Origin of the sequence: Vibrio sp. 2096, from assembly GCF_033339595.1 — a bacterium.
GTDB lineage: Bacteria > Pseudomonadota > Gammaproteobacteria > Enterobacterales > Vibrionaceae > Vibrio > Vibrio alginolyticus.
The window spans coordinates 1-54,858 of sequence record NZ_JAWOUX010000018.1; the positions used below are offsets into that span (position 1 = coordinate 1).

At 46.3% G+C, this 54,858-nt stretch carries 52 protein-coding genes; 36 read left to right on the forward strand and 16 right to left on the reverse strand.

Annotated elements, in window-relative coordinates; genetic code table 11:
- Nucleotides 1–696: 696 nt before the first annotated feature.
- Nucleotides 697–1,824, reverse strand: coding sequence for a tRNA epoxyqueuosine(34) reductase QueG (gene queG, locus R7Q41_RS21715; protein ID WP_005381370.1), 1,128 nt, complete (start codon nt 1,822–1,824; stop codon nt 697–699).
- Between the two features lie 275 nt (nt 1,825–2,099).
- On the opposite strand from queG, the gene tsaE reads away from it, so the two are divergent.
- From tsaE to hflC, 8 genes are all read left to right on the forward strand, one after another.
- On the forward strand, nt 2,100–2,564 hold the full coding sequence (gene tsaE / locus R7Q41_RS21720; protein WP_005381372.1) for a tRNA (adenosine(37)-N6)-threonylcarbamoyltransferase complex ATPase subunit type 1 TsaE: 465 nt from the start codon (nt 2,100–2,102) through the stop codon (nt 2,562–2,564).
- On the forward strand, nt 2,558–4,267 hold the full coding sequence (locus tag R7Q41_RS21725; protein ID WP_005381374.1) for an N-acetylmuramoyl-L-alanine amidase: 1,710 nt from the start codon (nt 2,558–2,560) through the stop codon (nt 4,265–4,267). Before tsaE ends, R7Q41_RS21725 begins: the two co-directional genes overlap by 7 nt.
- A gap of 18 nt (nt 4,268–4,285) precedes the next feature.
- A complete protein-coding gene (gene mutL / locus R7Q41_RS21730; protein WP_225478165.1) occupies nt 4,286–6,298 on the forward strand; it encodes a DNA mismatch repair endonuclease MutL in 2,013 nt (670 codons plus the stop codon).
- Complete coding sequence (gene miaA, locus R7Q41_RS21735; RefSeq protein ID WP_047103958.1) at nt 6,295–7,227, forward strand: tRNA (adenosine(37)-N6)-dimethylallyltransferase MiaA; 933 nt, start codon at nt 6,295–6,297, stop codon at nt 7,225–7,227. Before mutL ends, miaA begins: the two co-directional genes overlap by 4 nt.
- A gap of 194 nt (nt 7,228–7,421) precedes the next feature.
- Nucleotides 7,422–7,685: an RNA chaperone Hfq gene (gene hfq / locus R7Q41_RS21740; protein ID WP_005381379.1), complete on the forward strand. Its 264-nt coding sequence runs from the start codon at nt 7,422–7,424 to the stop codon at nt 7,683–7,685.
- Between the two features lie 38 nt (nt 7,686–7,723).
- Entirely contained in the window at nt 7,724–9,013 is a 1,290-nt protein-coding gene (gene hflX / locus R7Q41_RS21745) for a ribosome rescue GTPase HflX (RefSeq protein WP_301570209.1), read from the forward strand.
- Nucleotides 9,014–9,058: 45 nt separating this feature from the next.
- The gene (gene hflK, locus R7Q41_RS21750; RefSeq protein ID WP_017633728.1) at nt 9,059–10,264 is read left to right on the forward strand and encodes an FtsH protease activity modulator HflK; all 1,206 of its coding nucleotides are present in this window, start codon (nt 9,059–9,061) and stop codon (nt 10,262–10,264) included.
- Nucleotides 10,265–10,266: 2 nt separating this feature from the next.
- On the forward strand, nt 10,267–11,247 hold the full coding sequence (gene hflC, locus R7Q41_RS21755) for a protease modulator HflC (protein ID WP_005381382.1): 981 nt from the start codon (nt 10,267–10,269) through the stop codon (nt 11,245–11,247).
- Nucleotides 11,248–11,310: 63 nt separating this feature from the next.
- Here the strand turns inward: hflC and R7Q41_RS21760 are convergent, their stop codons facing one another.
- Entirely contained in the window at nt 11,311–11,496 is a 186-nt protein-coding gene (locus tag R7Q41_RS21760) for a DUF2065 domain-containing protein (protein WP_005381383.1), read from the reverse strand.
- A gap of 172 nt (nt 11,497–11,668) precedes the next feature.
- Here R7Q41_RS21760 and R7Q41_RS21765 point away from each other — a divergent pair, with 172 nt between their 5' ends.
- A complete protein-coding gene (locus R7Q41_RS21765) occupies nt 11,669–12,985 on the forward strand; it encodes an adenylosuccinate synthase (RefSeq protein ID WP_005381385.1) in 1,317 nt (438 codons plus the stop codon).
- Between the two features lie 216 nt (nt 12,986–13,201).
- Nucleotides 13,202–13,837, forward strand: coding sequence for a flagellar protein MotX (motX, locus tag R7Q41_RS21770; protein WP_054575294.1), 636 nt, complete (start codon nt 13,202–13,204; stop codon nt 13,835–13,837).
- Between the two features lie 80 nt (nt 13,838–13,917).
- On the opposite strand, the gene hmpA is transcribed toward motX, so the two are convergent.
- On the reverse strand, nt 13,918–15,102 hold the full coding sequence (gene hmpA / locus R7Q41_RS21775; RefSeq protein WP_213905010.1) for an NO-inducible flavohemoprotein: 1,185 nt from the start codon (nt 15,100–15,102) through the stop codon (nt 13,918–13,920).
- Between the two features lie 157 nt (nt 15,103–15,259).
- On the opposite strand from hmpA, the gene nsrR reads away from it, so the two are divergent.
- From nsrR to trpS, 5 genes are all read left to right on the forward strand, one after another.
- Nucleotides 15,260–15,685, forward strand: coding sequence for a nitric oxide-sensing transcriptional repressor NsrR (gene nsrR / locus R7Q41_RS21780; RefSeq protein WP_005381392.1), 426 nt, complete (start codon nt 15,260–15,262; stop codon nt 15,683–15,685).
- A gap of 115 nt (nt 15,686–15,800) precedes the next feature.
- Nucleotides 15,801–18,308 (forward strand): ribonuclease R, encoded by a 2,508-nt coding sequence (gene rnr, locus R7Q41_RS21785; RefSeq protein WP_017821742.1) that lies wholly within the window; start codon nt 15,801–15,803, stop codon nt 18,306–18,308.
- Between the two features lie 67 nt (nt 18,309–18,375).
- Nucleotides 18,376–19,119, forward strand: coding sequence for a 23S rRNA (guanosine(2251)-2'-O)-methyltransferase RlmB (gene rlmB, locus R7Q41_RS21790; protein WP_005381395.1), 744 nt, complete (start codon nt 18,376–18,378; stop codon nt 19,117–19,119).
- Nucleotides 19,120–19,229: 110 nt separating this feature from the next.
- Nucleotides 19,230–19,916, forward strand: a complete 687-nt coding sequence (locus R7Q41_RS21795; RefSeq protein WP_005382834.1) for a phosphoglycolate phosphatase — start codon at nt 19,230–19,232, stop codon at nt 19,914–19,916.
- Between the two features lie 116 nt (nt 19,917–20,032).
- Nucleotides 20,033–21,049, forward strand: coding sequence for a tryptophan--tRNA ligase (trpS, locus tag R7Q41_RS21800; RefSeq protein WP_005381398.1), 1,017 nt, complete (start codon nt 20,033–20,035; stop codon nt 21,047–21,049).
- Nucleotides 21,050–21,106: 57 nt separating this feature from the next.
- Here trpS and R7Q41_RS21805 read toward each other — a convergent pair whose 3' ends face one another.
- Nucleotides 21,107–21,481 (reverse strand): hypothetical protein, encoded by a 375-nt coding sequence (locus R7Q41_RS21805; RefSeq protein ID WP_005381401.1) that lies wholly within the window; start codon nt 21,479–21,481, stop codon nt 21,107–21,109.
- Between the two features lie 544 nt (nt 21,482–22,025).
- Here R7Q41_RS21805 and R7Q41_RS21810 point away from each other — a divergent pair.
- Nucleotides 22,026–24,980: an ExeM/NucH family extracellular endonuclease gene (locus R7Q41_RS21810; RefSeq protein WP_318144660.1), complete on the forward strand. Its 2,955-nt coding sequence runs from the start codon at nt 22,026–22,028 to the stop codon at nt 24,978–24,980.
- Nucleotides 24,981–25,147: 167 nt separating this feature from the next.
- A complete protein-coding gene (locus R7Q41_RS21815; RefSeq protein WP_033907171.1) occupies nt 25,148–26,062 on the forward strand; it encodes a LysR family transcriptional regulator in 915 nt (304 codons plus the stop codon).
- A gap of 6 nt (nt 26,063–26,068) precedes the next feature.
- Here the strand turns inward: R7Q41_RS21815 and R7Q41_RS21820 are convergent, their stop codons facing one another.
- The 4 genes from R7Q41_RS21820 to R7Q41_RS21835 all read right to left on the reverse strand — a co-directional run bounded on the left by R7Q41_RS21820 (nt 26,069) and on the right by R7Q41_RS21835 (nt 30,458).
- Nucleotides 26,069–27,580: an AbgT family transporter gene (locus tag R7Q41_RS21820; RefSeq protein ID WP_053303039.1), complete on the reverse strand. Its 1,512-nt coding sequence runs from the start codon at nt 27,578–27,580 to the stop codon at nt 26,069–26,071.
- Nucleotides 27,581–27,632: 52 nt separating this feature from the next.
- The gene (locus R7Q41_RS21825) at nt 27,633–28,805 is read right to left on the reverse strand and encodes a M20 aminoacylase family protein (RefSeq protein ID WP_005381411.1); all 1,173 of its coding nucleotides are present in this window, start codon (nt 28,803–28,805) and stop codon (nt 27,633–27,635) included.
- A 147-nt stretch (nt 28,806–28,952) separates the two neighbouring features.
- Entirely contained in the window at nt 28,953–29,546 is a 594-nt protein-coding gene (locus tag R7Q41_RS21830) for an NADPH-dependent FMN reductase (protein WP_053350711.1), read from the reverse strand.
- Between the two features lie 39 nt (nt 29,547–29,585).
- Nucleotides 29,586–30,458, reverse strand: coding sequence for an EamA family transporter (locus R7Q41_RS21835; RefSeq protein ID WP_005381415.1), 873 nt, complete (start codon nt 30,456–30,458; stop codon nt 29,586–29,588).
- A 122-nt stretch (nt 30,459–30,580) separates the two neighbouring features.
- On the opposite strand from R7Q41_RS21835, the gene R7Q41_RS21840 reads away from it, so the two are divergent.
- The 6 genes from R7Q41_RS21840 (at nt 30,581) to R7Q41_RS21865 (ending at nt 36,945) form a co-directional block, all read left to right on the forward strand.
- Nucleotides 30,581–31,060, forward strand: a complete 480-nt coding sequence (locus tag R7Q41_RS21840; protein WP_005381417.1) for a MarR family winged helix-turn-helix transcriptional regulator — start codon at nt 30,581–30,583, stop codon at nt 31,058–31,060.
- A 69-nt stretch (nt 31,061–31,129) separates the two neighbouring features.
- Entirely contained in the window at nt 31,130–31,717 is a 588-nt protein-coding gene (locus R7Q41_RS21845; RefSeq protein WP_065274924.1) for an aminodeoxychorismate/anthranilate synthase component II, read from the forward strand.
- 361 nt (nt 31,718–32,078) lie between these two features.
- Nucleotides 32,079–33,290: an aspartate aminotransferase family protein gene (locus R7Q41_RS21850; protein ID WP_005381420.1), complete on the forward strand. Its 1,212-nt coding sequence runs from the start codon at nt 32,079–32,081 to the stop codon at nt 33,288–33,290.
- A 109-nt stretch (nt 33,291–33,399) separates the two neighbouring features.
- Nucleotides 33,400–34,419, forward strand: coding sequence for an arginine N-succinyltransferase (gene astA / locus R7Q41_RS21855; RefSeq protein ID WP_005381422.1), 1,020 nt, complete (start codon nt 33,400–33,402; stop codon nt 34,417–34,419).
- Between the two features lie 28 nt (nt 34,420–34,447).
- Entirely contained in the window at nt 34,448–35,905 is a 1,458-nt protein-coding gene (astD, locus tag R7Q41_RS21860; RefSeq protein ID WP_005381424.1) for a succinylglutamate-semialdehyde dehydrogenase, read from the forward strand.
- Nucleotides 35,906–36,153: 248 nt separating this feature from the next.
- Nucleotides 36,154–36,945 carry a DUF1338 domain-containing protein gene (locus R7Q41_RS21865; protein WP_005381426.1) on the forward strand — a complete coding sequence of 264 codons (792 nt, stop codon included), beginning with the start codon at nt 36,154–36,156 and terminating at the stop codon, nt 36,943–36,945.
- Between the two features lie 136 nt (nt 36,946–37,081).
- Here the strand turns inward: R7Q41_RS21865 and crp are convergent, their stop codons facing one another.
- The 6 genes from crp to R7Q41_RS21895 form a co-directional block, all read right to left on the reverse strand.
- Nucleotides 37,082–37,714 carry a cAMP-activated global transcriptional regulator CRP gene (crp, locus tag R7Q41_RS21870; RefSeq protein ID WP_005381432.1) on the reverse strand — a complete coding sequence of 211 codons (633 nt, stop codon included), beginning with the start codon at nt 37,712–37,714 and terminating at the stop codon, nt 37,082–37,084.
- A 240-nt stretch (nt 37,715–37,954) separates the two neighbouring features.
- Nucleotides 37,955–38,824: a phosphoribulokinase gene (locus tag R7Q41_RS21875; protein WP_005381434.1), complete on the reverse strand. Its 870-nt coding sequence runs from the start codon at nt 38,822–38,824 to the stop codon at nt 37,955–37,957.
- A 125-nt stretch (nt 38,825–38,949) separates the two neighbouring features.
- A complete protein-coding gene (locus R7Q41_RS21880) occupies nt 38,950–39,162 on the reverse strand; it encodes a YheU family protein (protein WP_005381436.1) in 213 nt (70 codons plus the stop codon).
- A 33-nt stretch (nt 39,163–39,195) separates the two neighbouring features.
- Nucleotides 39,196–40,203 (reverse strand): hydrolase, encoded by a 1,008-nt coding sequence (locus R7Q41_RS21885; protein WP_033907159.1) that lies wholly within the window; start codon nt 40,201–40,203, stop codon nt 39,196–39,198.
- Between the two features lie 87 nt (nt 40,204–40,290).
- Nucleotides 40,291–40,779, reverse strand: a complete 489-nt coding sequence (locus tag R7Q41_RS21890; protein ID WP_318109359.1) for a TIGR02444 family protein — start codon at nt 40,777–40,779, stop codon at nt 40,291–40,293.
- Complete coding sequence (locus R7Q41_RS21895; protein WP_318144661.1) at nt 40,776–42,695, reverse strand: ABC transporter ATP-binding protein; 1,920 nt, start codon at nt 42,693–42,695, stop codon at nt 40,776–40,778. The genes R7Q41_RS21890 and R7Q41_RS21895 overlap by 4 nt, the downstream gene beginning before the upstream one ends.
- A gap of 209 nt (nt 42,696–42,904) precedes the next feature.
- Between R7Q41_RS21895 and kefG the strand changes: the two genes are divergently transcribed.
- The 5 genes from kefG (at nt 42,905) to R7Q41_RS21920 (ending at nt 47,229) form a co-directional block, all read left to right on the forward strand.
- Nucleotides 42,905–43,498 (forward strand): glutathione-regulated potassium-efflux system ancillary protein KefG, encoded by a 594-nt coding sequence (gene kefG, locus R7Q41_RS21900; protein ID WP_005381444.1) that lies wholly within the window; start codon nt 42,905–42,907, stop codon nt 43,496–43,498.
- Nucleotides 43,482–45,278 (forward strand): glutathione-regulated potassium-efflux system protein KefB, encoded by a 1,797-nt coding sequence (gene kefB, locus R7Q41_RS21905; RefSeq protein WP_017633740.1) that lies wholly within the window; start codon nt 43,482–43,484, stop codon nt 45,276–45,278. The genes kefG and kefB overlap by 17 nt, the downstream gene beginning before the upstream one ends.
- Before the next feature lie 33 nt (nt 45,279–45,311).
- Complete coding sequence (locus R7Q41_RS21910) at nt 45,312–45,512, forward strand: YheV family putative zinc ribbon protein (RefSeq protein ID WP_005381449.1); 201 nt, start codon at nt 45,312–45,314, stop codon at nt 45,510–45,512.
- Between the two features lie 92 nt (nt 45,513–45,604).
- Nucleotides 45,605–46,156 carry a peptidylprolyl isomerase gene (slyD, locus tag R7Q41_RS21915; RefSeq protein WP_005381451.1) on the forward strand — a complete coding sequence of 184 codons (552 nt, stop codon included), beginning with the start codon at nt 45,605–45,607 and terminating at the stop codon, nt 46,154–46,156.
- Nucleotides 46,157–46,287: 131 nt separating this feature from the next.
- The gene (locus tag R7Q41_RS21920) at nt 46,288–47,229 is read left to right on the forward strand and encodes an isoaspartyl peptidase/L-asparaginase family protein (protein WP_031812779.1); all 942 of its coding nucleotides are present in this window, start codon (nt 46,288–46,290) and stop codon (nt 47,227–47,229) included.
- Nucleotides 47,230–47,312: 83 nt separating this feature from the next.
- Here the strand turns inward: R7Q41_RS21920 and R7Q41_RS21925 are convergent, their stop codons facing one another.
- Together R7Q41_RS21925 and R7Q41_RS21930 are read right to left on the reverse strand one after the other, a co-directional pair.
- Nucleotides 47,313–47,540: a SlyX family protein gene (locus R7Q41_RS21925; RefSeq protein WP_005381455.1), complete on the reverse strand. Its 228-nt coding sequence runs from the start codon at nt 47,538–47,540 to the stop codon at nt 47,313–47,315.
- Nucleotides 47,537–48,523: a WD40 repeat domain-containing protein gene (locus R7Q41_RS21930; RefSeq protein WP_017633742.1), complete on the reverse strand. Its 987-nt coding sequence runs from the start codon at nt 48,521–48,523 to the stop codon at nt 47,537–47,539. The genes R7Q41_RS21925 and R7Q41_RS21930 overlap by 4 nt, the downstream gene beginning before the upstream one ends.
- Nucleotides 48,524–48,651: 128 nt before the next feature.
- Between R7Q41_RS21930 and fkpA the strand changes: the two genes are divergently transcribed.
- The 8 genes from fkpA to fusA all read left to right on the forward strand — a co-directional run bounded on the left by fkpA (nt 48,652) and on the right by fusA (nt 54,627).
- The gene (gene fkpA, locus R7Q41_RS21935; protein WP_017821751.1) at nt 48,652–49,434 is read left to right on the forward strand and encodes an FKBP-type peptidyl-prolyl cis-trans isomerase; all 783 of its coding nucleotides are present in this window, start codon (nt 48,652–48,654) and stop codon (nt 49,432–49,434) included.
- Nucleotides 49,435–49,577: 143 nt separating this feature from the next.
- On the forward strand, nt 49,578–50,300 hold the full coding sequence (locus R7Q41_RS21940; RefSeq protein WP_005382804.1) for a transcriptional regulator: 723 nt from the start codon (nt 49,578–49,580) through the stop codon (nt 50,298–50,300).
- Nucleotides 50,297–50,692: a sulfurtransferase complex subunit TusD gene (gene tusD, locus R7Q41_RS21945; RefSeq protein WP_017821752.1), complete on the forward strand. Its 396-nt coding sequence runs from the start codon at nt 50,297–50,299 to the stop codon at nt 50,690–50,692. The genes R7Q41_RS21940 and tusD overlap by 4 nt, the downstream gene beginning before the upstream one ends.
- Complete coding sequence (gene tusC, locus R7Q41_RS21950) at nt 50,689–51,045, forward strand: sulfurtransferase complex subunit TusC (protein ID WP_054702275.1); 357 nt, start codon at nt 50,689–50,691, stop codon at nt 51,043–51,045. The genes tusD and tusC overlap by 4 nt, the downstream gene beginning before the upstream one ends.
- 7 nt (nt 51,046–51,052) lie before the next feature.
- Nucleotides 51,053–51,328, forward strand: coding sequence for a sulfurtransferase complex subunit TusB (gene tusB / locus R7Q41_RS21955; protein ID WP_318056324.1), 276 nt, complete (start codon nt 51,053–51,055; stop codon nt 51,326–51,328).
- Nucleotides 51,329–51,505: 177 nt separating this feature from the next.
- The gene (gene rpsL / locus R7Q41_RS21960) at nt 51,506–51,880 is read left to right on the forward strand and encodes a 30S ribosomal protein S12 (RefSeq protein WP_004399892.1); all 375 of its coding nucleotides are present in this window, start codon (nt 51,506–51,508) and stop codon (nt 51,878–51,880) included.
- A gap of 101 nt (nt 51,881–51,981) precedes the next feature.
- Nucleotides 51,982–52,452 (forward strand): 30S ribosomal protein S7, encoded by a 471-nt coding sequence (gene rpsG, locus R7Q41_RS21965; protein ID WP_005382796.1) that lies wholly within the window; start codon nt 51,982–51,984, stop codon nt 52,450–52,452.
- A 75-nt stretch (nt 52,453–52,527) separates the two neighbouring features.
- Nucleotides 52,528–54,627, forward strand: a complete 2,100-nt coding sequence (gene fusA / locus R7Q41_RS21970; protein WP_005382794.1) for an elongation factor G — start codon at nt 52,528–52,530, stop codon at nt 54,625–54,627.
- Nucleotides 54,628–54,858 lie beyond the last annotated feature (231 nt).

Genomic DNA, 54,858 nt, shown 5'->3' on the forward strand with positions numbered 1-54,858 from the left:
GCGGGGTGGAGCAGCTTGGTAGCTCGTCGGGCTCATAACCCGAAGGTCGTCGGTTCAAATCCGGCCCCCGCAACCAAATACAAGACGATAGATTGAGTACTTATTTAGTATACAATTGTTAAGTCGTCTACGGATGCGCCGCTTGATTCAACTCCTGCTTCTCGCAACCAATCACATCGCTCTTTTCATAATGCTGCGAAGCATGAATCCCCAAAAGCTAAACTTTTATCCGCATCATATGATGTCGGACGATTTCGTTTGTGTTTAAAACACGATATGAATCGGCTGACGTACAAGTATGATGAGGCTTCGCGTGTTTTATCTACTTTAATTAACAGAGTTATCCACATACGTCGTTCTGTGGATAAGTTGGTTGATAAAGTGTTTTTAGCTTGACTTTTTATGATGGGGAAGAAAGATCTTTTCTCTAAAGTGAAGTGGAAACAACAAAGAAATATCAACTAAATACTTGTTATATAAAGAAAAAATAAGTTTTTTGTCGGATCGAGTACGTTAAAATACGATCATTAACTGGTATTTTTTTGATCCTAGTCATTTCTCCGAGCTGTGTTTAACTTTTTTCTGCTAGCTTGTTTTTCTTGAATCTCAAATTTTTTTCCACATTACAAAATTGAGAACAAGGTCATGAATTGAACATGCAAAAGTAATTTCAATCTCTTGCATATAGACTACGCTCTATGCGTCTCTCGGCAGTCCCTTCTCGACTATCCTTATTAAGCGTTGCTTTTTCGTCTCTATAGATGAATTACTCTCAGTGGGGAGTTGATTCAGTTGTTCTGTCAAAGCCCATTTAATGTGCTCATCAAGTAATTTATTTTCACCTTGCCGACTTTCCAGCGCATCTATGATTCGCTGACTATATTCTGCATTACCAAGTGCGACAGCGATGTTACGTAGCCACTGTATATGACCAATACGACGGATAGCGGAGCCTTCCATATTTTTTAGAAAAGTCGCTTCATCCCAGTTAAACATGTCGACGAGGTCAGGGTTTTTGAAACTGTCACGACGGTGGAAATCATCTTGCTCCGTTATGTCGGCGTAGCGGTTCCATGGGCAAACCAATTGACAGTCGTCACAACCATAAATGCGGTTACCCATTGGCTTTCGAAACTCTTCAGGAATCACGCCATCGAACTCGATGGTGAGATAAGAGATACAACGCCTGGCATCGACAACTTTGTCTTCAACGATGGCTTGTGTTGGGCATGATGTAATGCATGCTTTGCATTTACCGCACTGATCAACGCTTGGCTCATCTACGGGTAGTGGTAAGTCGATAAGTAGTTCACCTAAAAAGAACCACGATCCACAGTCTTGATCTAAAATCAGGGAATGTTTCCCGGTCCAACCTAAGCCCGCTTTTTGGGCGAGAGGTCGCTCTAATATTGGTGCGGAATCAACGAAAGGTCGGTAACCATATTGACCAACCTCTTGTTCAATAAGTTTGCCGAGCTTATTTAGCTGCTTTCTGACGAGCTTGTGATAATCGCGCCCTAGTGCGTAGCGGCTAATATAGGCATGACTTTTATTCGCGAGGTTCGAAGCGAATTGAGCCTCTGGTGGCAGATAGTCCATCCGGACGCTGATAACACGAACGGTTCCCGGGAGTAGCTCATGGGGTCTAGCACGCATCATACCGTGACGAGCCATCCAATCCATTGAGCCGTGATAGCCTGCATCAAGCCATTTTTGTAGTGCTGCTTCATGTTCACTCAGATCAACGTCGCAGATCCCAACTTTTTGGAAGCCGAGTTCTTTTCCCCAAACTTTGATTTGTTGTGCGAGTTGTTCGTAGTTCATGTTAACCACCGGAATAAAGGGGGCGGATCTTAACGGATCTCTGGCTTTGGTGCTACCCAGTTAGGTACGTTTTTGATGTTGTGAATACTGCTTATTGAAGTCATTTGCATATATTCTAAATCTAGGTCGATACTAAGATGATTAAGATACCGTTTATTGGATACTTTTTTCGCACATATGACATTTGAAAGCTTGTCTCTCAAAACCAACACGGTTTACTATTCCTGTTCTTTTGATTTTTATATAGTCAACGATCATTAGTTAGAGAAGCATCAATGAGCACGAAACAATTCAATTTAAAAGATGAGCATGAAACGGTTGCACTAGGCACCGCTTTGGCTCAGCTTTGTTCCCAGCAAACCACAATTTATCTGCATGGTGATTTGGGTGCAGGTAAAACAACCTTTAGTCGTGGTTTTGTCCGTGCTCTTGGTCATCAAGGTAACGTGAAAAGTCCAACTTATACTCTAGTCGAACCGTACCAGTTGGATCAGTGGCAAGTATATCACTTCGACCTTTATCGTCTTGCGGATCCTGAAGAGCTTGAGTTTATGGGGATTCGAGACTATTTCACAGACGATGCGATTTGCTTGGTTGAATGGCCTGAAAAAGGGCATGGCTTACTGCCACAACCGGATCTTGATGTAAACATTCGCTACCAAGGTGAGCAACGTGTAGCCGAACTAACAGCTAATAATGATTATGGTGTGCAGTTACTCAGTCGATTGGAGCTATGTTGAGTTTTTCAAATTTTAGAGTGGTGGCGACGTTTGTCGCCACTTTTCTCCTTCTCATCCCCAATTTAGCATTTGCTAACGTCGTTAAGAGTTTTCGAGTTTGGCCTTCACCTGATGAAACGCGTGTTGTCATCGATTTAGGCTCGGAAGCTGACTATTCCTATTTCTCTTTATCAGGGCCGGATCGCCTTGTCGTGGATTTAAAAAGCACGACGATGCAGGCCAAACTACCTGTTACTGTTACGGATAGCCCTGTTTTAAAACTGGTACGAAAAAGCTCGCCTCCAGAGAAGGGCACTTATCGTTTGGTGTTTGAACTAAAAAAGAGCGTTCAAGCGGAGTTATTTAAATTAAGCCCAACACCAGGTGGGCAGTATGGTCACCGCTTGGTGATTGATTTACCGCACGGTAAGAAGGCATCGACCTCAAAACCGAGTAAGCCAGCGGCGGCCAGCAAAGACATGAGTTCAGTTCAACGAGCTCAAGAAGTGTTAATTGTTATCGACCCTGGTCACGGTGGGGAAGACCCTGGCTCTATTGGCCCTTCACGTCGTAAGTACGAGAAAGATGCGGTATTGAGTATCTCAAGAAAAATTGCTGCTCAGCTCGATGCGACTCCTGGTATTAAAACGCGCATGACTCGTACGGGAGATTACTTTGTAAACTTAAACCGTCGTGTCGCGATTGCTCGTGAAAATGATGCGCACTTGCTGATTTCCATTCACGCAGATGCGTTTACTTCACCGAAGCCTCGCGGTGGATCGGTCTTCGTACTAAATACTCGTCGTGCAAATACCGAAATTGCTCGTTGGGTCGAGAACCATGAGAAACAGTCTGAGTTATTGGGCGGCTCGGGTAATGCGTTCTTCACGAAGACAAAAGATCGTAACGTGAACCAAACTTTGTTGGACTTGCAGTTTAGTCATTCACAAAAAGAAGGCTATAAGCTGGCAACAGAAATCCTAGGTGAGATGGGACGTGTTGCGCACCTGCATAACACCAAACCGATCAACACCAGCCTTGCGGTTTTGCGCTCTCCACAGATTCCGTCTGTGCTAGTGGAAACGGGCTTTATTTCTAACCCAACAGAAGAGCGTTTACTGTTTCAACGAGCGCACCAAGATAAGTTAGCTCAGGCTATCACTAAGGCGGTCGTCAAGTACTTAAAAGATAACCCACCAGAGGGTACGGTGTTCTCGCCTTCAGCGAAGCCAATGGTACATATTGTAAAGCGTGGCGAGTCATTATCGGTGATCGCGAACAAATATGGGCTTAGCTCTAAAGCGCTGATGTCGGCAAACAACTTGAAGTCGACAGGCTTGGCAATTGGTCAGAAGCTCAACATTCCTTCTGCTGGTACGATTAAAGTGCCAAGTAAACCGATTACTGTTGAGACAGAAACCATTACGCACAAGGTTAAGTCTGGTGAGTTCTTAGGTAAGATTGCGAATCACTATAAAGTGAAGGTTTCAGATATCCGCCGAGAGAATAACTTGAAGTCAGATACCTTGTGGGTAGGGCAAAAGTTGAAGATAACGGTCGCGGTAAAAGATAAACCGATTCGTAAGCACAAGGTTTCTCGGGGTGAGTTCCTTGGCAAAATAGCGTCCAAATACGGCGTTAGCGTATCGAGCATTCGTAAAGCGAATAACTTACGCTCTGATCAGCTAGCGGTTGGGCAAGTCCTGATCATTCCAAACAAGTAGGTGAGCTTCTAACTCATTATGACGATTAAAATTTTGCCAGCCAGACTTGCAAACCAAATCGCCGCAGGGGAAGTGGTCGAAAGACCTGCTTCTGTGATTAAAGAACTGGTTGAAAATAGTCTTGATTCTGGCGCAACTCGAATCGATATCGATATCGAGAAAGGAGGCGCAAAGCTGATTCGTGTTCGTGATAACGGAAAAGGTATCGCGAAAGATGAACTCGGCTTAGCGCTCAGTCGTCATGCGACATCTAAGATACATACCTTAGATGATCTCGAAGCCATTATGAGTCTAGGTTTTCGCGGTGAAGCGTTAGCCAGTATTAGCTCAGTCTCGCGTTTGACGCTCACGTCGCGTCCTGCGGCACAAGAAGAAGCCTGGAGTGCCTACTCCGAAGGGCGTGATATGCAGGTGAAGCTTAAGCCAGCAGCGCACCCGATTGGCACGACTGTTGAGGTATTGGACTTATTTTTTAATACTCCAGCGCGTCGCAAGTTTCTTCGTACGGAGAAAACCGAATTTGCTCATATTGATGAGTTATTGAAACGTATTGCGTTAAGTCGCTTTGATGTCACCATCAATGTGCGTCATAACGGCAAGATCATCCGTCAATATCGCGCGGCGAAAAATCAGCTTCAAACCGAAAAGCGTATTGCTGCTGTCTGCGGTAATGCGTTTGTGCGGCATATGCTCAGAATCGAGCTTGAGCATCAAGGGTTAAATCTACATGGGTGGATTACCACGCCAGAGGGAGCAAGGCAGCAAAGCGATTTACAATATTGCTATGTGAATGGCCGAATGATGCGTGACAAATTAATCAATCACGCGATTCGTCAAAGCTATGAAATGAGCTTAAAGCCAGATCAGTTTGCTGCGTATGTGCTCTTTATTGAGCTAGATCCGCACCAAGTAGATGTGAATGTTCACCCTGCTAAGCATGAAGTGCGTTTCCACCAAGCTCGTTTGGTGCATGATTTCATCTATCAAGCTCTGACGGATGCACTTTCACAAAGCGCTGTGATTGATAAACCACAGGTGAATGAATCGGCATTTCATCGCGTGGAACAGACTGAATCCGAAGAGATTGAGCATTCGCCAGAGCCTGAAAAAGTACAAGAGCCAGCATCTTCACCAGTACCAGAGCGGGTTTATCAAGCGATAGAGAGTACACCGGCTTATCCTGGACGCAGTGATTATGAAGTGAAGCCTCGTAATAGCGGTCCTAGTGAAACCTCCGTGCGAGAGGCGCGCGTAGTGGAGTCATTCAAACGTAATGATTGGGTGGAATCCAAACCTGCACCAAAGCCAAGTCACAGTAAAGAGCGCCACGTAGAACCAGCGCCAACTAAACAAGAAGTACGCGCTTATCACGAGCTGCTGAAAACGCCAGAGTTTGAGGCTCAGGCAGTCACTCCAATAGCGCCCCAAACGATAACTTCGCACACATCAATGCCATCGATTACTGCATTAGGCAAAGCGCTGATGGTGGTCGATGAACAATTTGTTTTGATGAGCAGTGACAGTGGGGCGGCGTTAGTCTCGTTACCTAGAGCAGAATTTTATCGTGTAAAAGGCCAGCTCACTCCAAGCGATGGTGCACTCAAGGCACAACCTCTGCTTGTTCCTCTATCTATTAAGTTAGAGCCCGAATTAGTGAGACTGGCCCAAGATTATCAACAAGATTTGGCATTGCTTGGTATTCAATTGAAAGCGAGAAACGAGCACGCCTTAATGGTGATGGGCGTCCCAGCTCCGCTGCGTCAACAAAACTTACAAAATTTAGTACCAGATCTGTTATCTTACGCGCAATCTTGTGTGAACGAAGGTATAGCAGCGGCTCAGATGCTGTCTGAGTTGATAGATTGGCTCGCATTACAGGTCACGACAGTGAAGAGTCACTATACTTTTTCTGAAGCCATTCAAATTATTGCGGAACTTGAACAGCTAAGACATGGTCAATTGCCATTAGAAGATACAAAATTCGTATCCGCTGTTGATTTCTCTGCCACGATAGCCAAATTAAAACCATGACAGATAAACTACCTTTGGCGCTATTTTTAATGGGGCCAACTGCATCAGGCAAAACTGAGCTGGCGATTCGTCTTCGTCAAAAATTTCCGATTGAGATCATCAGTGTTGATTCTGCTTTGATCTACAAAGGGATGGATATCGGTACGGCGAAACCGGATGAAAAAGAGTTAAGTTTGGCGCCTCATCGCTTGATAGATATTTTGGATCCAAGTGAATCTTACTCTGTCGCCGACTTTCGTCGAGATGCATTGAAAGCGATGGATGATATTGTTGCAGAAGGAAAAATTCCACTTCTTGTGGGTGGAACAATGCTGTATTACAAGGCGTTACTTGAAGGTTTATCACCACTTCCTGCTGCAAATCCTGAAATTCGTCAGCAAATTGAACAAGAGGCATTGACTAAAGGTTGGTCAGTGTTGCACGATGAACTCAAAGAGGTTGATCCTGTGTCAGCCGCGAGAATCCATCCCAATGATCCCCAACGTTTATCTCGGGCATTGGAAGTTTTTCGCATTTCAGGTAAAACTTTGACTGAATTGACTCAAACGAAAGGTGAAAGCCTACCATACCGAGTCAAGCAGTTTGCAATAGCTCCCAAGGATAGGGCAGAACTTCACCGTCGGATTGAACTCCGTTTCGAGAAGATGATGGAAGCGGGCTTTGAAGAAGAAATGAAAGCGTTATATTCGCGAAAAGATCTTCACCCCGATCTTCCTTCCATACGATGCGTCGGTTACCGACAGATGTGGGAGTATTTAGATGGGGAGTGTACACGTGACGAAGCGGTATTTCGTGGCGTATGCGCGACTCGTCAATTGGCCAAGCGTCAAATCACCTGGTTACGCAGCTGGGATGATTTAACTTGGTTGGATAGCGAGAACATTGAACAGGCATTAGAAACGATGTCGGAAGCAATAGCATCTGATTGACATAGCTGTGTATAATGTGATCGTTTTTGCGTGAACGCACTCTCAAAGGATCTGTTGTTGGCGGTTTTTATACTATGCTGCTAATTACTTAGAGTGCATTTTTGATTCGTTTAGCTCAGATGCAAAAGCCGTATCTTTTGCATTGCACCACTAGCTAAATAATTACAACTACAAATTAAATAAGGAAAATAAAAATGGCTAAGGGGCAATCTCTACAAGACCCATTTCTAAACGCGCTACGTCGTGAGCGTATCCCGGTATCTATCTACCTTGTGAATGGTATTAAACTACAAGGTCAGATCGAATCATTCGATCAATTTGTGATCCTGCTGAAGAATACTGTTAACCAAATGGTGTACAAGCACGCGATCTCAACAGTTGTGCCGGCTCGTCCAGTGAGCCATCACAGCGGTGAACGTCCACAAGGTGAGCGTCCACAAGAGAAATCTGAAGATTAATTCTTCATCGAGTATTTTTAAAATAAGGAGTTGATTGCTTGTTTGACCGTTATGAATCCGGTGAGCGAGCCGTACTTGTTCATATCAACTTCACGCAAGAAGGTGAATGGGAAGATCTGGCTGAGTTCGAAATGCTGGTTTCTTCTGCTGGGGTAGAGGCGCTACAAGTGGTAACTGGTAGTCGTCAATCCCCACACCCTAAATACTATGTCGGAGAGGGTAAGGCCCAAGAGATTGCTACAGCGGTACAATCAACGGGTGCCGAAATTGTGATTTTTAATCACGCCCTCTCTCCTGCCCAAGAACGTAACCTCGAAGCACTGTGCCAATGTCGAGTTCTCGACCGCACTGGTCTTATTCTCGATATCTTTGCTCAACGAGCTCGAACACACGAAGGTAAGCTACAGGTAGAGCTGGCTCAACTTCGTCATATCTCTACTCGTTTGATTCGTGGTTGGACACACCTTGAAAGGCAGAAAGGTGGTATCGGTTTACGTGGCCCGGGTGAAACCCAGCTGGAAACCGACCGTCGCTTATTGCGTGACAGAATCAAAGCCATCCTGCGACGCTTAGACAAAGTAGCGAAGCAGCGTGAACAAGGGCGCCGCGCCCGAAATCGAGCTGAAATCCCAACGGTTTCACTTGTGGGTTACACCAACGCGGGTAAGTCGACACTCTTCAACCGTATTACAGAAGCTGGCGTGTACGCGGCTGATCAATTATTTGCTACTTTGGACCCGACTTTACGTAAGATAGAGTTAGCAGATGTTGGTCCTGCCATCTTGGCAGACACGGTTGGTTTTATTCGACATTTGCCACACGACTTGGTTGCGGCCTTCAAGGCAACCTTGCAGGAAACGCAAGAAGCTGACATTTTGTTACATGTTGTTGATGCCAGTGATGAGCGTTTTCGTGAGAATATTCAAGCTGTTCATGAAGTACTAGAAGAGATCGACGCGCATGAAGTGCCGACTCTGGTTGTCATGAACAAAATCGACAATCTAGATTCGCAGAAACCACGTACAGAACGAGACGAGGAAGGCGTACCTCGCGCAGTTTGGGTTTCAGCAATGGATGGGTTGGGCATTGATGTCCTGTTTGAGGCTCTGACGGAACGTCTGGCGTCACAAATGGTCGAGCATCAGTTGCGAATTCCTCCACAGTATCAAGGACGATTCCGTAGTACCTTCTTCCAAATGAAGTGTATTCAACGTGAGGAATATGACCAGGATGGTAACTTGTTGATCGATATTCGAATGCAGCAAGTAGATTGGTCTAGACTTGAAAAAAGAGAAGGGGCAGTTTTGACTGGCTTTATAGTCACTTAAAGGACTGCTACAGTATAACGTCATATCAAATGATGGAGCTTTCTAATGGCGTGGAATGAGCCTGGAAATAACAACGGCAACAATGGCCGCGATAATGACCCTTGGGGTAATAATAATCGTGGTGGCCAGCGTCCTGGTGGCCGAGATCAAGGTCCGCCAGATTTAGATGAAGTGTTCAACAAACTGAGTCAAAAGCTGGGCGGCAAGTTTGGTAAAAAAGGCGGCGGTGGTTCTCCAATCGGCGGCGGTGGTGGTAGTGCAATTGGCTTTGGCGTGATTGCTCTGATTGCTGTTGCAGTTTGGTTCTTCGCTGGTTTTTACACCATCGGTGAAGCAGAGCGTGGTGTTGTACTGCGTTTAGGTAAATACGATCGTATCGTAGACCCAGGTCTTAACTGGCGTCCTCGCTTTATTGATGAGTACGAAGCGGTAAACGTACAAGCGATTCGTTCACTACGTGCATCTGGTCTAATGCTGACCAAAGATGAAAACGTTGTAACAGTTGCGATGGATGTTCAGTACCGAGTGACTGACCCATACAAATACTTGTACCGTGTAACCAATGCAGACGACAGCTTGCGTCAAGCAACGGATTCTGCACTACGTGCAGTAATTGGTGACTCATTGATGGATAGCATTCTAACCAGTGGTCGTCAGCAAATTCGTCAAACTACGCAAGAAACACTGAACCAAATCATTGATAGCTATGATATGGGTCTGGTACTTGTTGATGTGAACTTCCAGTCTGCTCGTCCACCAGAGCAAGTGAAAGATGCGTTTGATGATGCAATCGCAGCACGTGAGGATGAAGAGCGTTTCATTCGTGAAGCTGAAGCATACAAGAACGAAATCTTGCCTAAGGCAACGGGTCGTGCAGAGCGTTTGAAGAAAGAAGCACAAGGTTACAATGAGCGTGTCACTAACGAGGCTCTTGGTCAGGTAGCACAGTTCGAAAAACTATTACCAGAATACCAAGCAGCGCCTGGTGTAACGCGTGATCGTCTGTACATTGACGCAATGGAAGAGGTGTACTCAAGCACTTCGAAAGTGTTGATTGACTCGGAATCAAGCGGCAATCTTCTTTACCTTCCAATCGATAAGTTGGCGGGACAAGAGGGCAAAGCAGATACCAAACGTAAATCGAAGTCATCTTCAACCTATGATCAAATTCAACTTGAGTCTGATCGTACACAAGAAGACACTTCGAACACGCAGTCTCGTTCAACAGGTTCACGTCAAGGGAGATACTAAGAATGCGTAAGTTAATGATCCCTGTACTGGTAATCGCACTGGCATTAATGTTGATGTCTTTGTTTGTGATTCCTGAAGGTGAGCGTGGTATCGTGGTTCGATTTGGTCGTGTCTTGAAAGACAACAACGACATCACTCGAATTTACGAGCCTGGTCTGCATTTCAAGATGCCTTTGTTTGACCGTGTGAAACAACTTGATGCACGTATCCAAACAATGGATGGCCGTGCAGACCGTTTCGTAACGTCTGAGAAAAAAGACGTTATCATTGATACCTACGTGAAGTGGCGTATTGAAGATTTTGGTCGCTACTACCTCGCGACTGGCGGTGGTAACTCGCTAACGGCAGAGGCACTACTTGAGCGTAAAGTGACGGACGTGCTTCGTTCTGAAATCGGTGCTCGTGAAATCAAACAGATCGTATCTGGTCCACGTAACGATGATGTGCTACCAGAAGACGCAAGTGCCGATGTTGTCGCAACTGAAGCGGCTCGTGAGGCGCTTGAGATTGATGGTGAACGCGACCTAATCATGTCTGAAGTATTGAAAGACACGCGTGAAAGCGCAATGAAAGACTTGGGTGTTCGTGTCGTTGATTTCCGAATGAAGAAAATCAACCTGCCTGATGAAATCAGTGAGTCTATCTACCGTCGTATGCGTGCGGAGCGTGAGTCCGTTGCTCGTAAGCACCGTTCTCAAGGTCGTGAAAAAGCGGAAGTTATTCGTGCTCAAGCAGAACTAGAAGTAGCAACTATTCTAGCTGAAGCTGATAAAACTGCGCGTGTGACACGAGGTGAGGCGGATGCTGAAGCTGCGAAGATTTATGCTGAAGCATACAACAAAGACCCTGAGTTCTTTAGCTTCCTACGTTCGCTACGTGCGTATGAGAAGTCCTTCAGCTCTAAGAGCGATATTCTGGTGCTTGATCCGAAGAGTGAGTTCTTCCAATACATGAACCAGTCGAAGGGCAGCATGGAGAAATAATCTCCGCGTCTCATTGAAATAAAAGGCTCCTTAGGGAGCCTTTTTTGTATCTGATGCTAAGTGCTAGCTCATCATGATGGCGATGACGGCTCCAGCAACTACTAGGCAGCCACCGATGCGTCGTAGCTGATTGTTGGGTTGTTCACTTAATTGAGCCACCATATTCCGCCAACCGTTAGGAGCAATCAGTGGCCCAATGCCTTCCACGATCAAGACGAGCCCAATCGCCAACCATATGGATTCAGACATAGCGCTTTCCAGTCGAATAGAGAAAGCTAAATACTATCAGTGATATGCTGATTTCAAAATGAACAAAGCGGCAAGATGACATTCTGGTAGCAACTCTGTGAACAAAAAATGACTGCAAGAAGCGTGATTCGGTGCTAGAATCCATTTTTAACTAGCAATCAGACTTGGAAAGATGGGAAATAACGTAGTCGTTCTAGGCACCCAATGGGGTGACGAAGGTAAAGGTAAAATCGTAGACCTTTTAACTGAAGATGCAAAATACGTGGTACGCTACCAAGGCGGTCACAACGCAGGTCACACTCTCGTAATTGACGGTGAAAAAACCGTTCTTCACTTAATTCCATCAGGTATCCTTCGCGATAACGTAAAATGTGTTATCGGTAACGGTGTTGTACTATCACCTGAAGCTCTACTTAAAGAAATGAAGCCTCTTGAAGAGCGCGGTATTCCAGTACGCGAGCGTCTTTTCATTTCTGAAGCATGTCCGCTAATTCTTCCTTACCACGTTGCAATGGACCAAGCTCGCGAAATCGCTCGCGGTAAAAAAGCTATCGGTACTACTGGTCGTGGTATCGGTCCAGCATACGAAGATAAAGTTGCTCGTCGCGGTCTACGCGTTGGCGACCTATTCGATATGGCGACTTTCGCAGAGAAGCTAAAAGAAGTCATGGAGTTCCATAACTTCCAACTAGTTAACTTCTACAAAGCGGAGCCAGTAAGCTACGAAGAAGTACTTGAGCAAGCTAAAGGCTACGCTGAACTACTAACGTCAATGGTTATCGACGTAACTGACGAACTAGACGCAGCACGCAAGCGCGGCGACAAGATCATGTTCGAAGGCGCACAAGGTACACTACTTGATATCGACCACGGTACTTACCCGTACGTAACGTCTTCTAACACGACAGCTGGTGGTGTTGCTGCAGGTTCTGGTTTTGGTCCTCGTCACATCGGTTACATCTTGGGTATCGCGAAAGCGTACTGTACTCGCGTTGGTGCTGGTCCATTCCCGACTGAACTATACGACGGTTTAGATAAGCAAGATCCAATTGGTAAGCACTTAGGTGAAGTTGGCCACGAGTTCGGTGCGACAACTGGTCGTCTACGTCGTACAGGTTGGTTCGATGCTGTTGCTATGCGTCGTGCAATCCAAATCAACTCTGTATCTGGTTTCTGTCTAACTAAACTAGACGTACTAGATGGTCTAGAAGAGCTAAAAATCTGTACTGGTTACAAGATGGAAGATGGCTCTGTGCTAGAAGTTTCTCCGATGGCTGCTGAAGCATTCGAAAAAGCAACACCAATCTACGAAACAATGCCAGGTTGGTCTGAGAATACATTTGGTGCTAAGTCACTAGATGCTCTACCACAAGCAGCTCTTGACTACATCAAGCGTATTGAAGAGCTAACTGGCGTTCCAGTAGACATCATCTCTACAGGTCCTGACCGTAACGAAACTATCATCAAAGTTCACCCATTCGAAGCTTAATTGATAGCCGTTAAAGATTGCAAAAGCCGACCTTATGGTCGGCTTTTTTGTATCTGAACAAAAACAGCGTGACTCTCATATGGCAAGCTTTTGCCGCTGAGCCTAAATCAGAGGCAAAAATTGTCTAAAGCTTAGCTGTTTTTTGCCGATAAGGTTATCAAGCAGAGGAGATCCTTCACCGATCTTTGGTTTCTTAGATACCTTAAGGGTACGTTTATGAAGTTACGAACAGTGGCTGCTTCACTGTTGTTGACCTTGGTTGCTACCACAGGGAAAGCCAATGTTGCTGATGTGGGGGCACCAGTTCCGATCTATACCGAAGCAGAGCTGATAAAGCTTATTGAGCAAAATAAGCACTTACAACGTGTGCGCGCTGATAACTGCCAGCTGGTGGAGGATATCGTAGCTCGTGCGACTCGAATTAACTTACCCGCTTATGAGTTTCTATACGGAGATATGTTGGCTTGGGGTGTGTGTGTCGAGCAAGATGTCGAACTGGGTCTTTACTACATCGAAAATGCAGCGCATCAGGGGTTACCTGCTGCACTAGAGCAGATTGGCCGATACTATTCGCGTGGCACTTTAGTACAGCAAGATAAAGAACGTGCAATTCCATATTTGCGAGAAGCTGCGTCAATGGGAAACCTAAACGCGCGTATTCATCTGGCCGAGTTGCTTTTACGTGATTATGGCAGTCCACTCGATTACGAAGATGCGTATCGTTGGTTATATAACTCTGTCACAGCAGATAAGCGGCAGCATAAGCGCATAACTGTATTGAGAAACGGCCTTGAACAGCGCATGCCACAAAACGTTATTGCTCGAGCTAAACGGCGAGACACCTTTTGGTAACGCTTCAATATTGCAAACAACTTCATACAACAAAGCCCACGTCACGTGGGCTTTGTTGTTTTCCCGATAGTTGGTAGCGCTTAAACCACTTTGTGTGGACCGAAGCATTCGTAATGGAATTGCTCTTCTGGTACACCAAGTTCTAATAGCTGTTTCGCTATGTGCTGCATAAATCCTACAGGGCCACAGAAGTACACCTGCACGTTATCTTGCTTTAATGCAGCTTCAATTTCATACAGATTGACCAAGCCCGTGAAGTGGAAGTCTTCACCTAGTTTGTCTTCTGTCGTTGGTTGGTTATACCAAACGAGCGCGTTCATATTTTCTTTTTCTGCAACGAGTTGGTTTACGTGTTGCTTGAAAGCATGCTGTTGGCCATTTTCTGTTGCATGAACCCAAGTTACAGGTGCTTGATGTGCTGAGAGACTTTCTAGCATTGACAGCGTTGGAGTAAGTCCCACACCAGCAGATATTAGAACAACGGGTGTTTGTGGTTCGGCATCCATAAAGAAATCACCGGCAGGGGCCGCAAGCTGCACTTTTTCGCCAATGTTCAGGTTATCGTGCAGGTAGTTCGACACTTTTCCGCCTTCTTCACGTTTTACCGAGATACGGTAAGTGTTCTCTTGGACCGCAGAAGACAGACTATATTGGCGAATTTCTTGGTTTTCTAACTGGTCACTGTTGATGTAGATGCCAAGGTATTGTCCCGGTTTATACGGCGCCACTTTTTGGCCATCGGTTGGCTTGAACACAAAGCTGCAAATGTGTTCGCTCTCAATCTTTTTATCGACTAATTCAAATTCGCGTAGACCGCGCCAGCCGCCTTCCAAAGCTTCATTTTGTTGGTAAATTTGTTCTTCGCGCTGAATAAATACATTCGCAAGTACGCCGTAAGCCTCAGCCCAAGCATCCAACACTTCTTGACCTGGATTAAAAAGCTCATCGATTGTCGCAAGTAAATGCTTACCAACGATTTGGTACTGATCTTCTGTGATCAAAAAGCTCGTGTGCTTATGCGCAATTTTCTCTACTGCGCCAAGCAGAGCTGGCAAATTTTCAATATTGGCAGCATAGGCACAGATAGCGTTGAATAATGCTTCACGCTGATCGCCGTTACGCTGGTTACTCATGTTAAAAATATCTTTCAACTCAGGGTTATGAGTAAACATACGCTCGTAAAAGTGCGCGGTCAGTTTTGGTCCTGTTTCGGCGATGAGTGGTGCGGTCGCTTTGACGATCTCGATAGTTTGATTGCTGAGCATAAGGGCTTCCTACTTTAAGTTGTATTTATAATGCATGTTTAAAGTTGTATCTCAAATGTATCTTTCGATCAAGAAAAGATTTACACTTTTATCGATAGCTCAAGTTTGGGGTTTTAGCATCACCAGCGGGTTATTGAGTCGCACTTTGGGAGATAATATGCAGTTAACTAGTTTCACTGATTATGCGTTGAGAACCTTAATTTTCTTGGCTTCGTTGCCGGAAGATGAGTTAACCAGCATTACCGAAGTGACGGATTTATTTGGTGTGTCACGTAACCATATGGTTAAAGTTATCAATCGGTTAGGGCAGTTGGGTTATGTCCATACCGTGCGCGGAAAAAACGGTGGTATCCGGCTGATGAAGCCAGCGTCTGAAATCACAGTCGGTGGTGTTGTGCGCGATTTAGAGCCGTTAGATTTAGTCAACTGTGGTGTGGATTTTTGCCATATTACCCCTGCTTGCCGCCTCAAAGATAAATTGGCGAAAGCAAAAAGTGCCTTTCTGGCGGAGTTGGATGACTGCACGATTGAATCCTTGCTCAGTGACAATTCTGAACTTTTGATCTTGCTGGCTCGTCCTTAACTCATTTGCATGCCTAGAGTCGATCTCGATCATTCTTTTTTCAAAGCAATTCTGTAGCTTATCGAGAGACTCAGATATACTAGCCATATACCTTCCTTGCTAGATAGGCGTGCCTATGTCAGACAATATTCCAAACGATCCTTTTGCAGATCGTGAATCCAAAAATTACGAAAATCCAATTCCAAGCCGAGAGTTTATCATCGAGTTTCTAGAGCAAGCGGGCGTTCCAATGAATCGTAACGACTTGTTTGAGGCACTAAAGCTTGAGGGCGAAGAGCAATACGAAGGGTTGCGTCGTCGGCTACGTGCGATGGAGCGAGATGGCCAACTGGTGTTTACCCGCCGTCAGTGCTATGCATTGCCTGAAAAACTTGAAATGGTGAAAGGTTACGTGATTGGTCATCGTGATGGCCATGGTTGGGTACGTCCAGAAGGCAGCGTCGGCAAGGATGATGATATTCTGTTACCGCACCATCAGATGAAGAACATCATCCACGGTGATTTTGTCTTAGTGCAACCTACAGACAACAGCAAGCGCGGCCGCCGTGAAGGACGTTTGGTGCGTGTGCTAGAGGAGCGTAATGATCAAATCGTCGGTCGTTTCTTCCTTGAATATGGATACTCCTACGTTGTCCCAGATGACTCGCGTATCAGCCAAGATATCCTGATCCCAAATGAGCACAAAGCGGGTGCACGCATGGGTAACGTAGTCGTAATTGAAATTACTGATCGTGGCTCACGCTCACGCGGCATGATGGGTAAAGTGGTTGAAGTCCTTGGTGAAAATATGGCACCAGGTATGGAAACACAAATTGCGATTCGTACACACCAAATTCCTCACGAGTGGCCAGAAGCCGTCGATAAACAAATCGAAAACTTGGGCGAAGAAGTACCAGAAGAAGCCAAAGTTGGTCGTGTGGATCTACGTGATTTGCCACTAGTGACCATTGACGGCGAAGACGCACGAGACTTTGATGATGCCGTTTACTGTGAAAAGAACAAAGAAGGTGGTTGGCGTTTATGGGTAGCGATTGCTGACGTCAGTTACTACGTTCGTCCTGACTCTGCGTTGGACAAAGAAGCGATCAATCGTGGTAACTCAGTATATTTCCCGTCGCAAGTTGTGCCGATGTTGCCAGAAGTACTGTCGAACGGTCTATGTTCGCTTAACCCGCAAGTAGATCGCTTGTGTATGGTGTGCGAAATGACCATTTCCGATACCGGTAAGCTGTCTGGTTACAAGCATTACGAGGCGGTGATGAACTCGCACGCTCGTCTCACATATAGCAAAGTGAGCGCGATTCTAGAAGGGGATGAAGAACTACGTGAGCGCTACCAGCCGCTTGTTTCTCATCTAGAAGAGTTGCACAAGATGTACAAAGTGCTGAAAGAAGCACGAGATCAACGCGGTGCAATCGAATTTGAAACCGTTGAAACCAAATTTATTTTCAATGCGGAACGTAAAATCGAAAGTATTGAGCCAGTAATTCGTAATGACGCGCATAAGATCATCGAAGAATGTATGATTTTAGCCAACATTGCTTCGGCATCGCTGGTAGAAAAAGCGAAAGAGCCCGCGCTTTATCGTATCCACGAATCTCCAGGTGAATTACGTCTGCAAGGTTTCCGTGACTTCTTAAGTGAACTTGGTCTTGAGCTAAAAGGTGGTTTAGAGCCTTCACCAACGGACTATGCTGATCTCGCACGTCAAATCTCCGGGCGTCAAGATCAAGAGTTGATTCAGACCATGCTGCTACGCTCAATGAAGCAAGCGGTATACAACGCAGATAACGCGGGGCACTTTGGGTTGGCATTGAAACGCTATGCGCACTTTACGTCGCCAATTCGTCGTTACCCTGACTTGTTACTTCACCGTGCAATCAAGTATCTGATTGCTAAAGAAGAAGGTCGTAATCAAGATCGCTGGACACCAACAGGTGGCTATCATTACTCGTTTGACGACATGGATTTTTACGGCGAACAATGTTCGATGACAGAGCGCCGTGCTGATGATGCAACACGTGATGTTGCGGATTGGCTGAAGTGTGAATATATGCAAGACCACGTCGGTGACGAACTAGACGGTGTTATTGCTAATGTCACTAGCTTTGGCTTCTTTGTACGTTTAACGGATTTGCACATCGATGGTTTGGTACATATTTCTACCCTTGCGAACGACTACTATCAATTTGACCCGATTGGTCAACGACTTATTGGTGAAAGTTTCGGTAACATCTACCGCTTAGGTGATGCAGTAAAAGTAAAAGTACTGGCTGTTAACCTCGATGATAAGCAAATTGACTTTGAATTGGTCGAAACAAGTCGTAAGCTACGCGGCGAAGGTAAGACTGCGAAGAAACGCGCAGCGGAAGCAAAACGCAAAGCGAAAGATAAAAAACGCGCTGCGACTCGCTCTTCATCGAAAGAAGGTGGCGCGGCTCGTGCAGTTCCTGCGATAGAGCCAACTAAACGCCCAGAAGAAACGGGCGCAACGAGTAAGCGTAATGGCCCAAAACGTGGTGACGCCGAAGGCAACGAGAAGCCTAAAGTGAAAAAAGCACGTAAAAAGAAGCCGCACAGTAAGCCGAAGAAAACCAAGCGCACTAAAAAAGAAGCGCAGTAGGTTGAAGCGCCAACTTAGTTCAAACTTGGTTGGCGCAGGCAATACGACCAGAACAACAGGTTAAACAATGAGTAACGAATTTATCTACGGCATTCACGCAGTGAAGGCGGTATTGGAGCGCGAACCAGAGCGTTTTATCGAGGCGTACGTTTTAAAAGGTCGTCAAGATGATCGCCTAATGCCAATCCTAAATGATCTTCAGGTTTGTGGTGTTTCTATTCAGCAGATGACACGTAAAACCTTGGATGACAAAGCGCGCGGTGCAAATCACCAAGGCATCATCGCTCGTGTGAAACCAGCGAAGCAGCTGAATGAGAACGATATAGATGACATCCTGGCGCAGCACGAATCACCACTGCTATTAGTGTTAGACGGAGTGACCGATCCACATAATCTTGGTGCGTGTTTACGTAACGCAGATGCGGCAGGTGCTGCGGCGATCATCGTACCGAAAGATCGTTCTGCGCCAATGAATGCGACGGTAAGTAAAGTCGCTTGTGGTGCAGCTGAAGTCGTGCCATTGATCCGAGTGACTAACTTGGCTCGTACTATGCGTACATTGCAAGAGAAAGGCATCTGGTTTGTTGGTACTGCGGGTGAAGCAACGCACGACATCTACCAAGCCAAACTGACTGGCCCCCTTGCTATCGTAATGGGGGCAGAAGGTGACGGTATGCGTCGTCTAACTCGTGAAACCTGCGACGATTTGATTAAGATCCCAATGGCTGGTAGCGTTTCAAGCTTGAACGTATCTGTGGCATCCGGCATCTGTTTGTTTGAGGCAGTTCGTCAGCGTATTGCTGCAAAGTAACGACGAAACAAACAGTTACTGTAGAATCAGACATAATGATAAAAACAAAGGATGGGGTGCCATCCTTTGTCGTTTTCACCGATTTATAAATAAAAATCCTCAGGGAAGTTATGACTCAACAAGACATTAAATTCATCGCCTTCGATCTAGATGGTACTTTGCTTGATAGCGTGCCCGATCTAGCTGTCGCGGCAGACCAAGCAGTACAGGCGCTTGGCTTTCCATCGGTTTCAGAAGAACAAGTTCGTGATTACGTGGGTAACGGCGCAGACGTGCTTATTGGTCGCTCATTAAGCCAAAGCCTGACCATCAACCCGGAGCTGAGTGAAGAGCTTCGTGCTAAAGCGCGTGTATTGTTTGATGATTACTACGAGCAAAGCGGTCACAAGCTAAGTCATCTTTACCCAACGGTAAAAGAGACACTAGCAGAGCTGCACAAAGCGGGCTTTGTTATGGCGTTGGTGACCAACAAACCTTCAAAGTTTGTGCCTGACGTTTTGGAAAAGCACGACATCGCAAAATACTTCGTTGATGTCCTTGGCGGTGATGCATTCCCAGAGAAAAAACCAAACCCAGTAGCATTGAACTGGTTGATGGAAAAGCACCAAATCCAACCAAGTGAAATGCTGATGGTTGGCGACTCGAAAAACGATATTCTCGCAGCAAAGAATGCAGGCTGTGCCTCATTTGGTCTGACATATGGTTATAACCACGGTGAACCTATTTCAGCATCAAATCCAGATTTCGTCGCTGACAGTTTGGCAGAATTATTGGACGTTGTAGCGGTTTCTGCATAACGGCTACAAAAGAGCTTCCAAAATACTCGTTAATGAGTACACTGAGTAAACCGTGCACCTATTACTGCACGGTTTTTTTCATTTAATTAGATTAAGAAGTCAAAGGAATCATTCTAATGAGCAAACCCATTGTATTGAGTGGTGTTCAACCTTCAGGTGAACTAAGTATCGGTAACTACTTGGGTGCTCTACGTCAATGGCAGCAGATGCAAGACGATTATGATTGCCAATATTGTGTGGTAGACCTTCACGCGATTACGGTTCGTCAGGACCCTAAAGCGCTGCATGAAGCAACTCTAGACGCACTGGCAATTTGTCTGGCAGTTGGTGTTGACCCGAAGAAGAGCACGCTATTTGTTCAGTCACATGTACCAGAGCATGCTCAATTAGGTTGGCTTCTTAACTGCTACACTCAAATGGGTGAGCTGAGCCGTATGACTCAGTTTAAAGACAAATCGGCACGTTACGCGAATGACGTAAACGTCGGTCTATTTGACTACCCGGTGTTGATGGCGGCTGACATTTTGCTTTACGGTGCACACCAAGTACCTGTAGGCAGTGACCAGAAGCAACATCTAGAATTAGCGCGCGATATCGCAACGCGTTTCAACAATATTTACTCGCCAGAGCAGCCAATCTTCCAAGTTCCAGAGCCTTACATTCCGACAGTAAATGCGCGTGTAATGAGCCTTCAAGACGCAACGAAGAAGATGTCTAAATCTGATGACAACCGTAAGAACGTTATCACGCTGCTGGAAGAGCCTAAGTCGATCCTTAAGAAGATCAACAAAGCGCAAACCGATACCGAAACGCCACCAAGTATCCGTCATGATATCGAGAACAAGGCGGGCATTGCTAACCTAATGGGTCTGTACTCCGCGGCGACAGGTATGAGCTTCGAAGAGATTGAAGCGAAGTACCAAGGCGTAGAAATGTATGGCCCATTTAAGAAAGATGTTGGTGAGGCAGTTGTAGCAATGCTTGAGCCAATTCAAGCAGAATATCACCGTATTCGCGCTGATCGTGCTTACATGGACGAGGTAATGCAGCAAGGCGCTGAGAAAGCCTCGGCACGAGCGGCTGAAACGCTTAAGAAAGCATACGAAGCAGTAGGTTTTGTAGCTCGCCCATAGTTGCTAAGAACGAATACGAAAAAGCTCCACTTTGGTGGAGCTTTTTTTATGCCTGTATTACTGAAATGGTGTGTCTTTCATACAGCGTTCCATGTCGTAATATTCAACACGTCCTCGAGCCCCTAGAAAGGCAGACTTCACAACCATGCCTCTATCAATGAAGTAACTAAGCTGTACGCATGATATATCGTAGCTGAGTTCTTTAATTCTCGCTGGAATCCAGTAGGTTCCTGGCGTTCTTAGACGCTGAGTAAAGGTAATAACACCCTCGTCACTGACTTCTAGCTCTTCAATACCATCCAGTTCATTTTTGGCTGATTCGATGATGTCTTGATTCGCCGTAGGTTGAAGTGGCTCACTGGCGGTCAACTGACACCCCGCTATCAAGCCAAGTAGGGAGAGAGCTAGCACACTGCGTTGAATTTTTTTCATTTGTCGTTCCTGGGTTTACAGCTAATGAGATCTTATTGTCTCGCGCAGGTGTTATATCTTTTGTGTATGTTTTTGGCTAGTGAGTAATGAAAAGTTATTGAATAAATCATGAAAACTTTGAAGTATGAGGGGCCTGTATAAGAGAGAACGAAGCGAGTAATAGATTCTTGGGCTTGAACAGTGATACAAGTGAAAATTAAAGCATTCTAAATTAGTGACTAATTATATTTTTTATTTGTAACAGGAACGGTTGGGTTAATAAGCAACTCAACAAGTGATGTATTTTCTACTCCTTAACATGAAGTGAAAAAGTAAACTGAGTAATCAATCTAAATTCTGATTTGTTTATCAATAGCGCTCTGTATTTATTACAAAAAATGTTTGAATGGGATGCTCTGGCATATTTTCTTATATTCACATGTGATTCATTTCACGGCTTTAATTGCTCATTCTTATTTATTTCATAAATAAACCTGATAGTAGACGCAAATGGCAGGCTCTAACCAGAGCTAAGTTTGCATTTACATAAATATCAGGTACGACAATGGACACGTTAATCAAACCCTCAATACTCGCATTAACCATCGCCAGTGCACTTAGTGCAAACGCGAACGCAGAGATTATTATTTCCCAATACGTAGAAGGCGGCGCTTATAATAAAGCGGTAGAGATCGCTAATACGGGTGATACTGCGGTGACACTCACTGGCTACGAGTTGGCGAAATCATCAAACGGTGGTGGTACTTGGGGTAGCACATTCGACCTTAGCCAAGTGACGCTACAAGCTAACCAAGTGTATGTACTGGCGCATGGTGACGCGAGCGATACCATCAAAGCTGTCTCGGATATCACAGATAAAAGCGTTGCGAACTTTAACGGTGACGACCCGATCGCACTGCTTAAAGATGGTGAAGTGCACGACATCATCGGTGTGATGGGTGACGTAGATTTTGGTAAAGACACCACATTGGTTCGTAACCGTGATGCACTAATCCCTTCTGCTACCTATGATGCATCTCAGTGGACGGCATTTGAGAAAGACAACATTGACGGCCTTGGTGAGCTGAATGCGACTGAGCCACCAGCCCCATTCGCCTGTGAAGTAGACGGTCAGCAACCTAAATTCACTACCATTCAAGATATTCAAGGTGAAGGCGACACATCTCCATTCATTGATGGTTACCCATACATTACCGGCGAAGATCACTTCGTAACGGGTGTCGTGACTGCTGTTACTACAGGCTTAACCAAAGGTTTCTATCTACAAGCATTGGAAAGCGACAACAACGACAAGACCTCAGAAGGCTTGTTCATTCATACCGACGCGGCGGACACGGCGCTGAAAGCTGGTGATGTTGTTTGTGTGAAAGGTAAAGTTCAAGAGTATTACAGCAATACTCAGCTTGCTTCTGATGCTAACAGCTATGTGAAAACAGGCACCTCTGAAACCCCTCGAGTTACCGATCTTGTTATCAAAGAAGGTGAGACACTACGTGATGCGCTAGAGCGTCATGAAGGGATGCAAGTTGAGTTAACCTCGGCAAGTGACTTGTTTGTAACTCGCAACTTCTCTTACGACTACGATTCACGTCGTAACAATATGATGCTTTCTCATGAAGCGCCATTGTTAAAGCCGACTCAATTACACGCGGCAGAGAGCGATGCAGCCGTTGAGCTAGCAAAAGACAACGCAGCAAACCGCGTATACCTAGAATCAGATGGCAAAGCACCAAACGGCCAAATCCCATACTACCCAGATTTTGCTAAAGATGCAGACCAAGATGGCTCTTCAGAGCAGCACATTCGCCTTGGTTCTCGAGTAGAAGGTCTTCAGGGTGTCGTGGCTTACAGCTACAACGAATACCGCCTTATTGCGACCAATGAAGTCGATAACACCAACTTTGTGACTTCAGGTGAAGGCTTCGATGTGGCTCGTAAAGATGCCCCAGCGATTGCGGACTCAGATTTGCGTATTGCAAGCTTCAACGTACTGAACTACTTCAACTCCGTGGCTGACAGTGGCCATGAAAACCCAACCGGACAAAACCGTGGTGCGACTAACCTAGATGAGTTCCTGATCCAACAAGCGAAAATCGTTGCGGCGATGAACAAGATGGACGCTGACATCATTGGTTTGATGGAAGTGGAAAACAACGGCTTTGGTGATGGCAGTGCTATCCAAAACTTAGTTGATGCCCTAAATGCTGAGATTGATGACGCTGAAGATCATTACACGTATGTCGAAATCGAAGAGCAAGACAAATACCAAGACGAATACTTTGGCAGTGATGCGATCATGGTGGCGATTTTATATCGTGCTAACGCAGTAACGCCAAAAGACGCTGCAAAAGTGATCATCACGCCAGAGCAGCACATTGCAGAAAACACAATTACTCGTAAAGAGGGCACAGAAAGTAACCCTGCTTACGATAAGTACCAACGCCACAGTCTACTTCAGACCTTTACGGTGAAAGAGACGGGTGAAGATTTGTCTATTGTCGTAAACCACTTTAAGTCGAAAGGCTCTGAGTGTATTGAAGAGTGGATTGCTGGTGTAGAAGATTCTGAGCCAGCGGATCTGCAAGGCAACTGTAACAACTTCCGCGTTTCTGCTGCGCACGCAGTGGGTGAAGCGTTGAAAGAGGTGAAAGGCGATGTATTGCTCATGGGCGACCTCAATGCTTATGGCATGGAAGACTCACTTCTGACACTGACTGATTACTCGAAAGAGAAATACGGCCGTGACATTTATACTGCTGCTTACACAACCATTGGTGATGGTGAACTTCAAGTAGAGAAGACCAAAATTGAAAAAGGTTACGGTCTGCACAACTTAAACACGTTGCTGCACGGCACTGATACGTTTTCTTACACCTATTCGGGCGAGCTGGGTAATTTGGACCACGCATTGGCAAGCAGCAGCCTAGCGCAAAAAGTGGTAGCAATTGAAGATTGGCACATCAACTCACTAGAGAGTAACTTGTTCGAATACAGCAGCAAGTACACAGGTGATATGCCGAAGTACAAAGATGCGTTCTCTGCCTCTGACCACGATCCAGTGATCATCGCGATTGATTTACCAGATGATGACATCGATTTACCGAAAGCAGGTGACAACTTAGCCGTCGATGTCCGTTTACCACCAACGGCGGTTGTGGGCGATATTGTTACGGTGAACTTAACGCCATCCACACAAGCGGCTGCGGCAAGCAGCGATACGAAAGCTTACTCGGCTAGCCAAACTTTAGTTCAAGCTGATATTGATGCGCGTAGCGTGAATATTGAGTTTGAACAAACGCCAGAGCAAGGTAATTATCAGTTAGAAGAGAAAGTGACTGACTCGACAGGTAATATCGTGAAGTTTAGCTCTGTTCGTGATGTTTCAATGACGCAAACTGAAGCTGGAACAGAAGTGTCGAAGGATTCAGATGGAGGTTCGTTTGGTTTTGGCGCGCTATTTGCGCTGCTAGGTCTCGGCTTATTCCGTCGTCGCCGCTAAGCGAATTTACTTCCTGACAAACAGTTCCTAAATAACTGTAAAGACCAAAGGCCAGCCTATGCTGGCCTTTATGTTCAGAAAAAATATAGAAATGGATAATCATATTGACGTATTAGTTACCAAGTTTGGGTATACTTTTTCAGCAGAGCAAAGGGTGAGACTACTAAATGGACATTAGCTATCGTCAGCTCAAAGCTTTTATCGCCTTGGCTGAGGAACAAAATTTTACTTATGCCGCTGAAAAGGTGCACATCACCCAGTCTGCGTTGAGCCAGATGATGAAAAAGCTGACCCAGCAACTTGCCAGCGAACTCTATCAGCGCCAAGGCAGGAAAATCATCCTCACCGAAGCGGGCGAGCAGTTGTATCAGGAAGCGCGATTTATCGTTAATCGCTTGGATAAACTAGTTCAGCAAAACAAAGACCGCCAACACGGCTACAACAAGTCGCTGGTGGTTTCGTCGCTATATACGTTGTGTGCATCCTTAGCGCCGAAAACCCTCAATGACCTGAAAAAGCGCTATCCAGATTTTACTTTTCGCTTAATTGAAGAACGGGTTGATGACATTACCCATTCAGTACTACAAGGGCAGGCAGACATCGGCATCAACACCAATCCGAATCACCCAGAATTGAACTTTGATTTACTGTTTCGCGATTACCTGTGCTTTGTTTGCCGGCAAGACCATCCGCTCGCCGAGCATAAGCAAGTCAGTTGGGAACAGGCGCATCAATACGCGTCGATTGGTGTCAGCCCTGGGAACAGTTTACGCACACTTGCTGACGAAGCGTTTCAACGCATTGGTTTAACCTATGATCCGGAGTTGAGCGCTTCGCATACCTCAACACTATTAGGGATGATTTCCAGCGGACTAGGTTCGACGATTCTGTCTTCCACTATCGGTGAGTTGAGCAACAACGTGGAAGTTCGCTTTATTCCGATTGTTCAACCGGTTCAGTACCGCTCAGTAGGGCTCATTACACGTAAAGAAACTCATCGAGAGTTAGTCGATGAGTTCAGTTTGATTTTGAAAAAGCATGTCAGCGACTGGGGCTTTGCTGAGTTTATCCCCAGTCGTTAAGCGACGTTACATTGGCCCGACGGGTAAACCTGTCAGCATGTAAATCAGGAATAGCCCGCCCCAAACACTAAATAGCACCAGAGCGTATGGCACCATCATCGCGAGGAAAGTACCAAATTTCACTTGCGGGTTATATTTGGCGATCAGCGCCAGTACCATCGGAATATATGGATTGGTCGGTGAAATGATGTTGGTGGTGGAGTCGGCAATACGGTAGCCCATTTGCGTAATTTGCGGGTCTACGCCAAGTAACATAAAGAGTGGGATAAATACCGGGGCCATGATCGCCCATTGCGCCGAACCACTAAACACAATCATGTTCATCACGCCAGCAAGCATCATAAACAGCGCCATCATCGCCAGCTTTGGCATCTCGACAGACGAAATCCATTCCGCACCATTCACCGCAATAAAGATAGCTAAATTAGACCACTTAAACCAAGCAATGAACTGGGCAATCACAAATACCAAGACAATGTAGCCGCCAACGCCCTTGAGCGCTTTGGACATCAAGTCAGGAATATCACTGGCTTGTTTGATCGTACCCGCTTTGACGCCGTAAACCACCGCATTCATAAAGAAGAATGCCATGATGATCGGGATAATCCCTTTTAGGAAAGGTGAAGGTACCAAACCGCCGTCTGCATTACGCAGAGGTGAATCGGCTGGCAGCAGGGCGGCCAAAAGCAAAGCGATAAACACCAAAGACGCTGCTCCAGCCCATTTCAACGCACTCTTTTGCTTAGTGGTAATTTCAAAAGACGGTTCACTATCGGCGTGGTTGGTTGTCACTTTATGCGCGAATTTAGGCTCGATGTATTTGTCGGTGATGAGCGTCCCTGTGACGACTAAAATCGGAACGGAAAGCAACATAAAGTACCAGTTTGCTGCCGGGCTAACTTCGACGTGTTCAACGATGGCAGACGCTTCGGTTGAAATACCGGAAAGTAATACATCGGTGCCAGCAATAAATAGGTTGGCGGTAAACCCAGCCGCGACCGCGACAAAACCTGCGGCGATGCCGACAATTGGGTTGCGGTTGGTTGCCGCAAAAATCAGACCTGCGAGAGGGGGAACCAAAATGAACGCAGCGTCTGAGGCGAGGTTACCGATGATACCAGTGACGAAAATCGACGCGGTGACAAACTGACGCGGCGCGTTGAGCAATGATTGTTTGATTGCACTGTCGGCCAAGCCTACTTCTTGCAATAGCCCCACCGCTAGCATCATACATAAGACCAATCCGAGTGGTTTAAACGAGACGAAGTTATTCACCGTCGATTGCAGGATGTAAACCAGACCTTCACCACTGATTAGGCTCTTAACGTGCACTACTTCACCCGTAGATGGATGGGTCACGCCGCCGCCAATAAACGAGAATAGGCAAGAGAGCAGCATGACGCTGAGGCACAGGAAGATAAACAAATAGAAGGGATGAGGGACTTTATCGCCCAGTCGCTCAATGCGGTCGATCATTGACGCGCCTGAACTCGATTTTTGCGTAATTGCAGTCGACATTGTTAGAACACTCCTTTGTGTAAAAAGGGGAGTCACTTCCCCTCATTTGTTGTTATTGCTGTTCAATCAAATTGATAAAGTAAGCGGCGCCAATCGGCAGCAGCCGATCGTTAAAGTCGTAGGCTTTGTTGTGCAGGCCAACGCTGCATCCTTGCTCCTCAGTGCCGTTGCCGATAAAGCCGTAGCAACCCGGTACTTTGTTGAGGAAAAAGGCGAAGTCTTCGCTGGTTAGCATAGCTTCACAGCTTGGGTTAACGCGCTCAGCTCCAACGGTTTGAGCCGCTGCGTCGATCGCTCGCCGAGTTTCGTTTTCGGTGTTAACCGTCGGTGGGTGAGAAATTGGTCCGAGTTTAAATTCTGCTTGCATCCCGTGCGCCTTGGCGCTGTGAGCTACTAGTTGCTCGAGTCGTTCAACCAAGCTATCTCGTGTTTGTTGAGACAAAGTACGGAACGTACCGCTCATATGAGCTTGGTCGGCGATGGCGTTGGTTGTTTCTCCACAATGCAGCTGTGTGACCGAAACCACTAGTGGATCAAACGGGTCGTAGTTGCGGCTGACCATGCCTTGAATACCTTGGTAAATATGGGTCGCGACAAGTAATGGATCTTGGGTTGTGTGTGGTAAGCCAGCATGACCACTTTTTCCGTCGACAGTGACAAACAGACGGTCAGAGCTCGCCATTATTGGCCCCGTCTTAAATGCGAAATGCCCTTCAGGAATGCCCGGCATATTGTGCAGAGCGTAGCATTCGTCGATCGGGAAGCGCTCTAACACGCCGTCGGTGATCATGGTCTCGGCGCCACCGCGACCTTCTTCTGCCGGTTGGAATATCAGCACCGCTTTGCCTGCAAAGTTACGCGACTGGGCCAAGTAGCGCGCAGCGAGTAACAACATAGTGGTGTGACCGTCATGGCCACAAGCGTGCATTTTACCGTCGTGGCACGAACGGTGGGCAAATGTGTTGGCTTCATGGATGGGTAGCGCGTCCATGTCGGCGCGAAGACCGATGCTCTTTCCGTCCCCGAGCGAGCCGTGAATCACACCCACCACGCCCGTTTTGGCGAAATCAGTACAGATTTCATCGACGCCGTACTTTTCGAGCTCGGCAACCACTAACGCTTGAGTGTTATTTTCTTCAAAACCTAATTCTGGTTGTTTATGAATGGCATGACGGAGACTAATCGCGTCGGCTAACCAAGGTTCTAAGACTTCAATAATGTTCATACATCTCCCCTTTAATTGAGAATAATTTAACACTATTGAAACAATTCAAACAAACCGGATTACTACTGAAACTATTAGCGTTGCTAATAGTTGCTTGGAGAGAGGTTAAACTAAACGCCGCCCAATACTGAGCGGCTTAAATGACGATTACATCCCGTAGGTGAATGGTTTACCAAGCGGCAGCATGTCCTGATGCACTGGTGCTAATGCGCTCGCGTAACAGCTGAGCAGTTTCAAGGTGTATTGGGTGCGAGCGACAAAATCACTGTCATCGCTATTCGCATCTTGATCGATGAGTTTATCGCTGTTGCGCACAATGAGGTGGTCAGGCAAAAAGCACACGTGGTTATTTTTGCTGCCGGTCATGCGCAATTCGCTGATCGGGTAAACACCGTTGATACTCACGCTGACACTCACCAATAGTGCTGGTTTATGTGCCAGTTCGTTTGCTGTCGTCAGCAATAGGAAGTTTTTCAGCGCAGGGGTTGCCATCCCGTGCCATTCCGGTGTGATAAAGACAAACGCGTCAGACTCTTGCAGTTTTTGCGCGATTGGTGTCCAAACATCCCACTCTTGGATACCTTGCCAAACGCCTTCATTCCAAAATGGCAGGTTCAGTTCATGCAGGTCGAGGATCTCCACTTGGTCGAATTCTTGCAAACCGTGCTGTTTGAGAAAACGAGCTACGTTGAGACTTTGTGAATTTGCCCTTTGGCTGCCAGAGACAATCGTTAGTTTCATAATCATTTCCTTTTGAATTTTATATCTTGTTTATTGGAGTTATGCATTTGCAGCTTTAGGACTATGGGAGGCCAAAAAGATCGAAACCAGTATTGCTCCTGCACCTAACAATTGCAGTGGTGTGAGTATTTCATCTAAAAATACGTAGCCCAACACGCTCGCCGAGACGCTACTCAGAAATCCTAGAAACGCGACGTTTGTTGCAGGAAGACGCTCGATTCCTTTAAACCACAGTGCGTAAGCGAGTACCGCGCCCACTATGGTTAGGTAGCTGTATCCGGCCAAGTTTTTTAGCGAAATGGTCTCCGGTAGACCTTCAAACCATAGCGCTGCAGGTAATAAAAGGATGCCTCCGACGAGGAGTTGCCAGCCAGTGAACGCCAATGTCGACATATTCTCCGGACGTCCCCAGTATTTGGTGAGCACCACGCCACTTGCCATGCTTAATGTACCTAGTACCGCCAGAACAATTCCTTGCGCGCTGATCTGCACCGTTTCGTTGATGACGATAAGCGCTACACCAAGCACCCCGAAGATTGCTGCGATGCAGTGGCTCAAGGCGATCTTACTTTTTAATACCAGCCCACTGAGTAGCATCACGATGATCGGTTGGCTCGACATGACCAATGCCGCCGTTCCTCCGGGCAGGTAGCTCGCCGCAAAAAATAAACAGTAGAAAAACAGCCCGATGTTGAGCGTTCCAAGGCAAGCGAGTTTTCCCCACCATTGCTGGTTCGGAAAGCAGCGTGTATACGCGATGAGCAGTAATCCTGCAGGCAGTGCGCGTATCGCAGAAGCGAGCAGGGGACTGTCTGCGGGTAGCAACTCAGTAGTGACGATATAGGTGCTGCCCCAAACGGTGGGAGCAATCGCGGTGAGCAGTATTGCTTGAATCCTTTCTGCGCTGGTCATAATAACTCCTGTAAAAGTATCTTTTGTGAAAGATTGTTTTTTAAAAGTAATGGTGTTTTTTCTTTTGGTCAAGTATCTTTTTGAAAAGATTTTTAGTTAGTGATGATCGTGAGGATGATGTAATGGACGGTGTAGATAAGATTCTTCAGCAGTGGCAGCAAGCACGACCTGACTTAGATTGTTCTTCGATGGGCGTGGTTGGGCGAATTCGTCGCGCGGCAAACTTCTGGGAACAGGCCCATGGCCAAGTGTGCGGTGATGCTGGGATCAGCGCGATTGAGTTCGATATTCTGGCGACGTTAAGACGTAGCGTCGAACCCGTCACTCCGACAACGTTGTACAAAACGTTGATGATTTCGTCTGGTGCGGTAAGTACCCGATTAGAAGGCCTAGTACAAAAAGGTTGGGTGCACCGCGTAGCGAGCGAAAGCGACCGCAGAAGTAATCGAGTGACATTGACGGAAGACGGTGTTGCCTTTTTAGATCAGGTGCTTGAAGCGCATGTCGCGAGCATGGAACAGCACTTAACTTGTCTCGACTCTGAAGAAAGAAATGCGTTGGAAAGCCTGCTGAGTAAGTTCCTGCAAGCCGAGGTGGAATAACTGATCGTACTTGCGTTTAGATAAAAAGGCGGCACAATACTCGCTTTCAGGTTTCCACGATGTAGTCCCATGCTGTTAATTATCGATAATTATGATTCGTTTACCTACAACCTTTACCAATACTTCTGCGAGCTTGGTGCAGACGTAAAGGTGGTGCGTAACGATGAAATCGATATCCAAGGCATTGAGGCGCTCAACCCAACTCATTTGGTGATCTCGCCAGGGCCATGTACGCCGAACGAAGCAGGTATTTCACTGAAAGCGATAGAACACTTCGCTGGTAAGCTTCCAATATTGGGTGTTTGTCTTGGCCATCAAGCGATAGCGCAAGTGTTTGGGGGCGAAGTGGTACGTGCACGACAAGTGATGCACGGTAAGACCTCACCAATTCGTCACAACGGTCGTAGTGTGTTTAAAAATCTGAATAACCCACTCACGGTAACCCGTTATCACTCTCTTGTGGTGAAAAACGGTACTTTACCCGACGTGTTTGAACTGACTGCATGGACAGAACTGCCTGACGGAAGCATGGATGAAATAATGGGTTACCAACATAAAACCTTGCCAATTGATGCGGTGCAGTTCCACCCAGAATCAATCAAAACTGAGCAAGGTCACGAGTTGCTTGCGAACTTTTTAGCACGCAAAACGATCTGATCGCGATCACTTTTCTTAACAAATCATTCATCTTTTTGCTGAGGTGAGCGGATTGCAAAACTATGCGATTCTCTCGAGTCTCTTTGTCTATTCATGTCTTTTTAAACCTTCTATCCCCTGTATTACATAACATTTATAAAAAATCACTTCTCTATTTTACTTTCTTGATGCATAAATAGTCATAAGCAGTGATTAATGGAAGTTGCTTTCGAGAACGAAAAGAATAAATCACTATTGAAATGGTTAATTAAATGTAAATACAATGCCGCAATAGCTTAAATGCAAAACATTATTTGCTGGCAAAGAGAGCCGGTTAAATTCGCTTATCTGCTACGCATGCGGTATCAAGAAGGAATGTGCAATGACAACGGAAATTAAAGTAGAGCGCGGTTTATTCGATGAGGTAATGGTACCTTGCTATAACCCGATGGAAATGATCCCTGTTAAAGGTGAAGGTTCACGTGTTTGGGATCAGGAAGGTAATGAATACATCGACTTTGCTGGTGGTATTGCAGTGAGCTGTCTTGGCCATTGTCATCCAGTAATGGTAAACGCGCTAACAGAGCAAGCTAACAAGCTTTGGCACTTAAGTAACGTTATGACGAACGAACCAGCCCTTCGTCTGGCGAAAAAGCTAACAGAAGTGAGTTTTGCTGAGCGAGTGTTCTTTGCTAACTCTGGCGCAGAAGCAAACGAAGCCGCTTTGAAGCTGGCACGTCGTTATGCAGCAGACGTTCATGGCACTGAGAAATCTGAAATCATTGCATTCAAACAAGGTTTCCACGGTCGTACATTCTTTACCGTAACGGTTGGTGGCCAAGCGGCATACTCTGACGGCTTCGGTCCTAAGCCAGGCGACGTGACACACCTTCCTTACAACGATATCGAAGCTTTACAAGCACACATGTCTGATCGTACTTGTGCGGTCATGATGGAGCCACTACAAGGTGAAGGCGGCATCGTGCCACCAACGCCTGAGTTCGCTCAAGCGGTTCGCGAGCTGTGTGACAAACACAACGCCTTACTGATCTTCGATGAAGTGCAAACTGGTAATGGCCGAACAGGTAACTTCTACGCTTACCAAGGTTTAGGTATCACGCCAGATATTCTAAGTACTGCGAAATCACTTGGTGGCGGTTTCCCAATCGGTGCAATGCTAACGACAGCAAAATTGGCAGAGCACATGAAAGTGGGCACTCACGGTTCTACATATGGCGGTAACCCACTAGCGTGTGCGGTTGCAGAAGCGGTTGTAAATGAAGTCACTAAGCCAGAGGTGTTGGCTGGTGTACTAGAACGCGAAGCAATGTTCCGTGAAGGTCTAGAGAAGATCAACGCGAAGTACAACATCTTCTCAGAAGTGCGCGGTCAAGGCCTATTACTTGGCGCTGCACTAAATGAAGAATGGCAAGGCCGTGCGCGTGACGTGCTGGTTGCGGCAGGTAAACAAGGTCTCATGGTATTGGTTGCGGGTGCCAATGTCGTACGTTTCACACCATCACTCGTTATCACACAACAAGAAATTGAAGAAGGCTTGGCGAAACTGGATAAAGCGATCGCGACTTTAGTTTAAGCGCGATATCAGTTTAAACGTCAACGCAGACACCCCCGTCAAGGATCTCTGATGGGGGAATTGTTCCTACAATATAGTTAGGATCTTCTTGCATCTGGAGGGAGTATTGATGCTAGTAGTTCGCCCTATCGCGATGTCGGATTACGACGCACTGCACACTTGTGCGGTGGAGTCTGGTCACGGATTTACATCTCTACCGGTTAACGAAGAACTGTTAACCAATCGAATCAAACATTCAGAGTACAGCTTTGGTAAGCCTGATGTGGCAGAACCAGGCGATGAAGGCTACCTGATGGTTGGCTTTGACTCTGAAACGGGTGAGGTTGCGGGTACCACCGGAATCGAAGCATCTATCGGCTGGGATGTCCCATTTTACTCATATCACATTAGTAAAGTTGTGCACTCGTCGCCAAAGCTTGGCGTTAACAACGTCGTTAAACTGCTTACTTTTGGTAATAACTACACGGGTAACAGCGAAATTTGTACCTTGTTCTTGCGTGAGAAATTCCGCCAAGGTCTGAATGGTCGTCTAATGTCGAAGTGTCGTTTCCTAATGATGGCAGAGCACCCAGAGCGCTTCTCTGAAACGATCTTTGCGGAGATGCGTGGCGTTTCAGACGACGAGGGTAATTCACCATTCTGGCAATGGCTCCAAGAGCATTTCTTCTCTATCGATTTTACGCTTGCAGATTACCTAACAGGTATCGGCAAGAAAGGCTTTATCGCCGACTTGATGCCGAAACTGCCTATTTACATCAACCTGCTCAGCCCAGAAGCGCAAGCCGTGATTGGTCAAGTACATGACAACACGCGTCCAGCGCTGAAGCTGCTCGAGCGTGAAGGTTTTACCAACCGAGGCTACGTCGACATCTTCGATGGTGGCCCAACGGTTGAGTGTGATCTGCGTAATATTGAGTCGGTACGTCATTCATTCCGCGCGCAAGTCAAAATCTCTGAACATTCCAGCACACAAGACTTCTTGATGTGTAATTCATCTTTCGAGAACTTCCGTGCGACAGTCACTAAGGCGGCGTATGACGCAGAGACACAGAGCGTAATGATCGCACCAGACGTTGCGGATGCACTTTCGGTTGAAGAAGGGGATTTCGTCCGCCTTCTTCCGCAGTAACAGACGACAGAATTTAAGGATAGAAACAATGACACATTGGATTGCAGGTGAATGGGTACAAGGTCAGGGTGAAGCATTTACGTCTCTGTCGCCGTACAACCAAGAAGTGATCTGGCAAGGCAAAGGTGCAACGGCAGAGCAGGTGAACCAGGCGGTATCTGCAGCGCGTGAAGCGTTTATTGACTGGAAAAAGCGTCCATTTTCAGAGCGTGAGGCAATCGTGTTGGCTTTTGCGGAGAAAGTAAAAGAGAACAGCGAAAAAATCGCCGAAGTGATTGCCAAAGAAACCGGTAAGCCGATTTGGGAAACGCGCACTGAAGCAGCAGCCATGGCAGGTAAAATTGCCATTTCGATTCGCGCTTATCATGACCGCACTGGTGAGGCGAGCCGTGAAGCAGCAGGCAACCAAATCGTATTGCGCCACCGCCCATTGGGCGTGATGGCGGTGTTTGGTCCTTACAACTTCCCAGGCCACCTACCAAATGGTCACATTGTGCCTGCGCTACTGGCTGGTAACACGGTAGTCTTCAAACCGTCTGAGCAAACGCCATGGACGGGTGAATTGGCAATGAAGCTATGGGAAGAAGCCGGTCTGCCGAAAGGCGTGATTAACCTTGTTCAAGGCGCGAAAGAAACTGGTATCGCCCTAGCTGACGCAAAAGGCATTGATGGCGTACTGTTTACGGGTAGCGCGAATACGGGGCATGTATTACACCGTCAATTTGCGGGTCAACCGGGCAAGATGCTCGCACTAGAAATGGGTGGTAATAACCCTATGGTGATCTCTGATAAATATGGTGATTTGGATGCCACGGTTTACACCATCATCCAGTCAGCGTTTATCAGTGCTGGGCAGCGTTGTACGTGTGCTCGTCGTTTGTATGTGCCATTGGGTGAAAAAGGCGATGCGCTTATCACCAAACTCGTTGAAGCGACACGCAATATTCGCGTAGACCAACCATTTGCAGAACCTGCGCCATTTATGGGACCGCAAATTTCGGTCGCGGCAGCCAAGTTTATTCTTGATGCACAAGCTAATCTACAGTCTCTTGGCGGTGAAAGCTTGATTGAAGCGAAAGCAGGAGAGGCGGCGTTTGTTTCTCCTGGCATCATTGATGTAACGAACATTGCTGAGTTACCAGATGAAGAATACTTCGGCCCACTTCTGCAAGTGGTGCGCTACGAAGGATTAGATAAAGCCGTGGCGCTAGCAAACGATACGCGCTTTGGCTTATCTGCTGGTTTGGTTTCAACCGACGACCAAGAGTGGGAATACTTCGTTGACCACATTCGTGCAGGTATCGTGAACCGTAACCGCCAGCTCACTGGTGCAAGCGGTGATGCGCCATTTGGTGGTCCGGGGGCGTCGGGTAACTTGCGCCCAAGCGCTTACTACGCAGCAGATTACTGTGCGTACCCAATGGCATCAATGGAAGGTCAAGAAACTGTCTTGCCTGCAACATTGAGTCCAGGTGTAGCGCTATAAGTTTTTATTATAGAGTCGCAACTATGCATTGCGGCTCACCTTGCCGGCGCATCATTTAGGTATGGGTTGTAGTGATCGTTGGCAGAACACGAAAAGTGAGCAAAGACTCGGAAAAGCGTGTTGACTGACTGGCATTTACCGTCACAGGTTGATGGTTGCTCGTTCATTATTCTGGACAACTCTTGTTGTGAACGAGCAGCCAACTTCCGCTTACCTTTAAACTCTACATCTCGTAACAAGGAGTCGTTATGACGCCCGATGTGTTATTTGAATCGCTATGGCAAGATTACATTCAACGTCTTTGCCCTTCGGCTGCTAAAGTGCATCAGCTGCTTCAAGAAGATGAGCCTCTGATTAATGATCATATAGCTTTACGTACCTTCAATATCGCGCCTCTTGGTATTGAAACTCTAGCTAAGCCATTTGTAGCTATTGGTTACAAGGCGTGTGGTGATTACGTTTTCGAAAGCAAAAAGCTGGTTGCTAAGCACTATGAGCACCCAGATCCGAAGCAACCTAAAGTATTTATTAGTGAGCTAAAAGTTGAAGAGTGCTCGTCTGAGCTACAAGAGATTGTGAAAAATTTGGTGGCACAAGTCGATGCTGACAAGCTGAACGATAGCGCATTCTTACATGGTGGACGCTTGTGGGATTTAAGCTTTGCTGATTACCAAACGTTGGCTAAAGAAAGTGAGTACGCATCTTGGCTTGCGGCGCATGGTTACGGAGCAAACCACTTCACGGTGAGCGTTAACCAGCTCAATGAATATGAAGAAGTGAAGCAGGTAAACGATCATCTGCGTACCGCTGGGTTTACCATTAATGAAAATGGTGGTGAAGTGAAGGGCACTCCTGAGGTGTTGCTAGAGCAGTCATCGACCATGGCAGATAAAGTAGCGGTTCGTTTTAGCGAAGGCACTGAAATTATCCCTGGCGGGTTTTATGAATTTGCTAAGCGCTATCCGATGGAAAATGGTGATTTGTACCCAGGTTTCGTGGCCGCTTCAGCTGACAAAATCTTTGAAAGCACGAATGGCTAAGTTTTAGGGTTAACCTGTTAAGCTTACTCATTAGTGTTCGCTGCACCCTATCTCATTTGGTCATGAGTAAATAAAAAGCCACCAATGTTGCCATTGGTGGCTTTTATAATTTTGTTCGTGTCACTCTAGTTCGAGATTAACGAGTACCGTAAACCACGATGGTTTTACCGTGAGCAGAGATTAGGTTCTGCTCTTCTAGCATCTTCAAGATACGACCTACTGTCTCACGAGAACAGCCAACAATTTGACCGATTTCTTGACGAGTGATCTTGATTTGCATGCCGTCTGGATGAGTCATTGCGTCTGGTTGTTTTGCAAGGTTCAGAAGCGTCTGAGCGATACGACCAGTTACGTCTAGGAACGCCAGGTCACCCACTTTTTGGCTAGTTACTTGAAGACGACGAGCCATCTGCGCAGAAAGACGCATTAGGATGTCTGGGTTTACTTGGATAAGCTGACGGAACTTCTTGAAAGAAATTTCAGCAACTTCACAAGGAGATTTAGCACGAACCCAAGCTGTGCGCTCTTGGTCTTCCTCGAATAGACCAAGTTCACCAATAAAGTCTCCTTGGTTTAGGTAAGAAAGGATCATCTCCTTACCTTCTTCGTCTTTGATAAGAACCGCAACAGAACCTTTAACGATGTAGTACAAAGTTTCTGCCTTTTCGCCCGCGTGAATTAGCGTGCTCTTTGAAGGGTACTTATGAATATGACAGTGTGAAAGAAACCACTCTAATGTTGGGTCGGTTTGAGGTTTACCTAGAACCATAATATCTCACTTCCTCTGCAGGGTACGCTTGCGCTATCCATATTTTAGCTAAGCCTGAATTAGGCCTACTAGAATAAGAGCACTTTTTATATGCTGCAAGCTCTCTTGTGTTTCGGTAAGAAATAGTATCCTTTTTCGAAAACGATTTCTTGATTTTAATCGTGCCATGATTGAGATTTTGTAAGCAAAACTGTGCACATGATCACGGTATGAAAAGTAAACATCTTCGCAGGCAGGTTTTTAGCCAATTTTCCCTGTTTCGATGAGCTGTTGTAGGATAGGCCGAACTATGAGCTCCATTGCAAAGCTCATCTTACCGCCGGGCACGACAATCGTGTTGTGGCGTGACATGAATGAGCCATCAATCATGGCCAGCAGATATGGGAAGTCGACATTCTTGATACCGCGTAGGCGAATCACCACAAAACTCTCATCCAAACTAGGGATGCCTTTTGCATTAAGTGGGTTGGAAGTATCAACGGTCGGTACGCGCTGGAAGTTGATGTGAGTACGAGAAAACTGCGGAGTGATATAGTTGAGGTAATCGTCCATGGATCGCACGATTGAGTCCATTACCGCTTCACGCGAATGGCCGCGATCGCGAGTGTCACGTACGAATTTTTGGATCCACTCTAAGTTCACAATCGGCACCATGCCAATTAAGAAATCCACATGTTGAGCAACATTAACATCGCCATCGACCACGCCACCATGTAACCCTTCATAAAACAGCACGTCGCTGTTTTCGGGTAAGTCTTGCCACGGTGTAAACGTGCCTGGCATTTGATTGTAGGGAACCGCTTCGTCAAACGTGTGCAGATAACGGCGCACGCTGCCAGTGCCGTCATGCCCGAACTTACGGAAAAACTCTTCTAATCCCGGGAAGTCATTAGCTTGTGGGCCAAAGTAGCTAATGTGTCGACCTTGCTCGCGGGCTTTGCGGATTTCGATGTCCATTTCTGGGCGAGTAAAGCGATGGAAGCTATCGCCTTCAACCCATGCGGGTTTAACGTTCATCATATTGAACATTTTACGGAAGGCTTCAGATGTAGTGGTCGTGCCGGCACCGGACGAACCAGTAACCGCAATAATTGGGTGTTTAGCTGACATGACAAACCTTGTCGAAAATTACTTACCTGTAATGTGCAGTAGAGTTACTACTGCACGGTCGATATCCCACTATAGCACGTAACAATACCTTGTCATCGAGTGGGATACGGTAAAATGTGAAGGGTCTAAAATTTTGTTTTATGCTGAATATCGACGGTTTCGTGTAGCTCAGAGAACACGATAACCGCTTCACCTTTTTCCAATTGAGCTTTAACTTGATCAATTTTGTCATGCAAAGAAACCTCGACGGTTCCGTAATCCGTTCCTTCGCGTAAGACGAATTCACGAATTAAGTTTTCCAATGTTTCCGGCGCAATGTCTTGCCATGGAATGATCATAAATACCTCTAACTTTTATGATGAGCGGCTAGTTTACTGCGTTCGTTGCTTGGATACAGCAGAAAGGTAATCTGCGGCGATACTTTCGTAATACGCGGGCAGCGCTTCCTCCAACCAAAACTTAGGTTTTAACGCCGTTCCTGTCAGGAAGCCAACATGGCCACCGTGTTCAAAGAGACGGTAATCAATGTTATCTGGCAGAACAAACTTCGGGATCACATCGTCGGTCATGAACGGATCGTCTTTGGCATGGATGATCAGTGTGGGTAGCGTGATTTGCTGTAGTTTACTTAAGCCAGAGCATTGGTCGTAATAATCTTGTGCGTCTTTGAAGCCATGCAATGGTGCGGTAATCAAATCATCGAATTCATACAATCGTGTGACACGTTTTATTGAGTTGTAGGACAGCGCAAGCTCACCATGCAGTAGATGATGCTTTTGTAACGCGTTACGTTTCAGTGAAGAAAGCAGGTAACGGCGATACACTTTTGAAAAGCCTTGTTCAATACGGTTTGCACACGCAGCTAGGTCTAAAGGCGCTGAGATAATAGTCGCTGCATTCAAAATAGGGTGGTCTTTATATTGGGCTAAATAATTCGCCAACATGTTACCGCCAAGAGAAATACCAACTGCAACTTTGGGATTATCAGGAAAACGTTGTTCAAGGTGCTCTAGGAAGTAACGAGCATCCGTCACTTCTCCCGAGTGATAAGCTCGTGCTTTTTTGTTTGGTTTACCGCTGCAGCCACGAAAATGCATCATCACCGACAGCCATCCAGATTGAGCAAATGCATTCATTAGCCCATTGGCATAAGGGCTATAGAAGCACCCCTCTAACCCATGAAATAAAACAAAAATCGGCTTTTTTTGTGCAGGCTCTTGGGTTGGGTCCTCGCTCCACGCGAGATCGAGAAAGTCGCCATCGGATGTATCGAGGGTTTGCCAAATCGGCGTAAATAACGCTTTTTTGCGAATAAAACGCGGCAAAAGCGTTTGGAGATGCGGGTTTTTGATCCCGGCGGCTGCGAAAAATTGTGTCATACCTAACTGCTCTTATGCGGTCCTTCGGTGTCCGTTGAAGAACTTATTAATATAATCCTTTATAAAGATTATAGGTATTCTACAGATTTATGGGTGTTTTGGTGGTTGAATGTTTGGCACCGGAATAGCAAAGGCTTGCTGCAAATGCTCCCCACCGAGTTGACGACAGTATCTCAACGTCAGTGGGTCACCATCATTTTTGAGTAGTGCAAGTGAGTTAATGCAGTCCACCAAATCCGCTTGTTGCTGCTTTTCTAGTTGCAGCTCAAACTGCAAGGTCTCACGATACAAAGCGTCATTGACTTGAGACTTAAGGTGGCGACGAAGGTCGCGAAAGGAGTGAAGTAAAGTTTCGCTTCTACCTAGACAGTCTTGCACCAAGGGCCAGTCTTTTTCTTGGAAAATGAGTTGCTGCTCATCGAGCCATCTGAGCAGCAGGAGTAGGTTCACGTTACCGTGGTAGTTGTTTTGCAATGATAAGCACGCCTCTTTCACTTCTCGCACACCATAAAACTGCAGACTAAACTGCCAAAGGTGTTCTAGGGTGAGTGTGTATTCAGCGTGTTGATTACTCATTGATTAAACTCTAGCTCCATCTGCTCCAACGTTTCTTGAGCAGACATCCATTCCATTTCAATTTCTTCGAGCTCAGCCTTACTAGAAGCTTGAAGTGCCAGCACTTGGTTAAGTTTAGCTTTATTTTCGGCCGCATACAGTGAGTTGTCCGCCAATTGTTCTTCAGCTTCGGCCAGTGCAGCACCTAACTTATCCATTTTATTTTCTAGTTGTGTCAGCGTTTTGCGAATTGGCGCTGTCTGTTTTCGAAACTCTGCATCGCGACGTTTTTGCTCTTTTTTCGCTGCCGCGCTGTTGGCGCTATCTTTGGCTGGCTGTGCGGCTTGTGCTTCTTTGCGTTCCGCTCTTTGTTGTTCGGTTAACCATTTGTAATAGTCATTTAAGTCACCGTCGAACGGAGCAACTTGTCTATCATGCACTAAATACAAGTCATCGGTTGTAGCACGCAATAGGTAACGGTCGTGCGAAACAATCACCATTGCACCTTCGAACGTTTGCAGTGCCATCGTCAATGCCTGACGCATGTCCAAATCCAAGTGGTTGGTTGGTTCATCAAGTAGCAACAGGTTTGGCTTTTGCCACACAATTAAAGCCAATACCAAACGGGCTTTTTCGCCACCAGAAAACGGCGCAACTTTTTCTAGTGCTTTGTCACCTTGGAAGCCAAAGCTACCTAGGTAATCACGTAGCTGCTGTTCGGTTTGATCGGGTGCGATTTGCATCATGTGTTGCAGCGGCGTTTCTTCAGGATGAAGCGTTTCTAACTGGTGCTGAGCGAAGTAACCAATTTTCACGCCTTGTGAGTAAGTTAGGTCACCACCTTGCGCGTTAAGTTCACCAGAGAGCAGCTTGATTAAGGTCGATTTACCCGCACCATTACGGCCGAGTAAACCAATACGACTGCCAGGAACCAAGTTCAAGCGGATCTTCTCTAAGATGAGGTTGTCACCGTAACCTGCAGATACTTCATCCATCATCATGATTGGGTTTGGCAGCGCAGCTGGCTCACGGAATTGGAAGCTAAATGGGTTATCGAATTGAGCTGGCAGTACTTTTTCCATTCGCTCCAAAGCTTTGATACGGCTTTGGGCTTGGCGTGCTTTTGATGCTTTGTAACGGAAGCGGTCGATGTAACTTTGCATGTGCGACATCTGCTTCTGTTGCTTTTCAAACATCGCTTGTTGTAACACCATTTTTTGTGCACGTTGGTTTTCGAATGACGAGTAGTTACCCGTGTATTCGTTCAGCTGCTGATTCTCGATGTGAATGATGCGACCAACGATCGGATCCAAGAAGTCACGGTCGTGCGAGATCAGGATCAGTGTGCCTGGGTAGTTTTGTAGCCAACGTTCAAGCCACATCACTGCGTCTAAGTCCAAGTGGTTGGTTGGCTCATCGAGTAGCAATAAGTCAGAACGGCACAATAGCGCCTGGGCTAAGTTAAGGCGCATACGCCAACCACCTGAGAATTGAGTCAAACTCCAACTCATTTGCTCTTGGCTGAACCCTAAACCGTCGAGCAATTCTGCCGCGCGAGCGCGAATGCTGTAACCACCAATGGTTTCAATTTTACCGTGGATCTCGGCAACCAAGGTGCCGTTGTCTTGTGCTTCCGCTTCAGCCAACTGCTTTTCGAGTGCTCGGTACTCGCGATCACCATCAATGACGTATTCCAGTGCAGTGCGCTCTAGCGCAGGCGTTTCCTGTGCGACCCAGGCCAACTCCCAGTGTTGAGGTTGGCTAAATGAGCCAGCATCAATTGACAGTTCATCTTTCAGTAGGGCAAACAGCGTTGATTTACCGCAGCCGTTTTTGCCCACAAGACCGACTTTATCGCCAGGGTGAATAGTCGCAGAAGCTTGGTCTAAAAGAGGTTTACCGCCACGCAGTAACTGAATATCAGAGAAGGTAATCATAAAGTTTTCATTCACTTTGCGCAGTGCGCGTTGCTTGGTTACATAGCGAAGTGGTTTCAATCGTTTTTAAAGCCACTTGGGTATATATCTAGCGGTGAATAGTAGGGGTATTGGCCGGAAAAGTCGATTGATTCGCTTTAATTGCATTATGCTGTACAAAAAAGTATAACAATTTGATAACGGATAAAAATAACCACAAGGACGACCATTTGGCTGTTGCACCGTCTATTCTCCCAAAAGTTCTGGTCATTTATGCTCATCCAGAGCCACATAACTCGATTGCCAATCAAGTGATGATAAAAAAAGCTCAGTCGCTTGATCACGTCACTGTGCACGATCTTTACGGTGTTTACCCTGATTTCTTTATTGATGTGAATTACGAACATGAGTTGTTGCTCGCTCACGATGTGATCGTATTTCACCATCCACTTTATATGTATTCATGTCCAGCCCTATTAAAAGAGTGGCTAGACCGAGTGTTAGGTAAAGGCTTTGCGTTTGGCGGAGGTGCGGCGCTAGAAGGAAAATACTGGCGCAGTGTCATTACAACAGGTGGTAAAGAAGAAGCCTTCAGCGCGAAGGGGTACAACAAATACCCACTTGAGCAAATCTTGCAACCGTTTGAACTGACGGCAGCCCTATGCCAGATGCACTGGATTGAACCACTGGTGTTGTATTGGTCAAGAAATGTTTCAGATATTGAACGCTACGAACATGCCGAGTTATACCGTGGATGGCTGAGTAACCCACTTGAAAACTGGCAAGCGGCAGATCGAGGAGGTCAGTATGGCGATCACCAGTGAGTTTCTTCAAAGCAGTGTGGTCTTTCTTTCGGCTGCGGTTATTGCGGTGCCGATTGCTCAGCGCCTTGGGCTTGGCTCGGTTTTAGGTTATCTACTCGCTGGTGTGTTGATTGGCCCATGGGGGCTCGGCTTAATTAGCGACGTTGATGCCATTTTGCATTTTGCCGAGCTTGGGGTTGTGTTGTTACTGTTTTTGATAGGGCTGGAATTAAACCCTAAAAAATTGTGGCAGATGCGAGGGCCGATTTTAGGTTTAGGCGGTGCGCAGGTTGTGGTCACGACCGCCGTGATTGGTAGTGTCGTCAGTATGTTTGGCGTAAGCATGCAAGTGAGTTTGGTGATCGGGATGGGGTTGGCGCTGTCCTCGACGGCGATTGCGCTTAAAGTCATTGAAGAGCAAGGGCTTAATGGTACCGAAACGGGGCAATCTGGTTTTGCGGTGCTGCTCTTTCAAGATATTGCAGTGATCCCGATGCTGGCGATGTTGCCCTTGCTAGCAGGCGGGCATAGTGGTGGAAGTTGGTTGGATGTCTTCACTATTTTAGGCAGTGTGGTAGCACTGTTGATTGGTGGTCACTTTTTACTACGTCCGCTATTTCGTTTTGTCGTGATGAGCGGCGTTCGTGAGCTCTTTACCGTTGCTGCACTTTTAGTCGTGCTTGGCATTTCGGTCGTGATGCAAAAGCTCGGCCTTTCGATGGCATTGGGGACTTTTTTAGCAGGCGTTTTGCTGGCAGAGAGTGAGTATCGCCATGAGTTGGAAATCGCTATCGAGCCATTTAAAGGTCTGTTGTTGGGGTTATTCTTTATTGCGGTGGGCATGGCGGTAAACTTGGGGTTATTGGCATTACATCCTTTAGAGATTCTCGGTGCGGTGGTGGCTTTGGTCGTGGTTAAGGGTTTGGTTTTGTATGCATTGGCGAGAGCTGCCCGTGTCGGAGCCAAAGCGAGAAGCCGTATGGCTGCAATTTTGAGCCAAGGCGGTGAGTTTGCCTTTGTCATATTTACCGCGGCGAGCCAAGAGGGCATTTTGTCCAAAGAGCAAGTGGCGTTTCTGTTGGTGGTGGTCAGTCTATCCATGGTGACGACTCCTCTTTTGCTGATGGGACAAAAGAAGTGGTTTGCTCATACCCTGAATCAAGAAGAAGAGGGCATGACCACGAAAGTCGTGGATCGCCGACCACGCGTTATCATTGCAGGCTTTGGACGTTTCGGTCAGATCGTCGGACGTTTAATGTATGCCAATAAAATCAAAGTGACAGTATTAGAAAGTGATGCCAGCCAAATCCACCTATTACGTAAGTATGGTTACAAAGTGTTTTATGGCGATGCTACACAAATTGACCTATTGAGGGCTGCTGGCGCTGATAAAGCGGAAGCATTGATTATTTGTACTGATTCACCTGATGAGGTGATGGCCATCGTGGACATTTGTCGCGTGCACTTCCCGAAACTTAAGTTGTTAGCCCGAGCAAGAAGCCGTGTCGAGGCTTACCAGTTAATGAGTCATGGTGTAGAGAATTACTCTCGTGAAACATTTTTAGGGGCGCTAGATCTCGGTCGCCAAGCGCTCGTAGAACTGGGTATGCATCCTTATCAAGCAAAGCGGGCAGAAGCACATTTTCGCAAGTTAGATAATGCTATGCTTAAGGACTTATTGCCTCAACACAATGAAGATAAGAAATTAGCTCAAAGAGCGAAAGAGGCCCGCAAAGAGCTAGAAGAAATATTTGGTCGTGAAATGGAGAGCGACCATCAGTCACCTAATCATTGGAAGTAGTACTTGAGCCAAGACTCAAGCTAAGGAAATAGCGTGAAAATCAAGAAACGTTTTATTGCCGGCGCTAGCTGCCCAAATTGCAGCCAGCAAGATACCCTGCGCTGGTGGATTGAAAATAACATCGAATTAGTTGAGTGTGTCGAGTGTGAGTTTACAGAGCAGCGTAAACCACAATCTGTAGAGAAAAATAAACACTCAGATCAGGAAATGATCGGAATTTTTAAGCCGGAGTAATTGAACTTCGATAATTGATCCCCATAATACACCCAGATATCTCAGTACTTAACCCCATTCAGGTTAAGTCAATTAATCTCCCTGGAGTTAGTATGAAAATTGAAAAGAACGTTGTTGCAAGCCTTGCATACAAAGTAATGATGGAAGACGGTGTCGTTGTTGATCAATCAACAGCAGAAGCACCTCTAGATTACCTTCACGGTCACAACAACCTAATCACAGGTCTTGAAAAAGAACTTGAAGGTAAAGTGGCTGGCGACAAGTTCTCAGTAACGGTAGCTCCTGAAGAAGCTTACGGTGAGCACAACGATGCGCTAGTACAGCGCGTTCCTGCGGACGTATTCCAAGGCGTTGAGCAAATCGAAGTGGGCATGCGCTTCCTAGCTGACACTGACCAAGGTCCAATCCCTGTTGAAGTAACAGAAGTTGACGGCAACGAAGTGGTTGTTGACGGTAACCATATGTTAGCTGGTCAAACACTAACTTTCGAAGTAGAAGTTATGTCTACACGTGAAGCAACAGCAGAAGAGATCGAACACGGTCACATCCACCAAGGTGGTGGCTGTTGTGGTGGTCACGATCATGACCACGATCACGAAGAAGAAGGCGGCTGCTGTGGCGGCGGTAGCTGTGGTTCTCACTAATCATAAGCTCCTTCACTAGATAATCTTATCTAGCAAAGCTTTGAAAAGCGCAAGTTGAGTTTTCAACTTGCGCTTTTTGTTTATCTAAGGTGTAGTGCCAACCATACAAGGAATAACAGTTGGACAAAGTGATGACGAAACCTTTCTCGATTGCCATTCATGGCGGTGCAGGCACCATCTTGCGTGAACAGATGAGCGATGAGCTGCAACAATCCATCTTGGCGGATTTAGAAGCTGCGGTAAAAGCGGGACATCAAATTCTAGACACGGGCGGTGAAGCCTTAGATGCCGTCGTAGCGGCAGTGAAAGTATTGGAAGACTCTCCTAACTTTAATGCGGGTAAAGGCTCAGTGCTGACCAACAACGAAATGGTTGAAATGGACGCTTCTGTGATGGATGGGCGAAACCTTGCAGCAGGCGCGGTCGCTGGGGTTCGTCATATCAGAAACCCAATTGAGCTCGCTCGTGACGTGATGCGAAACAGCAATCATGTGTTGTTGGTGGGTGAGGGCGCAGAGAAGTTTGCTTTTGAGCAAGGCCATGAGTATACCGAGCAAGATTACTTCTTTACTGATCGCCGTTATGAGCAGTTGCTGTCTATGCGTGAGAAAGGACTGTTTGCTTTGTCGGAATCTCGTTACCCAGATGACCGTAAGCACGGTACGGTTGGTGCGGTAGCGTTAGATCAACAAGGCAACTTAGCCGCTGCCACCAGTACGGGTGGCGTGACGAATAAGAAATACAACCGAGTCGGAGATTCGGCTCTTATTGGTTGTGGTACGGTGGCCGAAAATGGCGTCGTGGCAGTTTCCACTACGGGTGTCGGCGAGTTCTTTATTCGTAAACGTGTTGCGGAAGACGTTGCAGCACGTATGCGTTACTTACAAGAAGATATTCATACGGCTTGTGAACACATTATCCAAGGTGATCTCAAACAGATGGGCGGAGAGGGCGGTTTGATTGCCATTGATGCTAAAGGTGAGATGCACTTTGCGATGAACAGTTCTGGCATGTACCGAGCAGGCATTAATACGCAAGGCGAGCTGAGCGTTAAAATCTACGCCGACGAATAGCTTCCTCTTGAGTACCTTCTTAAGTAATTAATACAACAAAGCCCAGAACATGTTCTGGGCTTTATGCTATTTGAGCCTGCATTTTAATAATGCGGTGGTGGGGTTTCTTCTGACGGATCGGCTAAATTCGACGAGTCCATATTTTTTACTTTACCTACCACATATTTCATCTGATCGAGCATCTTGGTAATTTGCAGTTGTTGCTGCGATAAAGCTCCGTTCAGATCTTCAATAGTCTGTTCTTGGAACGCAAGCTGACATTCTAAGTCATTAATGCGTGCTTCCAATTGCTGAATGATTTTTTCTGTCATGATCCGTTCTCTAACTGCCAAGCTTGGGCAATACCTGCTGAAGTAGCAGTAATTACGCGTTGTTTTGAATCAAAGGCTGCATCATACACGACCGCACGGGGAGGGCGAGTGTCTTTTTTGGGCTCCACTTCAAATCCACTCATTCGTTTTCCGGTTTGAGTATCCCATATCGACACACGGCCAGAAGGGCTTCCTGTGACTAGTTGAGTCCCGTCGTCAGAAAATCGTGCGGTAGAGAAAATTAATTGGCGTGACCAACTGCTCAACTGTGTGACTTCTTGTCCAGTTTTTAAATTCCAAACAATCGCTTGGTTTCCGCCATCAGATGTCATTGCTAATTTTCCATCTCTTTGCAGGGCCACGCGAACAATTCGTTGTTCATGTTCGAAGGTTCGTAGTACTTGTCCGGTTTCGGTATCCCACAGATACGCTTTATAGTCATTACCTCCGGTTAGGGCGAAGCGCCCATTAGGAGAAATGGCCACGGAATTGACTTTTTCACGATGCGCAAGGAACTCCATGCGACGCCCGGTGACTAAGTTGACATAAATTGCTTTACCGTTGGATAACCCAAGCAGAACTTGTTCACCATTACTGGTGATATCAACGTCGCGAATGAGCGCATCAGAGATAGACCAAAGGCCTTCGGATTGCGTCCAGCCTAGGTCCCAAACTGCGAAGTTCATTTGGCTTGCTGTAATTGCGTAGCGACCATTGTCAGATATGCGGATATGGGAAACCACATTGGCATCGGCATCGAGTTCACCCAGATTGGCTAGTTGTTCATTTTGCTCTAGGTCCCACAACATCAAATGACGTTGTTGAGAATAGAGCAGAGCAAACCGTCCATCTCTGCTAAGTGCGAAGCTCGTCGCACCTTGAGGTTCTATCGGCCAACGCTGCACTTCACGCTCGGCGAAAAAGCAACCATTTAACGTGGTGATGACAATTAAATATAGGAATAAATGAAAAATTCTTTGCATCACATCTAATAATCCGGTTTGTGTCTTAAGACATATAGCTAGTATATTGGTATAACGATTGTCTTCACTAGTCTCATAGAAGATTTGTGCACAACAACCAATGGCAGAGCCATTATTGGGAGAATTTAATGAAATCAGTTTTAAAAGTGTCGCTACTTGCTGCAACAGTTATGCTAGCGGTAGGTTGTCAGAAAGAAGAAACTAAAACAGAAACCGCACCTCAAGCAGAACAAGTTCAAGCAGAAACCGGTAAAGCGGTTCACTTTAAAACCGACGACGACAAAGCGGCATACGCAATCGGTGTTTCATTTGCTAACTACCTAAGCACAAGCATCGACAAGCCAAGCGAAATCGGCATTAATCTTAACAAAGATTTGGTACTAAAAGGTATCGAAGACGTCTTCAAAGGCAATGCTGAATTGAATGAAGAAGAAACACGTGCAGCACTAGAATCTCTAGACAAGCGTGTTGCAGAAAAGATGCAAGCACAAGCGGCTGAGAAAGCAGCTGAAGCGAAAAAAGCTGGCGATGATTTCCGAGCTGAGTTTGAGAAGCAAGAAGGCGTAGTGAAGACAGATACAGGTCTTCTATACCAAGTAATGACACCAGCTGAAGGTGAGAAGCCAAAAGACACTGATACGGTTCAAGTACACTACAAAGGTACTCTGATCGACGGTACTCAGTTCGACAGCTCATACGATCGTGGTGAACCTGCAACGTTCCCACTTAACCGTGTAATCCCAGGTTGGACAGAGGGTGTTCAGCTAATGCCTGTGGGTTCTAAATTCAAATTCGTTATCCCGCCAGAGCTAGCATACGGTGACCAAGACACACCAAGCATTCCTGCTAACTCAACGCTAGTATTTGAAGTTGAGCTGCTAAAAGTTGAGAACGACAACGCAGAGCAATAACAATAAGCTGCGATAAGTTATTGAAAAAGGTCCGTTTAACGGGCCTTTTTTGTTCTAGGTCACTAGTTGGTGAGTTTGCTAGGTTGCTTTTCAAATTTTCTGATAAACTTACACCAATTTGTTGATTTTTCGCTCGAAGGCTTATGACAACTACAGAAACAATAAACGCGGAGATGTTGCTCGAAATGGAATCCGTTAACGTGATGCCGTTTACCGAGCACGACAAAATCATTTTAAGATCTTATGAGGCGGTCGTGGATGGTATCGCCAGCCTGATAGGTCCATTTTGTGAAATCGTTCTTCACTCTCTAGAAGACTTAAATACCTCTGCAATTAAAATCGCTAACGGTGAAAACACGGGGCGCCAAGTCGGCTCACCAATCACTGATTTAGCGCTTAAGATGCTAAAAGACATCGAAGGCTCGGAGCGCAACTTCTCACGTTCGTACTTTACCCGTGCAAAAGGTGGCGTGTTGATGAAGTCGATTACTGTCGCCATTCGTAATGGCGAAAATCGCGTGATTGGTTTGTTGTGTATCAACGTCAACTTGGATGCGCCTTTCTCGCAAGTCCTTCAGTCTTTCATGCCGACGCAAGAAGCGAAAGAAGCGGCTTCCTCGGTCAACTTTGCTAGTGACGTAGAAGAGCTGGTGGACCAAACTGTTGAACGCACCATCGAAGAGATCAATGCGGATAAATCCGTGTCTAACAACACCAAAAATCGCCAGATCGTGATGGAGTTGTACGACAAAGGTATCTTCGATATTAAAGATGCCATCAACCGTGTCGCGGATCGCCTTAATATTTCAAAACACACCGTTTACTTGTACATTCGTCAACGTAAAACCGAGGATGATGAAAGGTGAGTAAACTGACTTACACGTTAGTGGTGAATGGTCCCGTTTATGGCAGCCAGTCAGCGCGCAGTGCTTATCAGTTCGCCAAAGCGGTGATAGAGCAAGGCCATCAGCTAGTGAGCGTCTTCTTTTATCAAGATGGTGTGACTAATGGTACTGCTTTGAGTGTGCCAGCCAACGATGAATTTGATCTCAATAAGGCGTGGCAGTCTTTGGCTAAAGAGCATGGTGTTCGCCTAGAAACTTGTGTCGCGGCCGCTTTGCGTCGCGGGATTGTAAGTGAAGAAGAAGCGAATCAACATGGTTTGGTTCAGAACAATCTAGCCGATGGTTTTGAACAAGCAGGCTTAGGTAGCCTAGCTGAAGCGATGTTAACCCAAGACAGAGTGGTACAGTTTTGAGTCAGTTAACTTATCTATTTCGTAGTGCGCCACATGGCTGTGCAGCTGGTCGTGAAGGTGTGGATGCACTGTTAGCCGCGTCGGCTTACTGTGAAGATATCAGCGTCATTTTCATGGGTGACGGGGTATACCAGCTTCTACTCGGGCAAGACCCCAACAATATTTTGAGTAAAGATTACGCGCCGATGTTAAAGCTTTTCGATTTATACGACATCGAACAAGTCTTTGTGTGTTCAGAGTCGTTAACCCAGCGAGGTTTGGCGCAAGCGGATTTAGTCATTGAAGCCCAAGCGTTAAGCTCAGAACAGCTCAAAGATAAGTTACAACACGCTGGCAAGCTACTGTCTTTTTGAGGAAGTTATGTTACACATCATAAAAACAGTCTCTGCTCTAGAAGACGCTATGCCTTTATGCAGTGAACAGGATGACATCTTACTTATAGAAGATGCAGTGTACGCTGCTAACTCGCAACATAAAGCATTTTCCCATCTAAAAAACCGCAGCGTATTGGTGTTAGAGAGCGATGCGCAAGCTCGCGGTATTGCAAATCGTATCAGTCCATCGCTGACGATTGTGAATTACTCAGGCTTCGTTGAACTAACAGCAAAACAGGATAAATCCCTAACTTGGGATTGAACAAGATTTGCTGTCGACAAAGCTTTACGGATGAATTGTTCTAATTGAACAAAAAAGATCCGTATATTTCTTGACACACCTCTCACTGCTGCATAGAATTTTGCGTCCCTAACTGCATTGGCAGTTGGGGATAGATTTTTCACAAAGCTTACTTTCAAGTAAATCAGGAGCTAGTTAATGGCAACTATTAACCAGTTGGTACGTAAGCCACGTGCAAAGCAAGTTGTTAAAAGCAACGTGCCTGCACTAGAAGCGTGCCCACAAAAACGTGGTGTATGTACTCGTGTTTACACTACTACACCTAAAAAACCTAACTCAGCACTTCGTAAAGTTTGTCGTGTACGTCTGACAAACGGCTTCGAAGTTACATCGTACATCGGCGGTGAAGGTCACAACCTTCAAGAGCACTCAGTTGTTCTAATCCGTGGTGGTCGTGTTAAAGACCTTCCAGGTGTGCGTTACCACACTGTTCGCGGCGCACTAGACTGTGCTGGCGTAAATGACCGTAAACAAGGTCGTTCTAAGTACGGTGTGAAGCGTCCTAAGTCTTAATGGATTCCGTTAAGTAAGGCCAAACACTAAATTATTTTTAATTTTTTGAAAAAACTGAAAAGTTTTGGATAAAACCTGAAGAAGACAACGGAGATAAATCCATGCCACGTCGTCGCGTCATTGGTCAGCGTAAGATCCTTCCAGATCCAAAATTCAAATCTGAATTGCTGGCAAAATTCGTTAACATCCTAATGGTTGACGGTAAAAAATCTACTGCAGAGAAAATCGTTTACACTGCACTAGATGCTATGGCTGAAAAGTCTGGTAAAGACCACTTAGCTATTTTTGAAGAAGCTCTTGAAAACGTTCGCCCAGCGGTAGAGGTTAAATCTCGCCGTGTTGGTGGTTCAACTTACCAAGTACCTGTAGAAGTACGTCCGGTTCGCCGTAACGCACTTGCTATGCGTTGGTTGGTTGAAGCTGCGCGCAAGCGTGGTGAAAAATCTATGGCTCAACGCCTAGCTGCTGAAATGCTAGACGCGTCTGAGAACAAAGGTACTGCGGTTAAGAAACGTGAAGACGTTCACCGCATGGCTGACGCAAACAAAGCGTTCGCTCATTACCGTTGGTAATACCTTCTGTGCTGCGAGGTTCTCTCGCAGCACTTTTCTATACTCTAAGGTACACCTTAGTAAGAGGATACAATCGTGGCTCGTAAAACTCCTATTGAGCTATACCGTAATATCGGTATCTGTGCTCACGTAGATGCAGGAAAAACAACCACAACTGAGCGTATTCTGTTCTACACTGGCCTTTCTCACAAAATCGGCGAAGTTCACGATGGTGCAGCAACCATGGACTGGATGGAGCAGGAGCAGGAGCGTGGTATCACTATCACATCCGCTGCGACTACTACATTCTGGCGTGGTATGGAAGCACAGTTCCCTGAGCATCGCGTAAACATCATTGATACCCCTGGACACGTTGACTTTACTATCGAAGTAGAGCGTTCTCTTCGTGTACTTGATGGTGCTGTGGTTGTGTTCTGTGGCTCATCTGGTGTTGAACCTCAGTCTGAAACTGTATGGCGTCAAGCAGACAAATACCACGTTCCACGTTTGGTATTTGTAAACAAGATGGACCGTGCGGGCGCAGACTTCCTACGCGTTGTGAACCAAATTAAGAATCGTCTTGGTGCGACTCCTGTTCCAATCCAGCTGAACGTTGGTGCGGAAGATGAGTTCAGAGGTGTCATCGACCTTATCAAGATGAAAATGATCAACTGGAATGATGCCGATCAAGGCACTTCGTTTACTTACGAAGACATCCCAGCTGACATGATTGAACTTGCTGAAGAGTGGCGCAACCACATGGTTGAATCCGCTGCTGAAGCTAGCGAAGAGCTGATGGACAAGTACCTTGAAGAAGGTGAATTGACTGAAGCTGAGCTCAAACAAGCTCTACGTACTCGCACACTAAATAACGAAATCGTACTGGCTACTTGTGGTAGTGCGTTTAAGAACAAAGGTGTTCAAGCGGTACTGGATGCAGTAGTTGAGTTCTTGCCATCGCCTGTTGACGTACCTGCAATTAAAGGTGTCGACGAAAGAGAAAATGAAGTTGAGCGTCATGCTGACGACAACGAACCTTTCTCAGCGCTAGCGTTTAAGATTGCGACTGACCCATTCGTGGGCACGCTAACTTTCATGCGTGTTTACTCCGGTGTTGTAAACTCGGGTGACGCTGTTTACAACTCAGTAAAAGAGAAGAAAGAGCGTTTTGGTCGTATCGTTCAGATGCATGCGAATAAGCGTGAAGAAGTGAAAGAAGTTCGCGCTGGTGATATTGCAGCTGCTATCGGTCTGAAAGACGTAACAACAGGTGACACACTGTGTGATCAGAACCACAAAGTGATTCTAGAACGCATGGAGTTCCCTGAACCAGTTATTCAGATTGCTGTAGAGCCTCGTTCTAAGGCAGACCAAGAGAAAATGGCTATCGCGCTAGGTAAACTAGCCGCGGAAGATCCATCATTCCGCGTGGAAACGGACGACGAATCAGGTCAGACTCTGATCTCAGGTATGGGTGAACTTCACCTAGACATTATCGTTGATCGTATGAAGCGTGAATTCAGCGTTGATTGTAACGTTGGTAAACCTCAGGTTGCTTACCGTGAAACCATTCGTGGTAAAGCGGAAGTTGAAGGTAAGTTTGTTCGTCAATCAGGTGGTCGTGGTCAATACGGTCATGTTTGGGTCAAACTTGAGCCTTCTGAGCCTGGTGAAGGTTTCGTATTCGTAGACGAAATCGTGGGCGGTGTGATTCCTAAGGAATACATCAGTTCGGTATCGAAAGGTATCGAAGAGCAAATGAATAGTGGTGTTCTAGCGGGTTACCCTGTACTAGATATTAAAGCTACACTATTTGATGGTTCTTACCACGATGTAGACTCAAGCGAGATGGCGTTTAAGATCGCTGGCTCGATGGCATTCAAGAAAGGTGCACTAGAAGCACAACCTGTGATTCTAGAACCTATGATGAATGTCGAAGTAACCACTCCGGAAGACTGGATGGGTGACGTTGTTGGTGACCTAAACCGTCGTCGCGGTATCATTGAAGGCATGGACGAAGGTGTGGCTGGTCTTAAGATCATCCGTGCTCAAGTACCACTATCCGAAATGTTCGGTTACGCAACTGATCTACGTTCTGCAACTCAAGGCCGTGCGTCTTACTCTATGGAGTTTCACGAGTACGCTGAAGTGCCGAAAAACTTCGCAGATAAAATTATTGCAGAGCGTGGTTACTAATTGACGATTGAACTGCAAAAAGTTTACGACTTTTTGCGAGATCAGGGCGTCCAAATATTGCGCTAACGGGCGTTGGCGCATAAAATAACAATTTCTGGCGCGTCGTCGATCAATAATGATCACGACGAATCATAACTAGGAAGGAACACGATCGTGTCTAAAGAAAAATTTGAACGTACGAAACCGCACGTTAACGTTGGTACTATCGGCCACGTTGACCACGGTAAAACA

Excerpts from the sequence above, each read along its gene's own strand:
- queG (WP_005381370.1), bottom strand. The coding sequence starts at position 1,824 with ATGAACTACGAACAACTCGCACAACAAATCAAAGTTTGGGGAAAAGAA.
- tsaE (WP_005381372.1), top strand. The coding sequence starts at position 2,100 with ATGAGCACGAAACAATTCAATTTAAAAGATGAGCATGAAACGGTTGCA.
- R7Q41_RS21725 (WP_005381374.1), top strand. The coding sequence starts at position 2,558 with ATGTTGAGTTTTTCAAATTTTAGAGTGGTGGCGACGTTTGTCGCCACT.
- mutL (WP_225478165.1), top strand. The coding sequence starts at position 4,286 with ATGACGATTAAAATTTTGCCAGCCAGACTTGCAAACCAAATCGCCGCA.
- miaA (WP_047103958.1), top strand. The coding sequence starts at position 6,295 with ATGACAGATAAACTACCTTTGGCGCTATTTTTAATGGGGCCAACTGCA.
- hfq (WP_005381379.1), top strand. The coding sequence starts at position 7,422 with ATGGCTAAGGGGCAATCTCTACAAGACCCATTTCTAAACGCGCTACGT.
- hflK (WP_017633728.1), top strand. The coding sequence starts at position 9,059 with ATGGCGTGGAATGAGCCTGGAAATAACAACGGCAACAATGGCCGCGAT.
- hflC (WP_005381382.1), top strand. The coding sequence starts at position 10,267 with ATGCGTAAGTTAATGATCCCTGTACTGGTAATCGCACTGGCATTAATG.
- R7Q41_RS21760 (WP_005381383.1), bottom strand. The coding sequence starts at position 11,496 with ATGTCTGAATCCATATGGTTGGCGATTGGGCTCGTCTTGATCGTGGAA.
- R7Q41_RS21765 (WP_005381385.1), top strand. The coding sequence starts at position 11,669 with ATGGGAAATAACGTAGTCGTTCTAGGCACCCAATGGGGTGACGAAGGT.
- motX (WP_054575294.1), top strand. The coding sequence starts at position 13,202 with ATGAAGTTACGAACAGTGGCTGCTTCACTGTTGTTGACCTTGGTTGCT.
- hmpA (WP_213905010.1), bottom strand. The coding sequence starts at position 15,102 with ATGCTCAGCAATCAAACTATCGAGATCGTCAAAGCGACCGCACCACTC.
- nsrR (WP_005381392.1), top strand. The coding sequence starts at position 15,260 with ATGCAGTTAACTAGTTTCACTGATTATGCGTTGAGAACCTTAATTTTC.
- rnr (WP_017821742.1), top strand. The coding sequence starts at position 15,801 with ATGTCAGACAATATTCCAAACGATCCTTTTGCAGATCGTGAATCCAAA.
- rlmB (WP_005381395.1), top strand. The coding sequence starts at position 18,376 with ATGAGTAACGAATTTATCTACGGCATTCACGCAGTGAAGGCGGTATTG.
- R7Q41_RS21795 (WP_005382834.1), top strand. The coding sequence starts at position 19,230 with ATGACTCAACAAGACATTAAATTCATCGCCTTCGATCTAGATGGTACT.
- trpS (WP_005381398.1), top strand. The coding sequence starts at position 20,033 with ATGAGCAAACCCATTGTATTGAGTGGTGTTCAACCTTCAGGTGAACTA.
- R7Q41_RS21805 (WP_005381401.1), bottom strand. The coding sequence starts at position 21,481 with ATGAAAAAAATTCAACGCAGTGTGCTAGCTCTCTCCCTACTTGGCTTG.
- R7Q41_RS21810 (WP_318144660.1), top strand. The coding sequence starts at position 22,026 with ATGGACACGTTAATCAAACCCTCAATACTCGCATTAACCATCGCCAGT.
- R7Q41_RS21815 (WP_033907171.1), top strand. The coding sequence starts at position 25,148 with ATGGACATTAGCTATCGTCAGCTCAAAGCTTTTATCGCCTTGGCTGAG.
- R7Q41_RS21820 (WP_053303039.1), bottom strand. The coding sequence starts at position 27,580 with ATGTCGACTGCAATTACGCAAAAATCGAGTTCAGGCGCGTCAATGATC.
- R7Q41_RS21825 (WP_005381411.1), bottom strand. The coding sequence starts at position 28,805 with ATGAACATTATTGAAGTCTTAGAACCTTGGTTAGCCGACGCGATTAGT.
- R7Q41_RS21830 (WP_053350711.1), bottom strand. The coding sequence starts at position 29,546 with ATGAAACTAACGATTGTCTCTGGCAGCCAAAGGGCAAATTCACAAAGT.
- R7Q41_RS21835 (WP_005381415.1), bottom strand. The coding sequence starts at position 30,458 with ATGACCAGCGCAGAAAGGATTCAAGCAATACTGCTCACCGCGATTGCT.
- R7Q41_RS21840 (WP_005381417.1), top strand. The coding sequence starts at position 30,581 with ATGGACGGTGTAGATAAGATTCTTCAGCAGTGGCAGCAAGCACGACCT.
- R7Q41_RS21845 (WP_065274924.1), top strand. The coding sequence starts at position 31,130 with ATGCTGTTAATTATCGATAATTATGATTCGTTTACCTACAACCTTTAC.
- R7Q41_RS21850 (WP_005381420.1), top strand. The coding sequence starts at position 32,079 with ATGACAACGGAAATTAAAGTAGAGCGCGGTTTATTCGATGAGGTAATG.
- astA (WP_005381422.1), top strand. The coding sequence starts at position 33,400 with ATGCTAGTAGTTCGCCCTATCGCGATGTCGGATTACGACGCACTGCAC.
- astD (WP_005381424.1), top strand. The coding sequence starts at position 34,448 with ATGACACATTGGATTGCAGGTGAATGGGTACAAGGTCAGGGTGAAGCA.
- R7Q41_RS21865 (WP_005381426.1), top strand. The coding sequence starts at position 36,154 with ATGACGCCCGATGTGTTATTTGAATCGCTATGGCAAGATTACATTCAA.
- crp (WP_005381432.1), bottom strand. The coding sequence starts at position 37,714 with ATGGTTCTAGGTAAACCTCAAACCGACCCAACATTAGAGTGGTTTCTT.
- R7Q41_RS21875 (WP_005381434.1), bottom strand. The coding sequence starts at position 38,824 with ATGTCAGCTAAACACCCAATTATTGCGGTTACTGGTTCGTCCGGTGCC.
- R7Q41_RS21880 (WP_005381436.1), bottom strand. The coding sequence starts at position 39,162 with ATGATCATTCCATGGCAAGACATTGCGCCGGAAACATTGGAAAACTTA.
- R7Q41_RS21885 (WP_033907159.1), bottom strand. The coding sequence starts at position 40,203 with ATGACACAATTTTTCGCAGCCGCCGGGATCAAAAACCCGCATCTCCAA.
- R7Q41_RS21890 (WP_318109359.1), bottom strand. The coding sequence starts at position 40,779 with ATGAGTAATCAACACGCTGAATACACACTCACCCTAGAACACCTTTGG.
- R7Q41_RS21895 (WP_318144661.1), bottom strand. The coding sequence starts at position 42,695 with ATGATTACCTTCTCTGATATTCAGTTACTGCGTGGCGGTAAACCTCTT.
- kefB (WP_017633740.1), top strand. The coding sequence starts at position 43,482 with ATGGCGATCACCAGTGAGTTTCTTCAAAGCAGTGTGGTCTTTCTTTCG.
- slyD (WP_005381451.1), top strand. The coding sequence starts at position 45,605 with ATGAAAATTGAAAAGAACGTTGTTGCAAGCCTTGCATACAAAGTAATG.
- R7Q41_RS21920 (WP_031812779.1), top strand. The coding sequence starts at position 46,288 with ATGACGAAACCTTTCTCGATTGCCATTCATGGCGGTGCAGGCACCATC.
- R7Q41_RS21925 (WP_005381455.1), bottom strand. The coding sequence starts at position 47,540 with ATGACAGAAAAAATCATTCAGCAATTGGAAGCACGCATTAATGACTTA.
- R7Q41_RS21930 (WP_017633742.1), bottom strand. The coding sequence starts at position 48,523 with ATGCAAAGAATTTTTCATTTATTCCTATATTTAATTGTCATCACCACG.
- fkpA (WP_017821751.1), top strand. The coding sequence starts at position 48,652 with ATGAAATCAGTTTTAAAAGTGTCGCTACTTGCTGCAACAGTTATGCTA.
- R7Q41_RS21940 (WP_005382804.1), top strand. The coding sequence starts at position 49,578 with ATGACAACTACAGAAACAATAAACGCGGAGATGTTGCTCGAAATGGAA.
- tusB (WP_318056324.1), top strand. The coding sequence starts at position 51,053 with ATGTTACACATCATAAAAACAGTCTCTGCTCTAGAAGACGCTATGCCT.
- rpsL (WP_004399892.1), top strand. The coding sequence starts at position 51,506 with ATGGCAACTATTAACCAGTTGGTACGTAAGCCACGTGCAAAGCAAGTT.
- rpsG (WP_005382796.1), top strand. The coding sequence starts at position 51,982 with ATGCCACGTCGTCGCGTCATTGGTCAGCGTAAGATCCTTCCAGATCCA.